47 protein-coding genes and 1 tRNA gene (1 of these 48 cut by a window edge) are annotated in these 57,334 nt (G+C 67.4%); 16 read left to right on the plus strand and 32 right to left on the minus strand.

The window, feature by feature from the left end; genetic code table 11:
* Positions 1–144: 144 nt before the first annotated feature.
* The 7 genes from V9K93_RS15035 to nudE form a co-directional block, all read right to left on the minus strand.
* Entirely contained in the window at positions 145–579 is a 435-nt protein-coding gene (locus tag V9K93_RS15035) for an NfeD family protein (protein ID WP_295382125.1), read from the minus strand.
* Between the two features lies 1 nt (position 580).
* Positions 581–1,540 (minus strand): SPFH domain-containing protein, encoded by a 960-nt coding sequence (locus tag V9K93_RS15040; RefSeq protein ID WP_012511869.1) that lies wholly within the window; start codon positions 1,538–1,540, stop codon positions 581–583.
* A 67-nt stretch (positions 1,541–1,607) separates the two neighbouring features.
* The gene (locus V9K93_RS15045; protein WP_046983712.1) at positions 1,608–1,910 is read right to left on the minus strand and encodes an Mpo1-like protein; all 303 of its coding nucleotides are present in this window, start codon (positions 1,908–1,910) and stop codon (positions 1,608–1,610) included.
* 147 nt (positions 1,911–2,057) lie between these two features.
* On the minus strand, positions 2,058–2,387 hold the full coding sequence (locus V9K93_RS15050) for a YnfA family protein (protein ID WP_006385121.1): 330 nt from the start codon (positions 2,385–2,387) through the stop codon (positions 2,058–2,060).
* Positions 2,384–3,223, minus strand: coding sequence for a nucleoside triphosphate pyrophosphohydrolase (gene mazG, locus V9K93_RS15055; RefSeq protein WP_136639833.1), 840 nt, complete (start codon positions 3,221–3,223; stop codon positions 2,384–2,386). Before mazG ends, V9K93_RS15050 begins: the two co-directional genes overlap by 4 nt.
* Positions 3,224–3,236: 13 nt before the next feature.
* Positions 3,237–4,040 carry a 3'(2'),5'-bisphosphate nucleotidase CysQ gene (cysQ, locus tag V9K93_RS15060; RefSeq protein WP_046983703.1) on the minus strand — a complete coding sequence of 268 codons (804 nt, stop codon included), beginning with the start codon at positions 4,038–4,040 and terminating at the stop codon, positions 3,237–3,239.
* Entirely contained in the window at positions 4,037–4,600 is a 564-nt protein-coding gene (gene nudE / locus V9K93_RS15065; protein WP_012511871.1) for an ADP compounds hydrolase NudE, read from the minus strand. Before nudE ends, cysQ begins: the two co-directional genes overlap by 4 nt.
* 77 nt (positions 4,601–4,677) lie before the next feature.
* On the opposite strand from nudE, the gene bioA reads away from it, so the two are divergent.
* Together bioA and V9K93_RS15075 are read left to right on the plus strand one after the other, a co-directional pair.
* Positions 4,678–6,069: an adenosylmethionine--8-amino-7-oxononanoate transaminase gene (gene bioA, locus V9K93_RS15070; RefSeq protein WP_337302806.1), complete on the plus strand. Its 1,392-nt coding sequence runs from the start codon at positions 4,678–4,680 to the stop codon at positions 6,067–6,069.
* The gene (locus tag V9K93_RS15075; RefSeq protein WP_253079654.1) at positions 6,060–6,797 is read left to right on the plus strand and encodes a 16S rRNA (uracil(1498)-N(3))-methyltransferase; all 738 of its coding nucleotides are present in this window, start codon (positions 6,060–6,062) and stop codon (positions 6,795–6,797) included. Before bioA ends, V9K93_RS15075 begins: the two co-directional genes overlap by 10 nt.
* A 107-nt stretch (positions 6,798–6,904) precedes the next feature.
* Here V9K93_RS15075 and V9K93_RS15080 read toward each other — a convergent pair whose 3' ends face one another.
* The 7 genes from V9K93_RS15080 to pilG form a co-directional block, all read right to left on the minus strand.
* A complete protein-coding gene (locus V9K93_RS15080) occupies positions 6,905–7,369 on the minus strand; it encodes a chemotaxis protein CheW (protein ID WP_046983706.1) in 465 nt (154 codons plus the stop codon).
* Positions 7,366–8,697 carry a chemotaxis protein CheB gene (locus tag V9K93_RS15085; protein ID WP_337302807.1) on the minus strand — a complete coding sequence of 444 codons (1,332 nt, stop codon included), beginning with the start codon at positions 8,695–8,697 and terminating at the stop codon, positions 7,366–7,368. Before V9K93_RS15085 ends, V9K93_RS15080 begins: the two co-directional genes overlap by 4 nt.
* Positions 8,684–15,391, minus strand: coding sequence for an Hpt domain-containing protein (locus V9K93_RS15090; protein ID WP_337302808.1), 6,708 nt, complete (start codon positions 15,389–15,391; stop codon positions 8,684–8,686). Before V9K93_RS15090 ends, V9K93_RS15085 begins: the two co-directional genes overlap by 14 nt.
* A gap of 100 nt (positions 15,392–15,491) precedes the next feature.
* Positions 15,492–17,528, minus strand: a complete 2,037-nt coding sequence (locus V9K93_RS15095; protein WP_337302809.1) for a methyl-accepting chemotaxis protein — start codon at positions 17,526–17,528, stop codon at positions 15,492–15,494.
* Between the two features lie 41 nt (positions 17,529–17,569).
* Complete coding sequence (locus tag V9K93_RS15100; RefSeq protein WP_006385330.1) at positions 17,570–18,100, minus strand: chemotaxis protein CheW; 531 nt, start codon at positions 18,098–18,100, stop codon at positions 17,570–17,572.
* Positions 18,100–18,462 carry a response regulator transcription factor gene (locus V9K93_RS15105; RefSeq protein WP_006385332.1) on the minus strand — a complete coding sequence of 121 codons (363 nt, stop codon included), beginning with the start codon at positions 18,460–18,462 and terminating at the stop codon, positions 18,100–18,102. The genes V9K93_RS15100 and V9K93_RS15105 overlap by 1 nt, the downstream gene beginning before the upstream one ends.
* An 18-nt stretch (positions 18,463–18,480) precedes the next feature.
* Complete coding sequence (pilG, locus tag V9K93_RS15110) at positions 18,481–18,882, minus strand: twitching motility response regulator PilG (protein WP_005418455.1); 402 nt, start codon at positions 18,880–18,882, stop codon at positions 18,481–18,483.
* A 237-nt stretch (positions 18,883–19,119) separates the two neighbouring features.
* Here pilG and gshB point away from each other — a divergent pair, with 237 nt between their 5' ends.
* Entirely contained in the window at positions 19,120–20,067 is a 948-nt protein-coding gene (gene gshB, locus V9K93_RS15115; RefSeq protein ID WP_337302810.1) for a glutathione synthase, read from the plus strand.
* Complete coding sequence (locus tag V9K93_RS15120) at positions 20,067–20,951, plus strand: energy transducer TonB family protein (protein ID WP_337302811.1); 885 nt, start codon at positions 20,067–20,069, stop codon at positions 20,949–20,951. Before gshB ends, V9K93_RS15120 begins: the two co-directional genes overlap by 1 nt.
* Before the next feature lie 575 nt (positions 20,952–21,526).
* Here V9K93_RS15120 and tsaB read toward each other — a convergent pair.
* The 4 genes from tsaB to mrcB form a co-directional block, all read right to left on the minus strand.
* The gene (tsaB, locus tag V9K93_RS15125) at positions 21,527–22,240 is read right to left on the minus strand and encodes a tRNA (adenosine(37)-N6)-threonylcarbamoyltransferase complex dimerization subunit type 1 TsaB (RefSeq protein ID WP_337302812.1); all 714 of its coding nucleotides are present in this window, start codon (positions 22,238–22,240) and stop codon (positions 21,527–21,529) included.
* Positions 22,241–22,249: 9 nt separating this feature from the next.
* Positions 22,250–24,298, minus strand: a complete 2,049-nt coding sequence (gene yoaA / locus V9K93_RS15130; protein WP_337302813.1) for a DNA repair helicase YoaA — start codon at positions 24,296–24,298, stop codon at positions 22,250–22,252.
* 564 nt (positions 24,299–24,862) lie between these two features.
* Positions 24,863–25,399: a hypothetical protein gene (locus tag V9K93_RS15135; RefSeq protein WP_046987840.1), complete on the minus strand. Its 537-nt coding sequence runs from the start codon at positions 25,397–25,399 to the stop codon at positions 24,863–24,865.
* The gene (gene mrcB / locus V9K93_RS15140; protein ID WP_337302814.1) at positions 25,396–27,837 is read right to left on the minus strand and encodes a penicillin-binding protein 1B; all 2,442 of its coding nucleotides are present in this window, start codon (positions 27,835–27,837) and stop codon (positions 25,396–25,398) included. The genes V9K93_RS15135 and mrcB overlap by 4 nt, the downstream gene beginning before the upstream one ends.
* A gap of 96 nt (positions 27,838–27,933) precedes the next feature.
* On the opposite strand from mrcB, the gene V9K93_RS15145 reads away from it, so the two are divergent.
* Positions 27,934–30,033, plus strand: a complete 2,100-nt coding sequence (locus tag V9K93_RS15145) for a glycosyltransferase (RefSeq protein WP_337302815.1) — start codon at positions 27,934–27,936, stop codon at positions 30,031–30,033.
* On the opposite strand, the gene V9K93_RS15150 is transcribed toward V9K93_RS15145, so the two are convergent.
* Both V9K93_RS15150 and V9K93_RS15155 read right to left on the minus strand, forming a co-directional pair.
* A complete protein-coding gene (locus V9K93_RS15150) occupies positions 30,030–31,595 on the minus strand; it encodes a hypothetical protein (protein ID WP_337302816.1) in 1,566 nt (521 codons plus the stop codon). The genes V9K93_RS15145 and V9K93_RS15150 overlap by 4 nt on opposite strands.
* A gap of 30 nt (positions 31,596–31,625) precedes the next feature.
* The gene (locus V9K93_RS15155) at positions 31,626–33,782 is read right to left on the minus strand and encodes a RelA/SpoT family protein (RefSeq protein WP_046987844.1); all 2,157 of its coding nucleotides are present in this window, start codon (positions 33,780–33,782) and stop codon (positions 31,626–31,628) included.
* A 129-nt stretch (positions 33,783–33,911) separates the two neighbouring features.
* Between V9K93_RS15155 and V9K93_RS15160 the strand changes: the two genes are divergently transcribed.
* Positions 33,912–34,448 (plus strand): hypothetical protein, encoded by a 537-nt coding sequence (locus tag V9K93_RS15160; RefSeq protein WP_046987845.1) that lies wholly within the window; start codon positions 33,912–33,914, stop codon positions 34,446–34,448.
* Positions 34,449–34,558: 110 nt separating this feature from the next.
* Here the strand turns inward: V9K93_RS15160 and hrpA are convergent, their stop codons facing one another.
* Positions 34,559–38,641 carry an ATP-dependent RNA helicase HrpA gene (hrpA, locus tag V9K93_RS15165; RefSeq protein ID WP_337302817.1) on the minus strand — a complete coding sequence of 1,361 codons (4,083 nt, stop codon included), beginning with the start codon at positions 38,639–38,641 and terminating at the stop codon, positions 34,559–34,561.
* An 86-nt stretch (positions 38,642–38,727) separates the two neighbouring features.
* Between hrpA and V9K93_RS15170 the strand changes: the two genes are divergently transcribed.
* The 6 genes from V9K93_RS15170 to V9K93_RS15195 all read left to right on the plus strand — a co-directional run bounded on the left by V9K93_RS15170 (position 38,728) and on the right by V9K93_RS15195 (position 45,750).
* Positions 38,728–39,276, plus strand: coding sequence for a Dps family protein (locus V9K93_RS15170; protein ID WP_025879374.1), 549 nt, complete (start codon positions 38,728–38,730; stop codon positions 39,274–39,276).
* A 557-nt stretch (positions 39,277–39,833) separates the two neighbouring features.
* Positions 39,834–41,639 (plus strand): DNA helicase RecQ, encoded by a 1,806-nt coding sequence (gene recQ / locus V9K93_RS15175; RefSeq protein ID WP_046983230.1) that lies wholly within the window; start codon positions 39,834–39,836, stop codon positions 41,637–41,639.
* A gap of 224 nt (positions 41,640–41,863) precedes the next feature.
* Positions 41,864–42,247, plus strand: a complete 384-nt coding sequence (locus tag V9K93_RS15180; RefSeq protein ID WP_046983229.1) for a CopL family metal-binding regulatory protein — start codon at positions 41,864–41,866, stop codon at positions 42,245–42,247.
* Between the two features lie 75 nt (positions 42,248–42,322).
* On the plus strand, positions 42,323–44,134 hold the full coding sequence (locus V9K93_RS15185) for a copper resistance system multicopper oxidase (RefSeq protein ID WP_337302818.1): 1,812 nt from the start codon (positions 42,323–42,325) through the stop codon (positions 44,132–44,134).
* The gene (locus tag V9K93_RS15190; protein WP_337302819.1) at positions 44,131–45,156 is read left to right on the plus strand and encodes a copper resistance protein B; all 1,026 of its coding nucleotides are present in this window, start codon (positions 44,131–44,133) and stop codon (positions 45,154–45,156) included. The genes V9K93_RS15185 and V9K93_RS15190 overlap by 4 nt, the downstream gene beginning before the upstream one ends.
* 81 nt (positions 45,157–45,237) lie before the next feature.
* Positions 45,238–45,750, plus strand: a complete 513-nt coding sequence (locus V9K93_RS15195) for a GNAT family N-acetyltransferase (RefSeq protein ID WP_337302820.1) — start codon at positions 45,238–45,240, stop codon at positions 45,748–45,750.
* A 6-nt stretch (positions 45,751–45,756) separates the two neighbouring features.
* On the opposite strand, the gene V9K93_RS15200 is transcribed toward V9K93_RS15195, so the two are convergent.
* The gene (locus V9K93_RS15200; RefSeq protein ID WP_136639868.1) at positions 45,757–46,074 is read right to left on the minus strand and encodes a TFIIB-type zinc ribbon-containing protein; all 318 of its coding nucleotides are present in this window, start codon (positions 46,072–46,074) and stop codon (positions 45,757–45,759) included.
* 149 nt (positions 46,075–46,223) lie between these two features.
* Here V9K93_RS15200 and V9K93_RS15205 point away from each other — a divergent pair, with 149 nt between their 5' ends.
* Positions 46,224–46,991, plus strand: coding sequence for a CPBP family glutamic-type intramembrane protease (locus V9K93_RS15205; protein WP_337302821.1), 768 nt, complete (start codon positions 46,224–46,226; stop codon positions 46,989–46,991).
* 94 nt (positions 46,992–47,085) lie between these two features.
* A complete protein-coding gene (locus tag V9K93_RS15210) occupies positions 47,086–47,511 on the plus strand; it encodes a response regulator (protein ID WP_046983224.1) in 426 nt (141 codons plus the stop codon).
* A gap of 37 nt (positions 47,512–47,548) precedes the next feature.
* Here the strand turns inward: V9K93_RS15210 and V9K93_RS15215 are convergent, their stop codons facing one another.
* Together V9K93_RS15215 and V9K93_RS15220 are read right to left on the minus strand one after the other, a co-directional pair.
* Positions 47,549–48,487 carry an alpha/beta hydrolase gene (locus V9K93_RS15215; RefSeq protein WP_136639866.1) on the minus strand — a complete coding sequence of 313 codons (939 nt, stop codon included), beginning with the start codon at positions 48,485–48,487 and terminating at the stop codon, positions 47,549–47,551.
* 84 nt (positions 48,488–48,571) lie between these two features.
* Positions 48,572–49,423: an alpha/beta hydrolase gene (locus tag V9K93_RS15220; protein ID WP_337302822.1), complete on the minus strand. Its 852-nt coding sequence runs from the start codon at positions 49,421–49,423 to the stop codon at positions 48,572–48,574.
* Positions 49,424–49,621: 198 nt separating this feature from the next.
* Between V9K93_RS15220 and V9K93_RS15225 the strand changes: the two genes are divergently transcribed.
* Positions 49,622–49,939: a hypothetical protein gene (locus tag V9K93_RS15225; protein ID WP_046983221.1), complete on the plus strand. Its 318-nt coding sequence runs from the start codon at positions 49,622–49,624 to the stop codon at positions 49,937–49,939.
* Positions 49,940–50,014: 75 nt separating this feature from the next.
* Here V9K93_RS15225 and V9K93_RS15230 read toward each other — a convergent pair.
* Positions 50,015–50,090: transfer RNA gene (locus V9K93_RS15230), tRNA-Lys, on the minus strand.
* A gap of 178 nt (positions 50,091–50,268) precedes the next feature.
* On the opposite strand from V9K93_RS15230, the gene V9K93_RS15235 reads away from it, so the two are divergent.
* The gene (locus V9K93_RS15235) at positions 50,269–51,225 is read left to right on the plus strand and encodes a DUF2268 domain-containing putative Zn-dependent protease (RefSeq protein ID WP_136639863.1); all 957 of its coding nucleotides are present in this window, start codon (positions 50,269–50,271) and stop codon (positions 51,223–51,225) included.
* Positions 51,226–51,300: 75 nt separating this feature from the next.
* On the opposite strand, the gene queC is transcribed toward V9K93_RS15235, so the two are convergent.
* From queC to tolR, 7 genes are all read right to left on the minus strand, one after another.
* Complete coding sequence (gene queC / locus V9K93_RS15240; RefSeq protein ID WP_049422913.1) at positions 51,301–51,966, minus strand: 7-cyano-7-deazaguanine synthase QueC; 666 nt, start codon at positions 51,964–51,966, stop codon at positions 51,301–51,303.
* A gap of 77 nt (positions 51,967–52,043) precedes the next feature.
* The gene (queE, locus tag V9K93_RS15245; RefSeq protein ID WP_046983218.1) at positions 52,044–52,745 is read right to left on the minus strand and encodes a 7-carboxy-7-deazaguanine synthase QueE; all 702 of its coding nucleotides are present in this window, start codon (positions 52,743–52,745) and stop codon (positions 52,044–52,046) included.
* A gap of 205 nt (positions 52,746–52,950) precedes the next feature.
* Entirely contained in the window at positions 52,951–53,769 is an 819-nt protein-coding gene (ybgF, locus tag V9K93_RS15250) for a tol-pal system protein YbgF (protein WP_046983217.1), read from the minus strand.
* Positions 53,770–53,772: 3 nt separating this feature from the next.
* Entirely contained in the window at positions 53,773–54,291 is a 519-nt protein-coding gene (gene pal, locus V9K93_RS15255; protein WP_006386160.1) for a peptidoglycan-associated lipoprotein Pal, read from the minus strand.
* A gap of 64 nt (positions 54,292–54,355) precedes the next feature.
* Entirely contained in the window at positions 54,356–55,675 is a 1,320-nt protein-coding gene (tolB, locus tag V9K93_RS15260; protein WP_006386162.1) for a Tol-Pal system beta propeller repeat protein TolB, read from the minus strand.
* 295 nt (positions 55,676–55,970) lie between these two features.
* The gene (tolA, locus tag V9K93_RS15265; RefSeq protein ID WP_136639862.1) at positions 55,971–57,026 is read right to left on the minus strand and encodes a cell envelope integrity protein TolA; all 1,056 of its coding nucleotides are present in this window, start codon (positions 57,024–57,026) and stop codon (positions 55,971–55,973) included.
* Positions 57,016–57,334: the 3' portion of a protein TolR gene (tolR, locus tag V9K93_RS15270; RefSeq protein ID WP_006386166.1), read on the minus strand. Its footprint extends 110 nt past the window's final position; only the last 319 of its 429 coding nucleotides appear in the window; its start codon lies off the right edge, out of view; the stop codon is at positions 57,016–57,018. Before tolR ends, tolA begins: the two co-directional genes overlap by 11 nt.

Consider the following 57,334-nt stretch of genomic DNA (forward strand, 5'->3'; position numbering starts at 1 on the left):
GGGGGGGGGTGGGGGGGGCCCCCCCCCCCCCCGCGGGGGGGGGGGGGGCCCCCCCCCCCCCCCCCCCCCCCCCCCCCCCGACCCAAACACATGAACCGCCTTCCGCGACCACCCACGAGGGGCTCCGCCGTTGGCTGGGAACCCCTAGGCCACCGCTTCGACCAGCAGCGTGCTGCCCTGCACCGCCACCACCCGCACCCACGTACCCGCAGGCAGTTCCGGACCACTCACCTGCCAGGACGCATCGTCAATGCTGACCCGTCCCTGGCCACCGACGATGCCCTGCTGCAGTACCACCTTCCGACCGACCAGCTGCTCGGCGCGGCGGTTGAGCAGCGGCGCATCGCTGGGCCGGGCGCGGGGCCGCCCCCAGCGCCGGTAGCATTGGATCGAGACAACACTCAACAGCACGAAGGCAACCACCTGCCACAGCAGCGGGATATCGCCGAACACCGCCACCAGCACGAACACCGCCGCCGCGCCGATGCCGATCCACAGCATGAACGCCCCCGGTGCCAGCGCTTCGGCCGCGAACAGCAGCAGTGCCAACGCGCCCCAGCCTACGACTTCCCAGCGCATGTCAGCCTCCGATCGGTGGTGGCCGCTTGCTGGCGGCCTTGCTGTCCTGGTCGGCCAGCGCCTGCTTGGCCAGCTCAGCCACGCCGGCAATCGAACCAATCACCCCGCTGGCCTCCATCGGCATCAGCACCAGCTTCTGGTTCGGCGAACTGGCCAGTTCCTTGAAGGCTTCCACGTACTTCTGGGCGACGAAGTAGTTGATCGCCTGCACGTCACCCTCGGCAATCGCAACCGACACCACCCTGGTCGCCATGGCCTCGGCCTCGGCCAGGCGCTCGCGGGCCTCGGCATCGCGGAACGCCGCCTCACGGCGGCCTTCGGCCTCCAGCACCGTGGCTTGCTTCTCGCCTTCGGCGCGCAGGATCTCCGACTGCCTTGAACCCTCTGCCTCAAGGATCTGCGCGCGCTTCTCGCGCTCGGCCTTCATCTGCCGCGCCATCGCATCCAGCAGGTCGCGCGGCGGCTGGATGTCGCGGATCTCGATGCGGTTGACCTTCACGCCCCACGGGTTGGTGGCATGGTCGACCACGCTCAGCAGCTGCGCATTGATCACTTCGCGCTGGCTCAGTGATTCATCCAGGTCCATCGAACCGATCACGGTACGAATATTGGTCTGCACCAGGGCGATCATCGCCACTTCCAGATTGGCCACTTCATAGGCGGCCTTGGCCGCATCGAGTACCTGGAAGAACACCACGCCGTCCACGCGCACGGCGGCGTTGTCCTTGGTGATCACTTCCTGGCTGGGCACATCCAGCACCTGCTCCATCATGTTCACCTTGCGCCCCACCCCGTACACGATCGGAATCAGGAAATGCAGGCCTGGGGTCATGGTGTGCGTGTAGCGCCCGAAGCGCTCGACGGTCCACTCGTAGCCCTGGGGCACCATCCGTACCGCCTTGAACAGGATCACCACGGCCACGAAGGCCAGTACCACGGTAAAGAACATGGTCGGGAACATCTTGCTTTCCTTATCTATGACGTCCAGGCCCCAGCATAGCGCGTGAAGGCGACATTCACAGCCGGGGCTACCAGCGCACGCGCCCGCGCAGGATGTCGGCGAACATCACCCAGTCGCCCATGAACGAGTACAGCGGATGCTGGAAGGTGGCAGGGCGGTTCTTCTCGAAGAAGAAATGGCCGACCCAGGCGAATCCATAACCGCAGAACAGGGCGCCGAGAAGGAGCAGCGGCTGGCCGCGCAGGATCGCGGCTGCGACCAGCAGCAGGACTCCGCAACTGCCGATGAAATGCAGCCGGCGCGACACCGGGTGGCGGTGCTCGCTGAGGTAGAACGGATAGAACTCACGGAAGCTGGCGAAGCGGGACATGCGCATGCTCCGGGCTGTTACTGGCTGCATCATGCACCTTCCGGGGAGGCAGCGCTGCGCGAGCATCCTTGCCCTTGTAGAGCCGAGCCATGCTCGGCTGCCTCGGCTCGACGGATCCTGGCAGAAGCAGTCGAGCATGCCTCGACTCTACACCGAAGGCGCGCGCGGTCCGAACATGATCACCGCCATGCCGGCCAGGCACAGGGCTGCACCGAGCAGGTCCCAGCGGCTGGGACGGATGCCATCGACCAGCCACAGCCAGAACAGCGCAGTGCCGATATAGACGCCACCGTAAGCGGCATAGACGCGGCCACTGGCGGTTGGATGCAGGGTCAACAGCCACGCGAACAGGGCCAGACTGGCTGCCGCCGGCAGCAGCAACCAGATGCTGCCGCCCTTGCGCAGCCACAACCACGGCAGGTAGCAGCCAACGATTTCGGCCAGCGCGGTCAGCAGGAACAGCGCGAGCGTCTTCACGCCTTCTCCGCCGCCTTGGCGTGCTGCCACAGTGCTTCCTGCGCATCCAGGTCCAGCGCGGACAGCGCTTCCCCCTGCACTTCGGCCTGTGCCTCCATCGCACGGAAGCGACGTTCGAACTTGTGGTTGGCCCCGCGCAGTGCCGCGCCCAGATCGATATCGGCATGGCGTGCCAGGTTGGCGCAGACGAACAGCAGGTCGCCCAGCTCTTCCTGCAGGCGCGCCTTGTTGCCGGCGATATCGCCGCGCTCGAACTCCTCGCGCAGTTCCTGCAGTTCCTCGGCTGCCTTGTCCAGCACCGGCAGCGGGCCCGGCCAGTCGAAACCGACCTTGGCCGCACGCGACTGCAGCTTCACCGCCCGCTGCCATTCGGGCAGGCCACGTGAGATGCCGGCCAATGCGGAGGTGTCCTGCTCGCCCTTGGCGACTCGCTCGGCACGCTTGATCGCATCCCAGTTGCGCGTCACCCCGTCGGCGTCATCGACGCTGACATCGGCGAACACGTGCGGGTGGCGGCGCTGCATCTTGTCGCTGATCGCGCGTGCGACCTCAGCGAAGGCGAAGGCACCCTGCTCCTCGGCCATGCGCGCATGGAACACCACCTGCAGCAGAAGGTCGCCCAGCTCATCGCAGAGATCATCGAGGTCGCCCCGATCGATGGCATCGGCCACCTCGTAGGCTTCCTCGATGGTGTACGGGGCGATGGTCGCGAAGTTCTGCTCCAGGTCCCAGGGGCAGCCATCCTGCGGATCGCGCAGGCGCGCCATGATCGACAGCAGGCGTTCCAATTCGTTGCTGGCGGCACTGTCGGTGGTGGGGGTGTCGTGCGCGCTCATGCGGTCTCCAGGGTCAATCGGACAACCAGTCGCGCCAGGGCAGGCTGGTGTCACCAAGGGCAATGAAATCGCCGTTCAACAGGGTCTCGCGGCGGTTGTAGCGGAACGGCTTGCCGGTCGCCGCCGACAGCACCGCGCCACCGGCAGCGTGCAGCACGCACTGGCCGGCGGCGGTGTCCCATTCGGAGGTCGGGCCCAGCCGAGGGTAGACATCCAGGCCGCCTTCGGCGATCCGGCAGAACTTCAGCGATGAGCCCTGAGCGATGGTTTCGATGCGACCCATCCGCGCCAGCAGCGCTTCGGTTTCCGGCGAGCGGTGGGAGCGGCTGGCGGCCACCCGCAGCGGTGCGGTGGCCGGCGTGCGGGTACGCAGCACAGTGTCATGCAGGCCCTGGCGACGGTACGCCAGCTCACCACGCATGGCATGCCAGACGATGCCGGTGACCGGCGCCAGCACCACGCCGAAGGCCGGCGCGCCCTGGTAGATCAATGCGATGTTGACGCTGAACTCGCCATTGCGCTTGACGAACTCGCGGGTGCCGTCGAGCGGGTCGACCAGCCAGTAGGCACCCCAGTGGCGGCGCTGCTCCCAGCCCACCTGCGCCGACTCCTCGGACAGGATCGGCAGATCCGGGGTCAGCTGCTGCAGGCCCTGCTCGATGACCTGGTTGGCCGCCAGGTCGGCACTGGTGACCGGGCTGTCGTCGTCCTTGAGCTGCACGTCGAAGCCATCGGCATACACCTGCATGATGGCCTGTCCGGCTTCCTGGGCGATGGCGATGGCGGTCTCGCGCAGGTCCGTGGTCAGTTTGATCATCGCGTTCCCTGCAGCCACTGCCGGGCGATGAACAGCGCCGCCAGCGAGCGCCCCTCGGAGAAGTCCTCGCGCAGCATCAGCTGGTCCAGCTCGGCCAGCTTCCACGGCACCACTTCCAGCTCTTCCGGCTCATCGCCGGCCAGCTTTTCCGGGTACAGGTCGCGCGCCACCACCAGCCACGACTGATGGCTCATGTAGGTCGGGGCCAGGGTCATCGCGCGCAGCACGTCTACCCGGCGCGCACCATAACCGGCCTCTTCCTTCAGTTCACGGTCCGCGGCCTGCTCGGGGGTCTCGCCGGCATCGATCCGGCCCTTGACCAGCCCCAGTTCGTAGCGGTGCATGCCGGCAGCGTATTCACGTACCAGCAGCACGGTCTCGTCATCAAGCATCGGCACCACCACCACCGCGCCGTGGCCCCGGCTGACCAGGCGCTCGAAGCGGCGGCGTTCACCGTTGGAGAACTCCAGGTCCAGGTGCTGGCGCTGGAAGGGACCGTTCTCTTCATCGGTGATCCGATGGATGATCGGCAAGCGACGGCCGCCACGGTCATCGTTCATGCGGAATCTCCGCGGCGGCCGGCGTCTGCGCCGGGGCCGATAGAATGTGCAGGCAGCAACATGTTCATGAGCCCGAAATGCTAGCAGACCCAACCCCCTCCCCGCTGGTCGAGCACTGGCGGCAACGCGACCTGAAGGTGCTGTGGCACCCGTGCACGCAGATGCGCGAGCATCCGCACACCCTGCCACTGGTCCCGATCGCACGCGGCCAGGGCGCCTGGTTGTTCGACCACGACGGCAACCGCTACCTGGACGCGGTCAGCAGCTGGTGGACCAACCTGTTCGGCCATGCCGAGCCGCGCATCGGCGGCGCCATCGCCGCCCAAGCCGGGCAGCTGGAACAGGTGATGCTGGCCGGCTTCGGCCACGAGCCGGCGATCACCTTGGCTGAACGCCTGCTGGCGCTGGCACCACGGCAGCCCGGCCGCGAACCGCTGGCCAAGGTGTTCTATGCCGACAACGGTTCAGCTGGCGTGGAAGTGGCGCTGAAGATGGCGTTCCACTATTTCCAGAACCGCGGAGAGCCGCGCCGCACGCGCTTCATCGCGCTGGAGAACGGCTACCACGGCGAGACCCTGGGCGCGCTGGCGCTGGGCGACATCCCGCTGTACCGCCGTGTCTATGCGCCGCTGCTGGCCGAAGGCCTGTTCGCGCCCTCGCCCGACGCCTACCTGGCCGAGCCTGGCCAGAGTGCGGCAGATCGCGCGCGGCAGGCGGCGGATGGACTGGCCACGCTGTTCGACCAGCACCCGGGCGAGATCTGCGCGGTGATCCTGGAACCGCGCCTGCAGTGCGCAGGAGGCATGCGGATGCACGACCCGGTGTACCTGCAGCGCGTGCGCGAACTGTGCGATGCGCACGGTGCGTTCATGATCGCCGACGAAATCGCCGCAGGCTTTGGCCGCACCGGCACGATGTTCGCCTGCGACCAGGCCGGGGTGATGCCGGACCTGATGTGCCTGTCCAAGGGACTGACCGGCGGCTTCCTGCCACTGGCCGCCGTGCTCGCCACGCAGGCACTGTACGACGCGTTCCTCGATGACTCCCGCGAGCGCGCGTTCCTGCATTCGCACAGCTACACCGGCAATCCGCTGGCCTGCGCGGCGGCGTTGGCGACGCTGGACATCTTCCGCGACGACGATGTGGTCGCACGCAACCGCGGCATCGCTTCGGTGATGGGGACCCTCGCCGCGCCGTTCGCCGACCATCCGCACGTGGCCGATGTACGCCAGGCCGGCATGGTGGTGGCCTTCGAGTTGTCGCGCGACGGCAACAGGCGCACACCGTTCGACCCGTCACTGCGGCTGGGCCTGCACGCCTACAAGGCCGCGCTCAAACGCGGCGTGGTACTGCGCCCGCTGGGCGATGTGCTGTATTGGATGCCACCGTACTGCGTGGACGATGAACAACTGGAACTGCTGGCACATACCACGCTGGCAGCCATCGACGAGGCAATTGCATGCGCGTGACCCGCTGCCCCATCGATCTGGCGCTGCACAGCGGCCAGACCGTGACCCTGCCGGAAGAGACGGCCAACCACCTGGTACGGGTGATGCGCCTGCGCGAAGGTGATACCTGCGTGCTGTTCAACGGCGATGGCCACGACTACAGCGCGACGCTGACCGTGGCCGGCAAGCGCGAGGTGCAGGTCCGCATCGACGCCGTGCAGGCCATCAACAATGAGTCGCCGCTGGCGATCACCCTGCTGCAGGGCATTGCCCGTGGCGAGAAGATGGACCTGATCCTGCAGAAGGCCACTGAGCTGGGCGTGGCGGCGATCATTCCGGTCAATGCCGAACGTACCGAGGTGAAGCTCGACGCCGCACGCGCCGAGAAGCGCGTGGCGCACTGGAACAACGTGGTGACCTCGGCCTGCGGCCAGTCCGGGCGCGCGCGCATTCCACAGGTGGGTTCACCGTTGTCGCTTGCGCGGGCGGCAGCGGCACTGCCGGTGGATACGCTTCGGTTGACCCTGGATCCGCAGGGTGCGCACCGGCTGTCGACGATGGACGCCGCACCTGCCGGGGGCATCGTGATTGCAATCGGTCCGGAAGGAGGGTGGTCGCCACGCGACCGGGACCAACTGGCGGCCGCTGGCTTCCAGGGCCTGCAGCTGGGTCCGCGCATCCTGCGCACCGAGACCGCCGGGCTGGCCGCGATCGCGGCGCTGCAGGCGCGGTTGGGCGATCTGGGGTAAGGCTGATTCGTGGTAGTGCCGGCCGCTGGCCGGCATCCACCGGATCATGAGGTTGCCGGCCAGCGGCCGGCACTACCAGGAATTCGAAATGCCCGGCGGATTCCCGATCAAACGGCCAGCGAATCCAGCGCGGCTTCCAGCGCGTCCAGGTTCGGCAGCAGCGCGCTCTGCTCGCCCAGCAGCACGCGCATGTGCACGATGTCCGGCAGGGTTTCCTCCGAGGCATCGGCCAGCAGGCCGTCGCGCGGCACCGAGATCAGCTGCGGGAAGTTCTGCGTCAGCAGCGCGTAGTACGGACGCTGCGCGTTGCCGCTGAGGGCCTTCAGCACCACCACTTTGTTGTGGCCGCCCACGGCTTCTTCGCCCAGTCCCGAAAGACGTGCGAACGACACCAGCGGCACCTGCCAGCCATGCCAGCCGATCTCGCCGACCAGCCAGCGGGGCGCATCGGAGACCGGCTGCACCGGCACGCGCGACATCATTTCAGCCACGGTGGCATTGGGCAGCAATACGCGCGCGTTGCCTGCCTGGATCAGGACGCCGCGGATCTCGTCATTGCTGGCGTAGCTCATGGTGCCTCTCCGTTGTCGTCATCCACGCCCCAGCGTGCGGCAATCGCCTGTGCCAGTTCCTGCGGCTCCCCCGCCACCATGCCGGCGGCAACCACAGCGGTGGCTGCGGCCGGGTCATAGCAGCCCTCGCCCACCTGCCCGGCCACCCAGGCGCCGGCGGCAGCCAGGTCCAGCGCCGGTCCGACGTGGCCCAGGTCGGCCCCGCTGAGCAGCGCCAGTGCCGTGTGTTCCGCCGGTAGCGCGGCAATCGAAATGCCCTGTGCGTCGCTGATGAAATGCAGGCCATCAGCGGCCACCTGCACGCCGATGTCATCGGCCAGCACATGCACTTCGCCCGCTGCCGCACGTTGGCCGGCTTCGGCCAGCTGCACCGGCAACGGCGACACCCGTGCCATCTGCTTGACCAGGTTGCCGTAACGGCCACCATCCAGGCGCATGTGCACCAGCACCGGCACGGCCAGCGACGCCGGCAGCGCACCGAGCAGGCGTCGCAGCGCATCCGGGCCGCCAATGCCGGCCAGCACCAGCAGGGATCCGGCCTGCGCGCCAACCGGCGCTGCAGCGTCCAGATCGACCAGGCTCAGGTGATCGGTATCGAACGAGGGCGGTGCCGCCTCGACCGCAGCGATGCCGACTGCAGCCGGTGCATCCACCACGTCATCGACCAGCGACCACGCGGTGTGGTCGAAGGACACCGGCGGTGCGGCTGCGGCAGGCTCTGCCATCGCTGGCAGCAACGGCGGTGCCTCCAGTGGCTCCGGCACGACCGGCTGCAGCGCGGCCAGTGCCTGCTCCAGCGCGATCGGTTCATGCAGGTGAGCCGGGGGCGAATACAGGCCGTCGGCCGGGACGTCGTCGGCCCAGCTCAACGCCTGGTCCAGGTGCGGCTGCAGTGCTTCTTCACGTGGCGCGGGCGGCGGTGCCGGATGGCCCGGCTCCAGCTGCAGGCTGGGTTCATCCTCGGCACCCGGCGGCAACACCTGCTGGTGGCCGTGCAGCTTCGCAGCCAGATGTCGGCCCCAGCGCTGGGCTTCCCAGCCATCGCGGCGCGCGGCCAGTTCGGCCTCGTCGAACACCAGGGTCAGGCCCGGTGCGGACAGCACGGCGTCCAGCCGTTCCAGCGCGTCCTCGATGGCCGCCTCCAGAGCAATCACCACGAACTGCGGCCGCGCCTGCTGCAGGACCTGCGGCTCCAGGCTGTTCGGGTCGTCTTCCAGCACCAGCTGCACATCGGCGTGCGACAACGCCTCACGCAGGCGCTCACGCGCCGCGCCGGGGCGGGCCAGCAGGGCCACGGCTGGAGCCGCTTGGGTTTCACTCACGGACACGGGCGATCCCCAGCAGGTCGTACACGTTACGCATCAGGTCCAGTTCCTGGTACGGCTTGCCCAGGTAACGCTGGACACCGATCTCGAAGGCGCGCTGGCGGTGCTTGTCACCACTGCGCGAAGTGATCATCACGATCGGCACGTCCTTGTAGCGCGGGTCGGCACGCATCGCGGTGGCCAGCTCGTAGCCATCCATGCGCGGCATCTCGATATCCAACAGCATCAGGTCCGGCACGCGCTCTTCCAGGCGCTCCAGCGCTTCCACGCCATCGCGGGCGACGCTGACCTCGAAGTTGTGGCGCTCGAGGATGCGGCCGGTGACCTTGCGCATGGTCAGCGAGTCGTCGACCACCATCACCAGCGGCACCTGGCGCTCCTGCCGTGGCGCATTGGCCAGTACCGGCAGCGTCGGATTGGCGAGGAAGCGGCGCACCAGCGGCGCCACGTCCAGGATCACCACCACGCGGCCATCGCCGGTAATGGTGGCACCGTAGATACCGGGCACCGAGGCGATCTGCAGGCCGACCGGCTTGACCACGATTTCGCGGTTGCCCAGTACCTGGTCGATCGCCACGGCGGCGCGCAGGTCGCCGGCGCGGACCAGCAGCAACGGCACCTGGTGCTGGCCATCGGCACGCGCCGGGGCCTGTCCGACCAGGCTGCCGAGATCGTACAGCGGGTAGTCTTCGCCGCTGTAGCGGTAGCTGCTGTCGGCGGCTTCGAAACGCTCACGCGACAGGCGGCCGATACCACTGACCGAGGCCACCGGTACCGCGAAAGTGGTTTCGCCGATCTGCACGAACACTGCCTGGGTGACCGCCAGTGTCTGCGGCAGGCGAAGGGTGAAGCGCACGCCCTGGCCACGCACCGACTGGATGTCGACCGAGCCGCCCAGCTGGCGCACTTCGTTGCGCACCACGTCCATGCCCACGCCGCGGCCAGCCAACTGGCTGACCTGGTCGGCAGTGGTGAAACCGGAAGCGAAGATCAGGTTGTCCAGCTCCTGCTCGCTCGGCTGCGCATCGGCAGCCAGCAGGCCACGGTCGAGGGCACGGCGGCGGATCGCTTCGCGGTCCAGGCCAGCGCCGTCATCGGCCACGTCCAGCACGATTTCCGAGCCTTCGCGGTGCAGGCGGATGGCGATCTCGCCCTCCTCCGGCTTGCCGGCGGCGCGGCGCTGCTCCGGCGCCTCCAGGCCATGGGCCACGGAATTGCGCAGCATGTGTTCCAGCGGCGCGACCATGCGGTCGAGCACGTTGCGATCGAGTTCGCCGTGGGTACCTTCCAGGGTCAGATGGACCTGCTTGCCGGTATCCATGCCGGCCTGCCGGACCACACGGCGCAGACGCGGCACCAGGCCATCGAACGGCACCATGCGCGCGCGCATCAGACCGTCCTGAAGTTCCGAACTAACGCGCGACTGCTGCTGCAGCAGCGAATCGTACTGGCGTGACAGATCGTCGAGCACGCCCTGCAGGCCGCCAAGGTCGGCCGCCGATTCGTTCAGCGCGCGGCTGAGCTGCTGCAGAGTGGAGAAGCGGTCCAGCTCCAGCGGGTCGAACTTCTGGTCGGCCTGGTCCTGCTCGCGCTGGTAGCGGGCGACGATCTGCGCCTCGGTTTCCAGATCGAGGCGGCGCAGCTGATCGCGAAGACGCGCATTGGTGCGCTCCAGTTCGCCCATCGCGCCTCGGAAAGCACCCAGCTGCTGCTCCAGCCGCGAGCGGTAGATCGCCACTTCACCGGCGTGGTTGACCAGGCGGTCGAGCAGGTCGGCGCGCACGCGCACCTGTTCCTGCTGCGGACGCGCCAGCGGATCTTCGTCGACCACGCCTTCGGCCGGCAACGGCGCCGACAACGGCGCATCGAGCAGTGCCGGAGCCGGACTGGCGACCGGTGCCGAAGCGGTTTCTGCGACGCTCGCCACGTTGGTTGCCGCTGCCGCTGCAATATCGGTGGTGGTACGCACTTCGAACGCATCTACCAGGTCCTGCGCCGGTTCCACCACGCGATGATCACCGGTGCGGGTCAGCAGCTGGTGCAGGCGGTCGAAGCCACGCTCCAGCAGCTGCACATCGCGGCGCTCGATCTCGGTGCGGCCGGCGGCGACAGCTTCCAGCAGCGATTCGATGCTGTGACCAAGGTCGCCGATGGCATTGATGCCGGCCATGCGTGCGCCACCCTTGAGGGTGTGCAGGTCGCGCTGCAGGCCGGACAGCGCCTCGCGGTCCTGTGGTGCATCGCGCAGTTCGCTGATCAGGCCATCGCAGTGATCGAGCAGGTCCTTGCCTTCCTCGACGAAGATGTCGACCAGCTCGCGGTCGTACACGCTGAAGTCGAGTGTGTCTGCACTGTCTTCGGCTTCTTCTTCGGCTGCAGCGGCCGGCAATGCGTCGATGGCCGGGGAGCTGGCTTCGGCGACTTCGGCGACTTCGGCGACTTCGGCGACTTCGGCGACTTCGGCGGCTTCGGCATGCAACGTCCCTTGACCCGGTGCATCTTCGAGTTCGAAGAAGCGCACCGGCTCATCGGTGGCCTGCGGTGCTTCTGCAGTGGTCTCCTCATTCACCGTCGCCGGGGACGGCTGATCGGCGCTCTCTCCTTCACCGACCGCCGCCTCCCCGCCGACGTCCGCATCCTCGGCAAAGGCTTCCGCCTCGCCCGGCGCGAGTTCGCTGGCCTGGAGGCCGAGCACGGGCCATTGCCCGTCGTCGTCCAAGGTCTGCTCTTCGTCGATCACGTGCAGGCCGGCCTCGAGCGCGGCTGCCAGCGTGACCGGTTCTGCAAAACCCGGCGCAGCCATTTCATCCTGCAGGCTCGACAGCTCGCTGTCGAGTGGCAGTGCAGCAGCATCATCGAAGCCGTTGCCGTCGGCGGCGTCCAGATCGGAGGACTGCAGCGTATTCAGGTCGATTACGTCATCTTCTGCAGCCGCAGGCAGTTCATCCGCGTCGCGGTCATCGACCGGCAGCGCGCTGGCATCGAGGTACGGCGACAGATCATCTGCCACGGTCAGATCAGCGCCGTCGGCCAGGGACGATGCCGGTTCCGCGTCCGCTTCCTCCGCGGCAGGGAGTGGCGCGGTCGCGTCCACCTGGACCGATTCAAGTCCTTCCTGTGCGACCACGGCGGGCTCACCTTCGCCCGGCACCGACGGCCATCCCGCATCGAAGTAGCGCGAAAGATCGTCGCTGGCGGTCAGCTCCGCAACGTCCAGCCCGCTGTCGGCGGTGTCGAGGGCCGCCGCCGTTTCTACATCGTCCGGAACCGGTTCCAGCACCTGCGCGGGTGGCGCTTCGAGAGCTGCCGGCACTTCGGCGTCATCTTCTGCGGCCAGCGCCAGCTGCGGTGCCTCGGCCCGGGGCTCCAATTCGGTGTCCAGCGCGAGGTCATCGTCGTCGTCCTCCAGCCCGGCCATCGGCCAGCGTGCTTCCGGCAGCTCGCCGGCGAGCGCCTGCAAACGCTGCACCAGCGCGTCCTGCGATGCGATGCGCGGCTGTTCGGCCTGCAGCGCGTCCATGGTCGCAGTGATCGCCTGCGCGGTCGCATCCAGTGCGGCCAGGCCTTCTTCACCTGGCACCACGTCCGCGGCCAGTGCACGCTTGATGTAGGACTCAGCGCCGCCGGTGACGGCGGTGATCTCCGGCACCTCGGTCATCGCGAAGGCACCGTTCATGGTGTGCACCGCGCGCAGCAGTGCATCGCTGACCGGCTGCGGTGCCTGCTGCGCCGAGCGCAGCCAGTCCTGCAGGGTCGCCTGGTGGACTTCCACCTCGGCCTCGAGGATCTCGCGCAGCACGCTGTCGATGTTGGCCGGCGTGCCGTCCGCTTCAACCACCGTGCCAGCGTCGGCCTGCGTCGATGCGACCGCTTCAGCCTCAAGGATGCGGCTGATCTCGTCTTCGCCTTCGGCCGCAGGCTGCGGCACTGCCGGTGCAGCGGCGACCGGCAGAGGTACGTAGAAGGTTTCCTCGCCGGCGCCAACGCGGTCGGCGATGGCCTGCATCGCCTGCAGGTCGACACTGATCCGCTGGCCGTTGCGCAGCGCCGCGTTCAGCTGTGGCAGCGCGGCGTGGGCGTTGTCGACCATCGCCAGCACCGCCGGCGAGGCCGCGCGGCTACCGTCCAGCACGCGATTGAGCATGCCCTCGATCTTCCACGCGAATTCACCCAGCGTGCGCGCACCGACCAGGCGACCACTGCCCTTCAGGGTGTGGAAGATGCGCCGAATCGGCCGCAACCGGTCCATGTTGTCCAGTTGCATACGCCATGCCGGCAGCAACGTACCGAGGTTGGCCAGTTCGTCGTCGAACTCTTCCAGGAACACCTCGCGGATGTCCTCGTCGATGTTCTCCGCGTCGTCATCGAAGCCGGCCTCGAAGCCGGCGTCGGCAGCGACCACGACCGGCGTTTCCGCAGCGGCGGGAGTGGCTGCCGCCTGCGGATTGAAATCGGCGGCGGCTGCGCTCAGTTCAGCGAAGAACTGCGCATCGGCCTCGCTGAAATCGATTGGCGCGATGGTATCGATGTCGATCACCGACACCGCAGGAGCCGGTGACTCCGCCGCAGCGACCGTGTCATCGGCACGCAAGGCCGGCACGTCATCGGCAACGGCATCACCATCGGCGGCATCCAGGCTGTCGGCAGCCGGGATCGGCAGGCCGGCATCGACAATCTCCAGCGACGGCAGCGGGTCGGCATCGTCGTCCAGCGACAATGTCTCCATCGCGTGCAGCGAAAGCACGTCGTCGGCATTGTCCAGCGCATCGGCATCGAAGCGGAACACCACATCATCGGCCGGCAAGGCCCCGGGCTCGTGCTCGGCTGCGACCGGGTCGAACACCGGCGCAGCATCGAAACCGGTGTCGATCGATACCGCGACATCGCCACCGTCATCAGCGGTCAGCGTCGTGGCATCAGCCAGGTCATGCGACGGCGCCCCGGACCACGCCCACTGCGGCGCAGCGAACTGCCCGGCATCGGCCTGTTCGAAGCCGACCGGATCGAAGCTGGCGAAGGTCGGGCTGCGTTCGTCATCGGCGGCCGCCAGCGGATCGGCATCCGGATGGAACGGCGCCAGGTCCCACTGCGGAACCTCGGGTGCCGGTGCACTGGAGGCCGCGAACACCAGCGGTGCATCCTCCCCGTCATGAAGCGACAAGGGCGTCGCGCCGGCGCTGCCGACGTTGACCGCAGCCGTGACTGCTGCAGAGCCCAGCTCGCCAAACATCAGGCTGTTGTCGGCAACTTCTTGCGGCGCCATCGGCGTCGGATCGAAGGTGAAGTCCGGCAGCGGCACCGGCACGTTGCCAGCGGCGGGCGCGGCCGGCTGCACCGGGATCTCGATCGGTTCCGGCTGCAGCGAGCCGGGCTCCACCGCGACTTGCTCGCGCTCGACCAGCAGCGATGCGAACACCACCGGCTCGCCTGCGGCAGGCGCCGCTGCATTGCGGTCCGGCAGCGGCCAGTAGCGCAGCGCTTCCAGGCTGCTGCGGGTGATCTCGAGAATGTCCTCGCGGCCGGGGCGACGGTCGCGCAGCGCCTCCAGGTAATACTCGAGGCTGGCCATGGCATCGGCCAGGGTATCCAGCTGGCGACCACTGGGCACGCGCTGGCGACCGATCAGCTCGGCTTCGATGTACTGCTGTACGCCGCGCAGGTAGTCGGCGGCGGTGCCCAGGTCGAGCATGCGCAGCGCACCGGAGACATCACCCAGCAGGCGCGGAACGTCCTGCAGCTCGGCGTGGTTCCAGCTGGTTTCGATGAAGGCGACGAAATGCTCACGGGCCGCCGCGAAGTTGGCGATGGCCTCATGCGCCAGCACCTCCACCGTGCGCCGGTTCTCGACCGCGCTCGGGTCATCTTCGCCACTGCCGCCGGCGCCCAGATGGGCGACCTGGTCGTCCAGCGACGCGTCCACGTACAGCAGTGCGCCAGCGATATCCAACAGCAGGTTCTCGTCGATCTGCTGGCGACCCTCGACTACCCCACGCAGCGCATCGCGCTGCTGCACGACCACGCCACGGGCCACGCCCAGGCCCATCATGCCCAGCGTATCGGCCACCGCGCCGAGCTCGTTGGCCTGGGTCTGCAGCTGTTCCGGCGCACCACCGGTACGCAGGTGCAGGTCGAGCGCATCCTTGATGCGCAGCAGTTCTTCCTTCACCGCACTGCCCACCGTATCCAGCAGCTCGCGATTGCGCCCGCTCACGCTGCCACGGGCATGGTCCAGCTCGGCCTCTGTGGCGCTGACGCTGTCCGGCGCGAATGCCAGCAGCACGCTGTCATGCACGCCTTCTTCGCCACGCGCGGAACGGATTTCGTTGAGCAGCGGCATCAGCACGATCGGAATATCGCGATGACCGTTCTGCAGGCGCTCCAGGTAATCGGGCAGCAGCACGCTGCCGCGCATCAGGGTTGCACAGGACTCATCACGATCGGCCACACGGCCCATACCGATGGCATTGGCCAGCTGTTCCAGCTCCTCGGCCACCATCGCCGGGGCATACAGCTCGACCATGCGCAGGGTGCCCTGCACCTGGTGCAGGTAGCCCGCGCAGATCCGCATGCGGCTGGCATCGCTGGGATCTTCCGCGTAGTACTCAACCTCGTTGCGCACCTGGCGCAGGGTCTCGTCCAGCTCCGGCTTGACCCAGCCCAGCGCTGCGTGGCTCATCGCATCGCGCAGACTGCTCATGGACGCGCTCCGTTCGCCGCCGCGCGTTGGCCGCGCGAGTTCTGGCGTGGGGAATGGAAATGCTTCATCGACTGGTTCCTTGCTCGCCGCCCTGCCCGCGTCACGCCGGCAGCTTGAAGTCGGCGACCGAACGGCGCAGGTCGGCCGCCAGCTGCGCGAGGTGGCCGATCGACTCCGCGGTCTGCCCGGCACCCTGCGAGGTCTGGCCGGTGATCTGGCGGATCACGCCCATCGTGCGGGTGATGTCCGACGCCGCCGACGACTGCTGCTGGGCGGCGATGGAGATGTTCTTGATGAGGGTGTTGAGCGCGTTGGACACGCGCTCGATCTCGGTCAATGCGGTGCCGGCGTCTTCGGCCAGGCGCGCACCGGACACCACTTCGGCGGTGGTCTGTTCCATCGAGGTGACCGCTTCGTTGGTATCGGCCTGAATCGCCTGCACCAGGTTTTCGATGCGTCGGGTCGCACCCGAAGTGCGTTCTGCCAGGCGCTGCACTTCGTCGGCCACCACGGCAAAACCGCGGCCGGCTTCACCTGCAGAGGCCGCCTGCACGGCCGCATTCAGCGCCAGGATGTTGGTCTGCTCGGAGATGTCGTTGATCAGTTCCACGATCGAACCGATCTCCTGCGAGGATTCACCCAGGCGCTTGATGCGCTTGGAGGTTTCCTGGATCTGGTCACGGATCTGGTCCATGCCCTGGATGGTCTCGCGGACCACGCCGGCACCCTCGGCAGCGATCACCACCGAGCGCTGTGCCACGTCGGCCGATTCGGCCGAGTTGCGCGACACCTGCTCGATGCTCGCCGCCATTTCGCCGATGCGGTCCGATGCCGAGGTGATCTGGTTGGCCTGGTGGCCGGCCGCTTCGGCCAGCTGCATCGCGGTGGCCTGCGTTTCCTGGGTCGACAGCGCAACCTTGGCCGAGGTGTCGTTGATGGTGGTCACCAGGTGGCGCAGCTCGTCGACCGCGTAATTGATTGCGTCGGCGATGGCGCCGGTCATGTCCTCGGTCACCGAGGCCTTCACCGTCAGGTCGCCCTCACCGAGCGAGGAGATTTCGTCCAGCAGCCGCATGATCGCCTGCTGGTTGCGGCTGTTGAACTCCACCTGGGTCTGGTAGCGCAGTTCCTGCTCGCGCGAGCGGCTGCGCACGTTGGTGGAGACGAAGCCGATGATCGCGATCAGCGACAGCGCACCGGACACCACGCCGATCCAGAAATTGGGGAACAGGCGGGTATCGGACACCGAGCCGAATGAGGAGAACGCTTCGAACAGCTTGCGGCTGTCGTCCAGCATGTGTGCCGAGCCCTGGCCCAGCGCAGTGGCGGCGGACTGTGCGGCGAACAGCTGGCGCGAGCTGGCCAGGATCGCATCGGCGTCCTGCTTCATCGCTTCCCACTTCTGCTGGGACTGCTCCAGCGCAGCGACGGCGGCAGCGCCACGCACGGCGGTGATGCCCAGTTCCTCGTTGCCATTGCGCAGGCCATCGAGCACCTGCGAGAACACAGTGATGTCACGTGCCAGCGCATCGCCCGCAGTAGCCGCACCACTGCCACCGGCCCGCATTTCGGTCACGCGGCGGGCCATCGAACCGGCCACCACCACCTGCTGCAGCGCGCTGTACACCTGCGCCGACGGCGCGCCGGAGGCGGACATCGCACGCACCAGTTCATTCAGCTGGGCCTGCAGGCCCGGTACCGCGCCGCTGAAGTTGTTGGCGTTGCCGGCCAGGGCCAGCACCGCCGGTTCACTGGCGACCAGCTGCCCGGCCTGCTTGCCCAGCGGCGCCCAGGTTTCACCCAGCGTGGAGATCGCGCCGGACACGCCCGGCTCCTTGCCGTAGCGCCCCTGCAGGGTCGATACGTTCTGTTCGATCGCGTTGCGGGTAGCCTTGAAGGCGGTGAACGCCTGCGCGTTGCCGCCCACCGCATCACGGCCCTGGTTGGCCAGCTGCTGCGACAGTACCTGCAGGTCCGCGGCCTTGGAGCCTGCATCTGCCAGGCGGCTGCCCTGCCAGGTGGCGACGCCGGTGTTGACACCGAACAGGATCATCGATGCCAGCAACAGGAACAGCCAGAGGTTGCTGCCGCCCAGCCGCAGCTTGCCGGTCTTGGTGGCGTCCGAAGCAGTACTCATCGTTCAACCTCGTTCTTCAATGCAGGGGGCAACGCCCGGCCTCAGGCCGCGGCTTGCCGGAATTCAGGGGTGCGCGACAGCAGCGAGAGCGAGAACACGCCCCAGTCCTGGCCGTCGGCATGGAAGGCGCGGTCAACAAAATGGCCATAACGCCCATCAGCCAGTGCACCGGCCTCGATCTGCTGGGCCAGTTCAAAGCTGCGCTGGCCGAACAATTCATCGATGGTCAGCGCGACGTCGCCGCCGGCCTGGCGCATGATCAGCACGCGTTGGCCTTCCTGCTGCACGGTGCGCGTGCCTTCCAGGAAATACTTCAGGTCGACCACCGGGAACAGGTTGCCGCGCAGATTGCCTACGCCCAGCAACCACGGTTGCGCGCACGGCACCGGGGTCACCGGCGGCATCGGCACGATTTCCACCACTTCGCGGAAATCGGACACCAGCCGGCGCTGGCCGACGCGATAGCCCACGCCGCGCCACAGGTCCTGGGCGAACTGCCGTTCGGGCAGCTGCACCGCGTGGGCCAGGCTGCGCCGTTCGTAGGCTTCAAGAATGTCGAAGGGCGAGCGCATCAGGCCACCAGTTCATTGATCCGCGCGATCAGTTCATCCTCGCGCGGCGGCTTGACGATGTAATCGGCCGCGCCCTGGCGCAGGCCCCAGGCCTTGTCGGTTTCCATCGCCTTGGTGCTGACGATGATCACCGGGATGTGCTTGATCGCGGCGTCGCGGGCCATCGCCCGGGTCGCCTGGAAACCGCTCATGCCGGGCAGCACCACGTCCATCAGCACCAGCTGCGGCGATTGGTCGCGGACCAGCTGCAGTCCATCCTCGGCGTTGTCCGCTTCCAGCACTTCGTGGCCGGCACGGCGCAGCCACTGGGTGAACACCGCGCGGTCGGTCGGTGAATCCTCGATCAGGACGATACGAGCCATTGTGCCTTTCCCCCCTGGTCAGGCGTTGACGTATGTGCGGATGGCACCCAGCAGTTCTTCACGTGTAAAGGGCTTGGTCAGGTATTGCTCCGAGCCGACAATGCGCCCCCGCGCCTTGTCGAACAGCCCATCCTTGGACGACAGCATGATGACCGGGGTCGCCTTGAACAGCTGGTTTCCCTTGATCAGCGCACAGGTCTGGTAGCCATCCAGGCGCGGCATCATGATGTCGACGAAGATGATCTGCGGTTGCTGGTCTGCGATCTTGGCAAGCGCTTCGAAACCGTCGGTGGCCGTGACCACCTCGCAGCCTTCGCGCTTGAGCAGCGTTTCCGCAGTCCTGCGGATGGTCTTCGAATCATCGATGACCATCACCCGGAGTCCTGCGAGTTCCCCGCCCGCAGTCGTGTTTTCAGTCATTGCCTATCCCCAAGCGCACGGCCCGATCTCTGGCGGGGGCCGCTACGAAAGCGTATCTATATCGCACTTCCCGCGCCCGCTTCAAGGCCAGCCCACCACGCGGGGCGCGACGCCCTGCTGAACGTGACCGGTTTCGCAATGACTGCGCCGCCGGACGGACGCTGCGTTGCAGTACGGCGGGGAGGCGCGCGGCCGGCGTTGCCGCTACCATCAACGTCTTGCCTGACAGGTGCGACCATGCCGTTGAACGTCATCGTGGTGATGGACCCCATCGCCCACATCAAGATCGCCAAGGACACCACCTTCGCCATGCTGCTGGAAGCCCAGCGACGCGGCCATGCCCTGCACTACGTGCGCCCGGGCGGCCTGGCGCTGGAAGGCGGCGTGGCGGTTGCCCAGACCGCGCCGCTGCAGGTGCGCGACGACCCGGCCGGCTGGTACGAGCTGGGCGCGTTCAGCCGTACCGAATTCGGCCCGGGCCAGATCGTACTGATGCGCAAGGACCCGCCGGTCGACGCCGAGTACATCTACGACACCCAGGTGCTGGACGTGGCTGCGGCTGCTGGCGCCTGCGTCGTCAACAACCCGCAGGGCCTGCGCGACTACAACGAGAAGCTGGCCGCCCTGCTGTTCCCGCAGTGCTGCCCGCCGACCCTGGTCAGCCGCGATGCCAAGGCGCTGAAGGCGTTTGCCCTGGAACACGGCCAGGCCGTGCTGAAGCCGCTGGACGGCATGGGCGGCCGCTCGATCTTCCGCAGCGGCCAGGGCGATCCGAACCTGAACGTGATCCTGGAAACGCTGACCGACGGTGGCCACAGGATGGCGCTGGCGCAGAAGTTCATCCCTGACATCACCGCCGGCGACAAGCGCATCCTGCTGGTCGATGGCGAGGCGGTGGACTACTGCCTGGCGCGCATCCCGCAGGGGGATGAGTTCCGCGGCAACCTGGCCGCTGGCGGCCGCGGCGAAGGCCGCCCGCTGAGCGAGCGCGACCGTTGGATCGCCGCGCAGGTCGGCCCGGAGATGAAGCGTCGTGGCATGCGTTTCGTCGGCCTGGACGTGATCGGCGATTACCTGACCGAGGTCAATGTGACCAGCCCGACCTGCGTACGCGAACTCGACGCGCAGTACGGCCTGAACATCGCCGGCACCCTGTTCGACGCGCTCGAGGCCGGCCTGCGCTGATGCCCCCCGCACCTGCCGTTCTGCCCCCGCCCCCGCGCGAAGCGCAACGGCTGGGGGCGACCATCGCGCTGTCGGTGCTGGTCCACGCCCTGCTGATCCTGGGCGTGAGCTTTGCCGTGAAGGGCGATGCGCCGCTGGTGCCGACGCTGGAAGTGATCTTCAGCCAGACCCGCACCGCACTCACGCCCAAGCAGGCCGATTTCCTTGCCGCGGCCAGCCAGGAGGGCGGCGGCGAACACGACCGCGCACAGCGCCCGCGCGACAACCAGGCCGGCATCGTGCCGCAGGCCCAATCCGGGTTGAGCCCTGTGCCGCAACAGCAGCAATCGGCCGCGCCCGTGCCACCGCCGCAGGCGCGGGTGGTCAGCAGCCGCAATGGCGAGGACACGGTGGTACAGGCGCAATCCCGCCCCACCCCGCTGGAGCCGACGCCGGATGCACCGATGACCGCGCGCGAACAGCGTGATGCGGAAATGGCGCGCCTGGCAGCGGAAGTGCACCTGCGTTCTGCGCAGTACGCCAAGCGCCCGAACCGCAAATTCGTCTCCGCCAGTACGCACGAATATGCCTATGCCAATTACCTTCGCGCGTGGGTCGACCGCGCCGAGCAGGTGGGCAACCTGAACTATCCGGACGAGGCGCGGCAGCGCCGGCTGGGCGGCCAGGTGGTGATCAGCGTTGGCGTTCGCCGCGATGGCAGCGTGGAAAGCAGCCGCATCCTGCGTTCGAGCGGGACGCCATTGCTGGATGAGGCAGCGCTGCGGGTGGTGCAGCTGGCACAGCCGTTCCCGCCGCTGCCGAAGACCGAGGACGAGATCGACATCCTGCAGGTCACGCGTACGTGGGTGTTCCTGCCGGGCGGCGCCCTGCGCGACGATCGGTAGGGGTTTGTTGCCCAGGCCTGCGGCCCGGGACCCGCTGGAAGCAACGTCAACATCAACGGCAACAGCAGCGGTCAGGATGCTGGGCTTGGCGGGGCGGTGTGGGCTTGCAGGACGCGCCGTAAACCCGTCCCTGGGGGCTCGATGGCGCCTTGCTCGTGCGCGCTGTCCTGCGCACACGGCAAGACCGGGGTTGGGCATCCTTCCCAACCCGCCCGAGGCATGCCTCGGGCCCATGGCGCCAACGGTCCTGCAAGCCCACACCGCCCCACCTCCGACAGATCGCGGCGCATCATCGCTGTTGGTAGGTGTCGACCTTGGTCGACACGGTAGATCCACGCCATGTGTGGATGCGAGCGAAGCGATCCGCTTTTGATTTTGATTTTCTTTTTTGATTTTCCGTGGCGGCCGCACACGGGAACTATCCGTGGCCGGGCGGGTGGGCTGCGCAGGGGCGTGAGCCGCATGGATGCGGCGACCGAGCTTACATGGACGTACTTGCAGCGCCCCCTGCGCAGCCCACCCGCCCGGCCAAACCACGGCTTTTGATTTACGCGGCCAACCCCGCCACGAGGGGCTCAGCCGTTGGCCTTCGCCTTCGCCTCGCGCGCGGCCTGCTGCTCGACCAGGGTCAATGCCACGTTGTCGCGAAGGTATGCCGGCTCCACCTTCTCCGGCGCAATGGCTTCGCCACGTGCGAAGGCCGGCACCGCCAGCGTCAGCAGATCCGACGCGCGCGGCAGTGCAGTGGCATCGAATCCGCGCAGGCCAGCACCGAGCTGCGCCACCAGTGCGCCCTCGGCCGCACCGAAACCGGTGCCGACACCGTAGGCAGCCAGCCCTTCCGGCAATGCCACCGCATCGGGTGCGCACACGCGTTCGGCATCGCGTGCCACCGGCAGGCCGTCCACGCGCTCGAAGCGCCCGACATACAGCTCGCCCATGCGCGCATCAATTGCCGACAGGATCTGGATCTCTTCGGCCGGCGCACGCAGCGCCAGCACCTGCAGCGTCGAGACCGGCAGCAGCGGCCGGTCCAGCGCCAGCGCGATGCCCTGCGCAATGGCAATCGCCAGACGCACGCCGGTGAACGCACCGGGGCCACGGCTGAGCGCGATGCCATCAAGCTGGCGGCGGCTGATGCCGGCTTCGGCCAGCAGCGTCTCGGCCCATGGAAGGCTCAGTTCGGCATGCCGGCGCGGGGCGATCTCGAAACGTTCCAGCACCTGCCCATCCACATGCAGGGCTACGGAACAGGCTTCGGTGGCGGTTTCAAAGGCGAGCAGTTTCATCGGATCAGGTCAGAACAGGGGGAACGTGGCGCCGGGTGCCGGGTGCGGGCCTGCCGCAACAGCGGACGGAGCAGCAGCATCATCGGCCACGGGTGCCCATTGTGGCGTAAAGAAGGCCTGCACATCGGCCAGGCTGCGGGTACGCCGGAACGGCGGCAGCGAATCGAGGAAAACCCGGCCATAGCCCCGGTTGAGCAGGCGCGGGTCGCACAGCACCAGCACGCCACGGTCGCTCTCGCTGCGGATCAGGCGGCCGACGCCCTGCTTCAGTGCGATCACGGCCTGTGGCAACTGCTCGTCGCGGAACGGGTTGCCACCCTGGCTGCGGATCGCCTCCAGCCGCGCCTCGTACACTGGGTCGTCGGGCGCCGCGAACGGCAACTTGTCGATCACCACCACGCTCAGCGCTTCGCCGACCACGTCCACGCCCTCGCGGAAGCTGGCCGAGCCGAGCAGCACGCCGTTGCCGGATTCGCGGAAGCGCTGCAGCAGCGTCGCGCGTGGTGCCTCGCCCTGCACGAACAACGGCCATGGCCCGTCGCGCAACGCCTCGGCCGCCTCACGCAGGGCGCGATGCGAAGCGAATAGCAGGAAGGCCCGGCCCTGCGACGCCTGCAACACCGGCCGCAGGGTCTGGATCAGCGCGGTACCAAAACCGCGCGCGGCCGGATCGGGCAGGCCCTCGGGCAGATAACACAGGGCCTGCTCGGGCCAGTTGAACGGACTCGGCTGCACCAGCGTGTGCGGATCGTCCAGACCCAGGCGGGAGGCGATGTGATCGAAACCACCGCCAACGGTCAGCGTCGCCGAAGTGAAGATCCACGCAGCTCGGCTGCGCTCGCGATGCTCACGTAACGGGCCGGACACATCCATCGGCGTGCGCTGGCAGCGGAAACCACGCGGCGTAAGCTCGTACCAGAGCACGTCGGCCGCACTGCTCGCTTCAGACGGATCGGTGTCGAAATCGAGAGTGGGTTCGTCATCGCCCAACCAGCGGCTGAGCCGCGAGACCGCCTCGCGCGCCCGTGCATGGCAGGCATCCAGGCCGGCCGCCGCTTCGCGCAATGGCTGCAGCGACTGCTCCAGCATCATCAGGCCGGACATCACCGTATCGAAGCCGTCACGCACCTGCGGCATTGCCAATGCGCGCCACTGCGTGCCACGTGATGGCAGCCCTTCCATCGCCGAACGCAACGCCAGCAACGCCTGCTGCAGCTGATCGACCGGCTCCTGCAGGGCCGACTGCGCGCCACCCACACCGCGTGCTTCGGCCAGGCAGTCGCGACCCAGTTCCTGCCACGGGCGCATGCCGAAACCTTCACCGAAGAACTGCGCGGCCAGTTCGGGCAACTGGTGTGCCTCGTCGATGACAAAGGCCTGCGCCCCCGGCAGCAGTTCACCGAATCCCTCCTGCTTCAGTGCCAGGTCGGCCAGCAGCAGGTGATGGTTGACCACCACCACGTCGGCGGCCTGCGCGCGTTGCCGCGCGCGCACCACGAAGCAGTCATCCCAGAACGGGCAATCGGTGCCCAGGCAGTTGTCGACGGTAGATGTGACCATCGGCAGCAATGGGGAGTCGTCGGCCAACCCGTCGAGCTCGGCGATGTCGCCGAACTCCGAGCGACCGGACCAGGCCAGGATGCGCTGGAACTGCGCCGCCTGTTCGGGGCTGGAAAAACGCGGCTCGCCGCGCGCCTGCTGCAGGCGATAGCGGCACAGGTAATTCGCACGCCCCTTCAGCAGCGCACTGCGCAGGCCGACGCCCAGCGCCTGGCGCACGCGCGGCAGATCGCGGTGGTAGAGCTGGTCCTGCAGCGCACGGGTGCCGGTGGAGATGATGGTACGCAGCCCGGACAGCAGCACCGGCACCAGATAGGCGAAGGTCTTGCCGGTGCCGGTACCGGCCTCGGCCAGCAACAGATCACGCTGCTGCAACGCGTCGGCGATGGCTTCGGTCAGGCGCAGCTGTGCGGGACGCGGGACAAAGGCATCCAGATGCGAGGCGAGCGCGCCGCCGTCGCTGAGGGCTTCGCGGCTGGCATGGACAAGGTCGGACATCAGAGGGAAAGGATACCCGGCCGGGCGCTGCCCGGCACCCGTTTCAAGCCGGGGCACAAGCAACGGCAACAGCGCTGTTCATGGCTCTGGGTTGTACTGGGGACTGGCGGGGGACTGTGGGTTTGCGGGGACGCCGTAAACCCGTCCTTGGGGGCTTGGCCGCGGCATCCATGCCGCGGACACCCCGCAAACCCACAGTTCCCCGCCTTCGACAGTTTCCCGGTGACGGAATGCAAAGGCAGAGCAGATGCGGTTGGTGTAACGGAGAAAGTGGAAGGGGTCGGATCCGTTTTCCTGCGGAAAACGGATCCGACCCCGCAGCGAGTGCGCGCAGCGCGCGACCCGCTTTTGATGTTTGATTTTGTTCTTGCCTGCGGCCCGCGCGATGTATGGCGGGCCGGGAGGGTGGGGCGTGCAGGACCGTTGGCGCCATGGATGGCGCCATCGAGCCCCCATGGATGGGTTTACGGCGTGTCCTGCACGCCCCACCCACCCGGCCCATCACCCGCATCCATCAGTGCGCGCGCGCCGCAGAGGGGGCAGCGCCCGATGGAATGGAATACCTCAGTACCGCTTGATCCCCGGCACGGTGCAGCCTTCAATCTGCGCATGCGCGGACACCGCGTTTTCCTTCTCACCGCGCGCCAGACGCGACTGCTCGATCGTCGCCCAGTGGCGGCGGCACAGCGGCCCCGTCTTCGAGCCCAGATCAACAGCCTTGCGCGCGAACGTCTCCGCCTGTGCCCACTGGCCCTGCAGCAGCGCCAGTTCGGCTCGTTCCTGCAGCACCGCCGGATCGGCGGCCACGATTTCCAGCGCATGATCCAAGCTGCTGGCGGCACCGGCCAGGTCGTTGGCCTGGCGTTGCGCCTGCGCGGTCACCCGCAGGTCTTCCACCTGCGAATCACGCAGCGGCTGCACCGACAGTTCCTTGTCGTCCGGGCCTGCGGCGGCGTCGACTGCGGCCAGGCGCTGCGCCGGCGTCGTGGTATCCACCGGCTTGGCCGCCGGTGGCGGGCTGCTCACGCAGGCGGCCAGGGCCAGGCTGAGGCCGGTCAGGGCCAGGGGCTGCAGCAGGGATCGGATGTTCATCGGCATCATCGGCTCGGAGGAGGTGTGGCTGCGGCGGGTGCCGCGGCAGGTTCAGCAGGCGGCTCGGGCTTTCGGTCCAGGCCGAACCAGCTGCGCCAGCCGCCGCCCTCACCTTCGGCCCCACCCTGCCCATCCGGCGACACCGCCGGCGCACACGGCGCATAGGCCGGTGCATAACCCACCACGAACGGGAAGCGACGCGCGCCCGGGCATCCATCGTCGGTGGTGTTCATGCCGGTGGCGGCCACCGACTGCCAATCCAGGCCCTTGTTGCTGACCTTCAGCGGTGCGCTTGGCAGGCGCTGGAAGATGCCCGACCAAACCCGCATCGCGCCGGTGGCACCGTACAGGCCGGCCTGTTCGTTCTGGTCGTTGCCCATCCAGATCACCGCCAGGTGGTCGCCGGTGTAACCGGCATACCAGCTGTCGCGGCCATCATTGGTGGTACCGGTCTTGCCCGCCGGCTGCAGGCGGCCCAGGCCATCGGCATTCAGTCGCTGCGCGGTACCGCTGGCAACCACCTGCTGCAGACCAATGCTGATCAGGTTGGCGGCAATGGAATCACCTTCCTGCGCTGGCGCTGGAGTCTTGTCATAGCGCTTGAGCAGCTTGCCCTGCGGATCGAGCACACCACGCACCGCATGCAACGGCTGGATCTCGCCACCCGAAGCCAGGAACTGGTACAGCTGCGCCATCGCGTAGGGGCTCTGGTCGGTCGAACCGAGGATCACCGCCGGGTTCGCCTCGGCCTTGATGCCGGCCAGCACGTGAATCAGCTGGGTCACGCGCTCGGGGCCGACCTGCATGCCAACGCGCACCGTGGCCTGGTTGTACGAATGGGCCAGCGCATCGATCAGGCGCACAGTGCCATGGCTGCGGTTGTCCGCGTTGCCGGGGTTCCAGTTGCGGCCGCGGCCGAGCTGCACGGTCACCGGCGAATCGTCGACCCAGCTGGCCAGCGAGTAGCGGTCCGGCTGTGCCAGCGCCAGCAGGTACACGAACGGCTTGAGCAGCGAGCCGACCGGGCGCTGTGCCTCGATGGCGCGGTTGAAGCCGACTTCGGAGACCTCGCGGCTGCCGATCACCGCCAGCACGTCGCCGTTGTGCACATCGGTCAGCACCATGCCGGCCTGCAGCTCGGGCCGGCGCTTGCTCTCCAGCGACTTGATGGTGCGGGTCACCGCGCCTTCGGCATAGGCCTGGGCGGACGGCGACATGCCGCTCATCACGCTCAGGCCGGCGCCCTGCAGCGCCGATTCCGGATAGTCATGGCCAAGCTGGCGACGGACCAGATCGACGTAGGCCGGGAAGCGGTTGGCAGCGACCAGGCCCGGAGTCTTGGGTACGCCGAGCGGCGCCTTGAGGGCGCGCTGGTACTCGGCATCGTCGATCAGAGTTGCCTCGTGCAGCTTGCCCAGCACGAAGTTGCGGCGATCCAGCGCGCGTTCCGGGTTGCGACGCGGATCGTAGAAGGAGGGGCCCTTGACCAGGCCGATCAGCAACGCGATCTGCTCGGTTTCCAGCGACGACAGGTCGCGGCCGAACCAGAATTCGGCGCCGGAGGACATGCCGTGGATGGCCTGGCTGCCGCGTTGGCCCAGGTACACCTGGTTGAGATAGGCCTCGAAGATGGTGCGCTTGTCGTAGCGCGCTTCCATGATCAGCGCGTACAGCACTTCGTTGAACTTGCGGGTGACCGTCTGTTCCTTGCCGATGCCGAGCAGGCCGCTGCGGGCCAGCTGCTGGGTCAGCGTGGACGCGCCCTGTCGGCTCTGGCCACCGGAGCGGATGGTTACCCACACCGCGCGCGCGATGCCGGACAGGTCGATGCCGTGGTGGCGGTTGAAGTCCTTGTCCTCAACCGCCTGCAGTCCGGTCACCAGCAGGTCCGGCGCTTCGTTCATGCGGATCAGGCGGCGCTCTTCCTGCTTCTGCCCGTACAGCGTGGCGATGCGCGCCGGATCCAGGCGGGCGGCCTTCAGTGCCTTGCGCGAATCGGGATCACGCAGCGACGCGATGCTGCCACCGGACAGCGACAGTTCCACCCGCTTGGCAGCGACGTGGCCATCGACATCGTTGTAACCGCGGCTGGAGATGGTGAAACGCCCGCCCTGCACCGCATAGGTCGCCGGCTCCTTGCCCTGCCCGTCATCGCGGTAGGCGGAGGCGGCCAGCTCGGTCTTCAGGGTGGACGCGTCCATCGCCTTGCCCGGCGTGAGCACCAGCGGGCGGGCGTAGACCCGTGTCGGGATCTGCCAGCGCAGTTCGCCGAAGCGCTGGGTCACCTGCTGGTTCAGGTACAGCGTATAGGGAATCAGGAAACCCAATCCCAACGCGACCGCTGCCATGCTCCAGGTGATCAGGCGGCGCCGCCACAGGGGACCGTTGTCCTGCTGGTCGTCGTCGTCGAAATCGTCGATGTCGTCGGAATCGTAGCGTCGGGGCACGGGAATGCGAGAATGTAAGGTCTGGCGAGTCTACCCCAGCCACCGTGGCTGGCGGATTCTCCCGGGTTCCCCTGCTTAAGCTGGAGTTGCAACCGGATGGCGATGTCCCTGGCCGAGATCCGATACCTGATCAACCGCCTGTCGGGCTTGGCCCGGCGCAGCCTGGCCAGCCTGCGCACCCGCGGCTGGAGGGCCACCTGGCAGCGGATCCGGGTCCATGCCCAGCGTGCCGTCCCCGCCCCGCGTACTCCCTTGTACCTGCCACCCGCGGAGGCATTTGCCCCGTTCGCGGTGCCGTACAGCCCGGCGCCGGAGGTGAGCATCATCATCCCGGTCTACAACCACGTCGAGCACACCCTGGCCTGCCTTCGCGCCCTCGCCGCGCATCCACCGGCCGCCGCGTGCGAGATCCTGGTGGTGGACGACGGCAGCAGCGATGCGACCGCGCAATGGATGCCACAGGTGGCCGGCCTGCGCTACGAGGTCCGGGAGCGCAATGGCGGCTTCATCGAGGCCTGCAACGACGGCGTTTCGCGCGCGCGCGGCCGTTACGTCGTACTGCTCAACAACGATACCGTGCCGCAGCCGGGCTGGCTGGATGCACTGCGGGACACCTTCAGCAGTGTGCCCGACGCCGGCCTGGTCGGCAGCCAGCTGCTGTACCCGGACGGTCGCCTGCAGGAGTCCGGCGGGGTGATCTTCGCCGACGGCAGTGGCTGGAGCTATGGCCGCTTCGAGGCAGCCGACGACCCGCGTTTCGCCAGCCTGCGCGACGTGGACTACTGTTCGGGCGCCGCGCTGATGCTGGCGCGCACCGTGTGGCAGCAGCTCGGCGGCTTCGACACGCGCTACAAGCCGGCGTACTACGAAGATACCGACCTGGCCTTCCGCGTACGTGGGCAGGGCCTGCGCGTGCTGGTGCAGCCTGCCAGCCGGGTGATCCACGACGAGGGCACCAGCAATGGCACCGACACCGGCAGCGGGGTCAAGGCCTACCAGGTGCGCAACCAGGCGGTCTTCGCGGCGAAATGGGCGGCCGAGCTGGCAGGCCACCCCGCCGTGGGCACGGTGCCATCGCCGGCGCTGCTGCTGCGCGGTCGCCGCCAGGTACTGATCCTGGACGAGGAAGTACCGCAGCCGGATCGCGATTCCGCGTCACTGCGCCAGGTCAATCTGATCCGCCTGCTGCAGCAGGGCGGCGCCCACGTGGTGTTCGTGCCGACCCGGCGCGAGCACGGCGGCTCGGCCACCGAAGCGCTGCAGCGGATGGGCGTGGAGGTCTGGTACGCCCCCTTCCTGGAAGGCGTGGCCGGCTGGTTGCGCATGCATGGTGCACGTTTCGACGTGGCACTGCTGGTCCGCCACCATGTCGCCCATGAATGCCTGCCACTGCTGAAGCGCTATGCACCCCAGGCGCGCACAATATTCGATACGGTGGACCTGCATTACCTGCGCGAGCGCCGCGGCGCCGAAGTGGCCGGAGATGCCGGGCTGCTGCGTGCCGCTGAGCGCACCCGTGCGAGCGAGGTGGCTGTGATGCAGCAGTGCGATATCACCGTGCTGGTCAGTGCCGCCGAACGCGAGCAGCTGCAGGCCGATGCGCCAGCGGTACGGGTGGAGTTGATTTCCAACCTGCACGATGTCGCCGGTGCCGGCAAACCGTTCGAACAGCGCCATGACCTGGTGTTTGTCGGCGGCTTCCGCCATCCGCCGAACCTGGATGCAATGGAGTGGTTCATCGGCGAAGTATTCGCCAGCATCCGCGCCCGCCTGCCCGAGGTACGGCTGCACTGCATCGGTGCCGCAACACCAGAGTCACTGCTGGCACTGGCCGCCCGCCAGCCTGGCGTGCAGATGCATGGCTTCGTCGAGGACATCACGCCCTACATGGACGGTGCACGCATCTCCGTCGCGCCACTGCGCTTCGGTGCCGGCGTGAAGGGCAAGATCAACCTGAGCATGGCCCATGGCCAGCCGGTGGTTGGCACCACGTGCGCGGTGGAGGGCATGCACCTGCGCGCCGGCCAGGATGTGCTGGTCGCTGACGATGCGGCCAGCTTTGCCGATGCAGTGGTCCGCCTCTACCAGGACCCGCAGTTGTGGCAACAGCTGTCCAATGCCGGCCTGGCCAACATTGCCGAGCACTTCTCGCTCGACGCCGCCCGCGCAACCGTGCAGCGGGTGTTCTTCGCCTAGTCCACGTGCCCACCGGCACGGCGCAGGCGGTCTTCGAAGGCTGGCAGTTCGGCCAGATCCGGTTGCAGCAGCCGGGCCTGCTCTGCCGCATGCGCGGCAAACGACACATCACCACTGCCCAGCCGCTCGCTGCCGATCGCCAGCCAGCGCTGGGCCAGTCGCAGTCGTGCTGCAGGCAGGCTCGCCGCGGTTGGCGACAGTGTCTGCCAGGCCTGCAGGCAGGCGCCCGCGGCCTGCACGCGGTTCTGTCGCAGGTTGTCATCGAAGCAACGTCGGCTGGCCGGCAGCAGCCGCGCGGCAGCCGCTTTCACCCGGGCATCGCGCGGTGCCAGTGATTGCGCCTCACGCAGCGCATCGAACGCGCTGTGGCCCGGCGGGCTGATCCACTGACCAGCACGCTCGGCGCGTTCAACCCTGCGCAGGTGCTCGCGCAGTTGCCGCTCACGCTGCGCATTGCTGACGCTTGGCTGCTGCATTGCCTGCTGCGCCTGTTGCGCACGCTGCAGGCGCTGCGCCAGTTGCTGCCGCGCCGCCGGCGACGCCCCCAGTTCCTGCGCCAGCATGGCATCACGCTGTGCAGCTTCGAACTGGAAGTCGTCAGCCTGTTTCTGGCTGCGTGCCAGCACAGCCTGCAGCGACTGCTCACGGCCACGTTGAGCGTTGGGATCGTCGGGTGCGACGGCCAGCACGGCCAGGAACCCTTTCCCTGCAGCGTCCAGCTGCTGCCGCTGCAAGGCACGCTGGGCCTGCCGCAAGCGCTGGTCAACCGCCTGTGCCAACGCTTCCTGGCTGGCGGGCAGATCGGCATGGCCGGCATCGAACTGGCGTGCGCGCTGCACGATGCCAGCGGCCGCGGCCAGTTCACCGCGCCCGGCCAGTGTGCGCGCATGCTGCAATAGATCGCTCAGGGCATCCTCGCGCCCTTCCAGCGCCGGCAGGTTATCCGGCTGCACTGCCAGGATGCGTTGGAACAGAGGCAGCGCACTGCTGTCCCCGTCATCCAGGCGGCCGGCGGCAAAGGCATTGCGGGCCTGCGCCAGCAGCGCGCCGATACCTGCTCCGGCGCTGCGACGTGCCTGCAGCTGGCGCGCCACGGCATCGCCATCAGCCTGCGGCACCTGCAGCTCACGGGCCAGCGCCAGCGCCTGCACGCTGCCGTCCAGGTCATTGGCCTGCAGTTTGTCGCGGGCCTGCTGCAGCGCGGCGGCACCCGTACGGGCCAGGCCCTGGCGCGCCTGCGGACGGTCGCCATCCAGTGCCAGCACGGCCTGGTAGCGTTCGCGCGCACCACTGCCGTCGGCCGCGCTCAGTCGACCGGCCGCCAATGCGCGATCACCTTCGGCCAGCAGCTGCTCGATCTGCGGCTCGTCCCAGAACCAGTCGGCCAATGGCTTGCGCAGCAACACCAGCAGCACGAACACCGCCAGCGCGGCGACCAGTGCCCACCGCCAGACCCGGCGTGCATGGCGCGCCTGCAGCCACCACCAACGGCCTTCGCGGCGGACGCGGTCCAGCGCAGGATGTTCAGCGCCATGCGGGCGATGCGGAGGCTCGCGTTCCATGCGTGCAGGGTAGCCGGGGCAGCGTGAAGCCTAGCCGAGGCGACGCGCCTCGCTCACGCCCGGCAGCGCGTCCAGCTTGCCCAACAGGTTGGACAGCTGGCCGTAGTCGCTGACCTTCAGCCGCAACCGCAGATGGGCACGGCCGCTGTTGCGCACGTTGTCACTGTGGATGTCGAGCACGTAGGCGTCTTCCTGGGCGATCAGGTTGGTGATGTCCTTCAGCAGCCAGCGGCGATCGACCGCATCGACCACCACGTCCACTTCGTAGCCGCCCCCGGCCTGCCCCCACTCCACCGGCAGGATGCGCTGCGGACTGGTGGCGGCCAGCCGAGCCAGCGCGACACAGTCTGCACGATGCACGGTGACACCGCGGCTACGGGTCAGGTAGCCGACAATCGGTTCGCCGGCCACCGGCTGGCAGCAGCGTGCCAGCTGCACCAGCAGGTTGCCCACGCCCTGCACGGTGAACTTGGATTTACCCAGGTTCTCGCGGCGCGCGGTCGGCCGCGGCAGGGTCGGCGCGGGCGCCGGTTGGCTGGCCGCACGCTCTGCTTCCAGCAGCGCACGGCTGACCTGGTTCGGGCCGGTATCACCCAGCGCCACCTGGATGTACAGGTCATCGACGCTGTCAGCATGAAATTTCTTCGCCGCTGCCGCCAGGTCCGAGTGCTGCAGGCCCAGCCGCTTCAATTCGCGCTCCAGCAGCTCACGACCGGCCTGCACGTTGCGCGCACGGTCGAGCTTGTGGAACCAGCTGCGCACCTTCTCGCGCGAACGGTTGCTGGCCAGGAAACCCAGGGCCGGCATCAGCCAGTCGCGGCGCGGATCGGCCTCCTTGCCGGTCAGGATTTCGACACGGTCGCCGCTGCGCAGGCGGTAGGTCAGCGGCACGATGCGGCCGTTGACCTTGGCGCCACGGCAACGGTGCCCCACCATCGTGTGCACCTGATAGGCGAAATCGAGCGGCGTGGCGCCCTGCGGCAGGTCCAGTACCTCGTCCTTCGGGCTCAGAGCATAGACACGGTCTTCGGTCAGCTCGGCATCAAGCGCACCGGCCAGCTCATTGCCCTGCCCCTCCTGCGCCTGTTCCAGCAGCTGGCGCATCCAGGTGATCTTGCGGTCGAAGGACTTTTCCGCGCCTTTGCCGCCTTCCTTGTACTTCCAGTGCGCGGCTACGCCCAGCTCGGCCTGCGAGTGCATTTCATGGGTACGGATCTGCACTTCGATGGTGCGGCCCTCCGGCCCGACCACGGCGGTATGCAGCGAACGGTAGTCGTTGGCCTTGGGCCGGGCGATGTAATCGTCGAACTCACTGGGCACCGGCGCCCACAGCGCATGCACCACGCCCAGCGCGGCATAGCAGGCAGCAACATCGTCGACCATCACCCGCACCGCGCGGATGTCATATAGCTGGTCGAATGCCAGACGCTTCTTCTGCATCTTCCGCCAGATGCTGTAGATGTGCTTCGGGCGACCGCTGACCTCGGCCCTGATGCCCTGCGCGACCAGCTCGCGCGACAGCACCTTCTTGACGTTCTCGACGTAGCGCTCGCGCGCGATGCGGGTTTCGTCCACCTCACGGGCGATGCGCCGGTAAGTCTCCGGCTCCAGGTGGCGGAACGCCAGATCCTCCAGCTCCCACTTCAGCTGCCAGATGCCCAACCGGTTGGCCAATGGCGCGTGGATGTCGCGTGTCAGCTGCGCCAGCGCGCGGCGCTGCTCGTCGTCCAGCTTGTCGGCGGCACGCATCCGCGCCAGCTGCCGGGCCAGCAGGATCGGTACAACGCGCAGGTCGCGGATGATCGCCAGCAGCAGCCGGCGCAGGCCTTCACTGTTGCGCCCTGCCTCGCGGCCGGCGTGCAGCGCCCATACCGGGTCGGCGGCGTCCTGGCCGTCAAGCAGGCCGATCACCGCGGCCTTGTGGCTGCCCAGCGGCAACTGTTCCAGGCTCGCCCGCAGGCCAGGCAGGTCGAACAGCAGGGCCGCGACCACCGCGCCTTCATCGGCAGACAGCATTGCCAATGCGTCGAGGGTGTCACCCAGCACCGACCAGCTGGCGCGCATCTGGTGGTCGCACTCCGGCGCTTCCCAGCGCTCGCGCAGGGCCTGGCGCAGCGGAGCGGGCAGCACCGCTGCCGAGGGACGGTTCAACAAGGCATCCAGGCCGGGGACGGAAGCGCGGTTCACAGCATCGAGCAGGCAAGACAGAGGCCTCTACACTAGCGCCGGTGCCGTTCAGGGACAATCGCTGCGGCTGCATCGCCCGGCATGAGCACATGCCGCTACACTCGCGGGCAAACCCAGGAGAGTCCCGCCATGCCCTCGATCCTCCCGCATTTCCGCCCACGGCTGCTGGTCTGCGCCGCACTGCTGCTGTCCCTGTCGGCGCCTGCACTGGCCCAGCGCGTGGTCGAGGGCGACCTGCAGCAGCAGATGTCGCCGGCCGAGTTCAAGGCTGCCGGTCTGGACAAGCTCAACGCCACCGAGCTGGCTGCGCTCAACCGCTGGTTGCAGGGCAAGGTCGAAGCGGCCACCACCCAGGCGGTCGCCGCAGTGCGCGAGGAAGCGCGCGAAGAGGGCCGCCAGGAGGTAATCAAGAAGAATCGTGGCTTCTTCGATTTCGGCAGCGCCGAGCCGATCGAAAGCAACCTGCAGGGTGAGTTCCGTGGATTCGGCCAGGGCCGCCACTATGTGCTGCAGAACGGACAGGAATGGGAGCAGGTCGATTCCACCCACTACTCCGGCGGACGCAGGGATGCACCCAAAGTCAGCATGCGTCCTGGCGTGATGGGCGTGTGGTACATGAAAGTTGACGGCGTGAACGTACAGCCGAAGGTTCGTCGTACCAAATAAGGCCGTGGCCTTCCTGTAGCGCCAGGCCCACGCTTGGCTGCCTGTCCATGGACCGCCATCGTCCATCGCCAGAAGCAGCCGAGCATCGGCTCGGCTCTACAGGACCGGGTTCACGCCTGGCGCAGTGCAGTCACCCGCTGCGCCAGCTTCTTCGCCGAGATGCCGGTACGTGCACCCAGCTCCTGCGCGAACAGTGACACCCGCAGCTCTTCCAGGTCCCAGCGCAGCGCCTGCCATTGCGGGCGCTCGCGCAGGCCCTGCTGCTCACCCACCTGCAGCGCCTCCAGGAACGGATGCAGTTCCAGCATGCGTGCCTGGTCACGTGGGGGATCGCGCTTGGCACGCTCGGTGCGCAGGATCATCGCCTTCAGGTAGCGCGGGTACTGCGCCAGCGCGTCGGCTGGCGTATCGCGCAGGAAGCCGGGGTGGATCAGCCCGACCAGCTGCGCCTCCATGTCATCCAGATTGCCACGCGCCCAGCCCATCAGCGGTGCTTCCAGCATCGGCTTCAGTTCCGCTACCAGCGCCAGGATGGCCTCGGCCAGTTTCAGCCGCTGCATGGCTTCGCCGAACAACGCCTTGGCCGCATGCTCGCGACGCTGCTCGAATGCCTGCGTATCGCGGATCTCGCCCAGGCCATCGGCCAACACCGCGTTCAATGCGGCGTCGACCAGATCCCCCCGCAGGCGCTCCTGCGTTTCGATCGAGGCGTACAGCAGGCCGGTCTTGGCCGCTACCGGCAACTGCTTGCGCGCCTGCTTGATCTTCTCGCCGAGACCGATCTCCAGCAGTCGGCGCACGCCAAGCGGATGTGCTTCTTCGGCCTGCTGGCGGTCTGCGAAGATGCGCAGGGCCACGCTGTCGCCCTCGTCCAGCAGCGCCGGGTAGGCAGGAACACCCGCCTCGCCCGGTACCTGCAGCGGAATCGGCGTGGCCGGGAACGTGCGCAGGCCATCGGCGGCCATCTCGCGCCCCGCGCGTGCGGCGAAGGCATCACCGGCGCGGCCACCGAACGTCGCACGCAACGCCTCCAGATCGCGCGACGTTGCCAGTACCTTGCCGTTCTCGTCGCGCAGGCGAAGGTTCATGTGCAGGTGCGCTTCGATTGAATCCGGTTCGAAGTCAGTGGCTGCCACCTTGGCGCCGGTCGCGCGTGACAGGAAGCGCGCCAGCTCGCCGGTGATGGCGTCGGCACTGGGCTGCGGGAATGCCTCGAAGAATGCACGCGCGAAGTCCGGTGCGGGCACATAGTTGCGGCGCATCGCCTTGGGCAGGCTGCGGATCAACGCGGCCGCCTTGTCGGCAACGAAGCCCGGTGCCAGCCAGCCCAGCTGCACGGCATCCAGCGCGTTGAGCAGGTGCAGCGGCACGTCCAGAGTCACGCCGTCATCGTCGGCGCCCGGCTCGAAGCGGTAATGCAGCGGCAAGCGCGCCTGGCCCAGCGCCAGGTACTTCGGATAACGCTCCTGTTCGCTGCCCTCACCCGGCAACAGATCGACCAGCGACCAGTGCAGGGTCTTCCGCTGTTCCGGTGCCAGCCCCTTCCACCAGGTATCCAGCCCCGCGGCCGAATGGATCTGCGGCGGCACCCGGTCCAGGTACCAGCGGGCCTGCCAATCCTCGTCGGCAACAATGCCGGCGCGGCGCAGCTTGGCTTCTTCCTCGCGCGCGACCTCCAGCACCTTCTGGTTGTCGGCCACGAAGCTGGCGCGGGTGTTGATCTCGCCGGTCACCAGCGCCTGGCGCACGAAGATGTCGTGCGCTTCGCCCGGGTTGATGCGGCCGTAGTGCACTGGCTTTTTCGGCGCCAATACCAGCCCGAACAGAGTGATCTGCTCGGAGGCCAGCACCTGGCCCTGCGCGCGTGACCAGTGTGGATCGAAATGCTTGCGCAGCAGCAGGTGCGGCAGTTCGGCAATCACCCAGTCCGGCTCGATCGCCGCCAGGGTCATGCCCCATACCTTCTGCGTGTCCAGCAGGTTGGCCGCCAGCAGCCACGGCGGTGGCCGCTTGGACAGCGTCGAGCCCGGGAACGGCAGGAAGCGACGCTGGCGCGGCGCCTGGAAGTCGCCCTTGTCGGTGCGGTGACCGATCTGCGTCGGCAGGCCGGCGACCAGGGCGCGGTGCAGGGTCTGGTAGGCAGCGGCGCGCGCACGCTCACTGTAGCCACCACCGTCGGGGGCCTGATCCTTCTGCGCGCGTGCGGCAACCGGCGCAGGTGCAGTTTCAGCCTTGCCTTCACGGGCCAGGCGCGCGGCACGGTGCAGCTGGCCACGGGTGGCCTTTACTGCCGCCGCATCGTCGCGCGCAGCGGCCGGCGCACTGCTGCCAGCCAGCAACGGCGCCATCGACGCCTCGTTGGCTTCTTCCTTCCAGCCCAGTTCCTCGCACAGCAGGCGCAGCTGCCGATGCAGCTCGCGCCACTCGCGCATGCGCAGGAAGCCGAGGAAATGGCGGCCGCACCAGTCGCGCAGCTTCGATTGGGTCAGGTCTTCGTGGGCCTGCCGGTAGGCATCCCACAGGCGCAGCACGCCGACGAATTCGGAGCGTCCATCGGCGAACTGCGCATGCGCGCTGTCGGCCGCGCCACGCGCTTCCGGCGGCCGTTCGCGCGGGTCCTGGATGCCCAGGAACGAGGCGATCACCAGCATCGGCCGCAGGCAGCCAGCGGCCTGCGCGGCCACCAGCATGCGCGCCAGCTTCACGTCCACCGGCAGGCGCGCCATCTGCTTGCCGATCGCGGTCAGGTGACGCTCGCTGTCGATGGCGCCCAGTTCGGTCAGATGCTGCCAGCCGTCGGCCACCGCACGTTCGTCGGGGGCCTCCAGGAACGGGAAGTCCTCGATGCGTCCCAGGCCAAGCTGCAGCATGCGCAGAATCACCCCGGCCAGGCTGGAGCGCCGGATTTCCGGATCGGTGAATTCCGACCGAGCCTGGAAATCGGCTTCGGCGTACAGGCGGTAGCAGATACCCTCGGCTACACGGCCGCAGCGGCCCTTGCGCTGGTTGGCACTGGCCTGCGAGATCGGCTCGATGTGCAGGCGGTCGAGCTTGTTGCGCGGGCTGTAGCGCTTTACACGGGCGAAACCGGGATCGACCACGTAGCGGATGCGCGGCACTGTCAGCGAGGTTTCCGCCACATTCGTGGCCAGCACGATGCGGCGGTTCGAGCCGGGGTTGAACACGCGGTCTTGGTCTTGGTTGGACAACCGCGCGTACAGCGGCAGCACCTCGGTATTGCGGTACTTGCGGCGCTCCAGCGACTGGTGCGCATCGCGGATCTCACGCTCGCCCGGCAGGAAGATCAGCACGTCACCACGTGAATCCAGGCGGGTGATCTCGTCGATGGCCGACACGATGGCATCGTTGACCGTGCGCTCGCCCTGGTCTTCGCCTTCGCCTTCCAGCGCGCGGTAGCGCACTTCCACCGGGTAGGTACGGCCTTCGACGCTGATCACCGGCGCATTGTCGAAATGCTGGGCGAAGCGCTCGGTGTCGATGGTGGCCGAGGTCACGATCAGTTTCAGGTCCGGGCGCTTGCGCAGCAGCTGCTTCAGGTAGCCCAGCAGGAAGTCGATGTTGAGGCTGCGTTCGTGCGCCTCGTCGACGATGATCGTGTCGTAGTTCGACAGCCAGCGGTCGCTGGCGATCTCCGCCAGCAGGATGCCGTCGGTCATGAACTTGATGCGGGTGTCTTCGCCGACCTTGTCGTTGAAACGCACCTGGTAGCCCACCAGCTGCCCCAGCTCGCTCTGCAGCTCCTGCGCCACGCGGCTGGCCACCGCGCGTGCGGCGATCCGGCGCGGCTGGGTGCAGCCGATCATGCCGGCCTGGCCACGGCCGGCGGCCAGGCACAGCTTGGGCAGCTGGGTGGTCTTGCCCGAACCGGTTTCGCCAGCGATCACCACCACCTGATGGTCGCGGATCAGCTGGGTGATCGTCTCGGCTTCACGCGCAATCGGCAGCTGCGGGTCCAGAGTAATGGACGGCTGCTGTTGCGCCCGCGCCTGCCGGCGCTGCACCGATACCTGCAAGGCCTGCTCGAAGGTGGCGGCCAACGCCGCATCCTGCGGCTTGGCCTGGCAACGCGAGAGCATTCCCAGCAATCGTCCACGGTCGCGGCTCATGGCACCGTCAATGGCGGCACGCTGTTGGCGCTGGCGGGACTGCGGCATTTTGTCGATAGCGTTCATCAATCGGTTCGTTTAAAACTTTGAATGCGACCAGTCATCACGACTGATTTATTGTGAAGGCCAACGATTCCACAAGGAGGAACCCCATGGCGAAGACCAAGAGCACGACCAAGCCCAAGACCGGCAAGCAGAAGCTTGCGGCATCGGCACCGTCGGCCCCCAACATCGATATCGGGATCACCCAGGGCGATCGCAAGAAGATTGCCGACGGTCTGGCACGGTTCCAGGCCGATGCGTTCACGCTCTACCTGAAGACCCACAACTTCCACTGGAATGTGACCGGGTCGATGTTCAACTCGCTGCACACCATGTTCGAAACGCAGTACACCGAGCAGTGGGCGGCACTGGACGATGTGGCCGAGCGCATCCGCGCACTGGGCTTCAATGCCCCGGGCTCCTACCGGGAATTTGCTGCGCTGACCTCGATCGTCGAGGAGCCGGGCCTGACCGACAGTGCGGACTGGCGTGAAATGGTACGCCAGTTGGTGGTCGCCAACGAAGCGGTATGCCGTACGGCACGTGAAGTGCTGGATGTGGCCGACGACGCTGACGACGCCCCGACCGAGGATCTGATGACCCAGCGCCTGCAGACCCACGAGAAGTACGCCTGGATGCTGCGCTCGCTGCTGCAGTAAGGGTTGAGGGGGCTTCGGCAGGGCTTGCAGCCCTGCACCTGCCGAGGCAACGTCAAGTTCAACGTCAACGTCAAAAGCGGGTTTCCTGAGGGTTGGCGGGGTGGGTCCGGTTGAGGGGGACGCCGTAAACCCGTCCATGGGGGCTTGGTCGCGGCATCCATGCCGCTCACCCCCCTCAACCGGACCCACCCCGCCTTCGACAGTTTCCCGCGATCTGCCAGCAAAGCCTGGGGTCAGATCCGTTTTCCTGCGGAAAACGGATCTGACCCCATTTTGTTTGTCGATATCTGACAGATTCCATCCACGCATCGCGTGGATGGCCCCACCGTCAACGGGAATCTGTCGGGGGTGGGGCGGTGTGGGCTTGCAGGACCGTTGGCGCCATGGATGGCGCCATCGAGCCCCCATGGACGGGTTTACGGCGTGTCCTGCAAGCCCACACCGCCCCACCCAGCCAGCAGACAAGCCAGAGCCGGCTGTTGCCTTTGACGTTGCACCGGCTTGTAGCGGGTGCAGGGCGCAGCCCTGCCGAACCCCCGCCGGGGTAAACTAGCGGGATGGCTTCCCGTCCCGCGCACGACCTGCTCCGCCGCGTCTTTGGTTACGACGATTTCCGTGGTCCGCAGCAGGACATCGTGGAGCATGTGGCTGCCGGTCACGATGCCCTGGTCCTCATGCCCACCGGCGGCGGCAAGTCGCTGTGCTACCAGGTGCCGGCCCTGCTGCGTGACGGATGTGGCATCGTCATCTCGCCGTTGATCGCCTTGATGCAGGACCAGGTCGAAGCCCTGCGCCAGCTCGGCGTGCGCGCCGAGTACCTGAACTCGACTCTGGACGCAGAGACCGCCGGGCGCGTCGAACGCGAGCTGCTCGCCGGCGAGCTGGACATGCTCTATGTCGCTCCCGAGCGCCTGCTGACCGGCCGCTTCCTGTCACTGCTGTCGCGCAGCCACATCGCCCTGTTCGCCATCGACGAAGCGCACTGCGTGTCGCAGTGGGGCCACGACTTCCGCCCGGAATACCGCCAGCTGACCGTACTGCATGAGCGCTGGCCGGAGATTCCGCGGATCGCGCTGACTGCCACCGCAGACCCGCCAACCCAGCGTGAGATCGCCGAGCGGCTGGACCTGCAGGAAGCACGCCACTTCGTCAGCTCGTTCGACCGCCCCAACATCCGCTACACCGTGGTGCAGAAGGACAACGCCCGCAAGCAGCTGAGTGACTTCCTGCGCAGCCATCGCAGCGAAGCCGGCATCGTCTACTGCATGTCACGGCGCAAGGTAGAGGAAACCGCCGAGTTCCTGTGCACGCAGGGGTTCAACGCCCTGCCCTACCACGCCGGCCTGCCCGCGGAAGTGCGTGCAAACAACCAGCGCCGTTTCCTGCGCGAAGACGGCATCGTCATGTGCGCGACCATCGCCTTCGGCATGGGCATCGACAAGCCGGACGTTCGCTTTGTCGCCCATACCGACCTGCCCAAGTCGATGGAAGGCTACTACCAGGAAACCGGCCGCGCCGGTCGCGATGGCGAAGCCGCCGAGGCCTGGCTCTGCTACGGCCTGGGCGATGTGGTGCTGCTCAAGCAGATGATCGAGCAGTCCGAGGCCGGCGAAGAACGCAAGCAGCTGGAACGGGGCAAGCTCGACCACCTGCTGGGCTACTGCGAATCCATGCAATGCCGCCGCCAGGTGCTGCTGGCCGGATTCGGCGAAACCTACCCCGAGCCCTGCGGCAACTGTGACAACTGCCTGACCCCGCCAGCGTCGTGGGACGCGACCATTCCTGCCCAGAAGGCGCTCAGCTGCGTGTACCGCAGTGGCCAGCGTTTCGGCGTCGGCCACCTGATCGACGTTCTGCGCGGCAGCGAGAACGAGAAAGTGAGGCAGCAGGGCCACGACAAACTGAGCACCTACGCGATCGGCCGCGACCTCGACGCGCGCACCTGGCGCAGCGTATTCCGCCAACTGGTGGCCGCCAGCCTGCTGGAAGTGGACAGCGAGGGCCACGGCGGACTGCGCCTGACCGATGCCAGCCGCGATGTACTGACCGGACGTCGGCAGATCAGCATGCGTCGCGACGCCGTCAGCACCAGCACCGGCCGCGAGCGCAGTGCCCAGCGCACCGGCCTGTCGGTGCTGCCGCAGGACCTGGCGTTGTTCAATGCCCTGCGCGGCCTGCGTGCCGAACTGGCACGCGAACAGAACGTGCCCGCCTTCGTGATCTTCCACGACAGCACCCTGCGTAACATCGCCGAGCAGCGCCCGACCAGCCTGGACGAACTGGCCCGGGTCGGCGGCATCGGCGGCACCAAGCTGAGCCGCTACGGCCCGCGCCTGGTGGAGATCGTGCGCGAGGAAGGTTGACCGCCACGCGTTGCCGCGTTGGGCGCTCGCCGGGCATGGCCCGGCGCTACCCCTTCGCTGACAGCGCGCTGGTGTCCTCGTAGAGCCGAACCCACGCTCGGCTGCTGTTGCCGCACAAGCAGCCGAGCATGGGCTCGGCTCTACATACATTGGTGCTGCTCCAACCTTGAACCGGCCATTCAGCCGGAAGTGCATCCGCGCCCACTTGCAGCTAGATTAGTGTCATGTCCTTGGCCTCGACCCTGCTCCGTGTCGTGCTCATGCTCAGCCTGTTGCTCAACGGGCTGAACGCGGCCATGGCCAGTGGTCACGAGGAAATGGGCCGGATGGCCCACGCCGTAGCCGCTGCTGTTGAAGGTGGCACTCCTGATTGCCACCACCACGCCGGCATGCAGGCCGACGAGGCCCCGCAGGCCAAGGCCCCCGCCCACGACGCTCATTGCCAGATCAAGGACTGCGTGCGCAGCTGCGCCCAGCACCCGCTGCTGGTGGTGCTGCCGTTGCCGGTCATGGCTGGCCCGGCGTTGTCGCTGGCACCGCAGCCGATGCCGGCCAATGGCCGCCCGGCGCCGCCGCTGCCGCCGATCTCGCGCCCTCCCATCGGCTGATTCCACACGCACCGTGCGCCCTGCGCACTGGAGCCGGTTACCCGCCGGCGTCTTTCCGTGTCTGGAGTCACCCTCATGAATACCCGCATTCCCCCCGGCCCGGGCGCTGTGCCCATGCCGTCGCGCCGCCTGTTCGTACAGGGCCTCGCCGCCGGTGGCTTGGTTGCCGGCATCGCCGCTGTCGGCGTGCCGCAGCGCGCGCTTGCCGCCGCCAGCGCCGCCCCGCGCCTGGCCGGTGCCCCGGCCGTGCTCAGCGATACCCGCCTTGAACTGGCCATCGGCGAATCGCTGGCCAACTTCACCGGCCGCACCCGCCCGGCGATCACCGTCAACGGCTCGCTGCCGGCACCGATCCTGCGCTGGCGCGAAGGCCAGTCCGTGGACCTGTTCGTGCGCAATACGCTGGAACGCCACCCGACCTCGATCCACTGGCACGGCATCCTGCTGCCGGCCAACATGGATGGCGTACCCGGCCTGAGCTTCAACGGCATCGGCCCCGGTGAGACCTACCACTACCACTTCGACCTCAAGCAGTCCGGCACCTACTGGTACCACAGCCATTCGCTGTTCCAGGAACAGGCGGGGCTGTACGGCGCGCTGATCATCGACCCGGCCGAACCGGCGCCGTACCGGCATGACCGCGAGCACGTGATCATGCTGTCCGACTGGACCGACATGGATCCCGGCGCGCTGTTCCGGCGAATGAAGAAGCTCGCCGAGCACGACAACTACTACAAGCGCACCCTGCCCGACTTCCTGCGCGACGCGCGTCGCGATGGCTGGTCCGCCGCCCTGTCCGACCGCGGCATGTGGGGCCGGATGCGGATGACGCCCAGCGACATCTCCGACATCAACGCGCACACCTACACCTACCTGATGAACGGGACCGCGCCGGCCGGCAACTGGACCGGGCTGTTCCGCAGTGGCGAAAAGGTGCTGCTGCGCTTCATCAACGGCGCCTCGATGACCTACTTCGACGTGCGCATCCCCGGCCTGAAGATGACCGTGGTCGCCGCCGACGGCCAGTACATCCATCCGGTCAGCATCGACGAGTTCCGCATCGCCCCGGCCGAAACCTACGACGTACTGGTGGAACCCAGCGGCCAGGATGCCTTCACCATCTTCTGCCAGGACATGGGCCGCACTGGTTATGCCGCCGGCACCCTCGCCGTGCGCCATGGACTGCAGGCACCGATTCCCGCGCGCGATCCGCGCCCGTTGCTGACGATGAGCGACATGGGTCACGGCATGGGCGGCGGTGGCCACGGCCGCCACGACATGGCAGCAATGAAGGGCATGGAAGGCGGCTGCGGTGCCAGCATGGGCCACGGCGCACATGGCGGCGGCGAGACCGCCAGCAAAGCGCCAAAGCATCCGGCCAGCGAGCGCAACAATCCGCTGGTGGACATGCAGAGTTCGGCCACCGAGCCCAAGCTGGACGACCCCGGCATCGGCCTGCGCGACAACGGCCGCCAGGTGCTGACCTATGGTGCGATGCGCAGCCTGTTCGAAGACCCCGATGGCCGCGAGCCCGGCCGCGAGATCGAGCTGCACCTGACCGGCCACATGGAAAAATTCTCCTGGTCGTTCGACGGCATTCCCTTCGCCGGGGCCGAACCGCTGCGGCTGAACTACGGCGAGCGCATGCGCATCGTGCTGGTCAACGACACCATGATGCAGCACCCGATCCACCTGCATGGCGTGTGGAGCGACCTGGAAAACGCACAGGGTGAATTCCAGCTGCGCAAGCACACCATCGACATGCCGCCCGGTACACGCCGCACCTATCGCGTACGCGCCGACGCACTCGGCCGCTGGGCCTACCACTGCCATCTGCTGTACCACATGGAAGCGGGCATGATGCGCGAAGTGAGGATCGAAGAATGAGCCGCTCCCTCCTTTCCCCCAGCCTGCTGGCCTTGGGCCTGGCTGCTACGCTGCCGGTGTTCGCGCAGTCCCATGCCGGCCATGACATGGACACGATGGACGCGCCCGCGAAGGCCGTGAAGACGCCGGCCGAACAGGTCGATCATTCGAAGATGGATCATTCGAAGATGGACATGGGTGCGGCAGATCACGCCGGCATGGACCACTCGGCCATGGACCACTCGAAGATGGACCATGGCGCGATGCAGCCAGCGGCGATGGACCATTCCAAGATGGATCACGCGGCGATGGGGCACGGCACACCCGCACCGACCGAACCGCGCGAACCGATCCCGGTGCCCACCGATGCCGACCGCGCCGCCGCGTTCCCACCCATCGCGCACGGTGCGATGGAACACGCGCCGGAGATCAACAGCCTGCTGCTGATCGACCGTCTCGAACACTGGGATGGCAAGAGCAGCAACGGCCAAGCCTGGGAGGCCACCGGCTGGATCGGCGGCAACATCAACCGCCTGTGGCTGCGCACCGATGGCGAGCGTAGTCGTGGCCGCACCGAGTCGTCATCGCTGGAAGCGCTGTATGGCCGCAGCGTATCGCCGTGGTGGGACGTACTGGTCGGTGTGCGCCAGGATTTCCGCCCCGCCGATTCACGCACCTGGGCGGCGATCGGCATCCAGGGCCTGGCGCCGTACAAGTTCGAGAGCTCGGCGACGCTGTACATGGGCTCCGGTGGCCAGGTGCTGGCCAAGGCCGAGGTCGAGTACGACGTGCTGCTGACCAACCGCCTGGTCCTGCAACCCCTGCTGGAAGCTACAGTCGCGGCCAAGGACGAGAAGGAGTATGGCATCGGCCGTGGCCTGAACAAGGTCGAAGCCGGGCTGCGACTGCGCTATGAGTTCAGCCGCCGCTTCGCGCCCTACATCGGCATCAGCCACGAGCGCACGTTTGGCGACACCGCCGACTACGCCGGTGACCACGCGCGCGACACGCGCTGGGTGGCGGGCGTGCGCATGTGGTTCTGAGCAGCGTTACGTGAGCAGTGGCCAGCCCCGGCAGCCGCCGGGGCCGGCTACACTGCGCCACGTTCCAATGCAGGCACCGCCATGTCGTTGCAGATCCGCCGCGCCACCCTCGCCGACGCCGACGCGCTGTCGGTGATCGCCATCGCCACCTACACCGAGACCTGGGGCGACTCGTACCCACCGCAGGATCTGCACGATTTCCTGCAGGCGCACTACGGCATCGCACCGCAGCGGACCGAACTGTCCGACCCGCGCAGTGCGGTCTGGTTGCTGATGGACGGTGACTCGGTGGTCGGCTATCTCGCCGCCGGCGCCAACACCCTGCCGCATGCGGATGCGCGCGAGGGCGACATTGAGCTGAAGCGTTTCTACATCCTGGCCGCACACCAGAACGGCGGCCATGGCGCGCGCATGATGGATGCGTTCATGGCCTGGCTGGACCAGCCACACCGCCGCACCCTGTGGGTGGGCGTGTGGGAAGAGAACTTCGGCGCGCAGCGCTTCTATGCGCGCTATGGCTGCAGCAAGGCCGGCGAGTACGATTTCATCGTCGGCGACAGCCGCGACCGCGAATTCATCCTGCGCCGGCCCTGAGCAGCGTCAGAAATCGAACAGTTCGGAGAGGAAGCTCTCCTTCTTCTTTTTCTTGTAGCCCTGGCTGTACTGGCCACGGTTGTCATCATGGCGCTGGCCGAGATGACGGGTATCGCGATGCATCACCGGCGGCGGAGCGGCCTGCGGTTGCACAGGCGCTGGCGGCGGCATGGCGGCACCTGCACCGTCAGTGGCGCGCTCGATGATCTTGTCGAGTTCGCCACGATCCAGCCATACACCACGGCAGCTCGGGCAGTAGTCGATCTCGATGCCATGGCGTTCGGCCATCTGCAGGGTCTGGGTCTTGCACACGGGGCACAGCATCGGCATTGCTCCTGTCGGTCTGGCATCGACTGTACCTGCGCGGTGATGACTGTGCGGCAACGCATGACCGAAGGCACAGGGACTTCCGGCGCGTGCCGGTAATGCCGAAGGGCCCGACACTGCGGACTTGTCCCGCAGGGAGTGCGTACATGACAGTGTTGTCCCGCTTGCCCACCGCCACACGTCTGTTGCTGGTCCTGCTGGGCGTTGGTCTGGGCCTGAACCTGCGCGATATCGCCGCAGCCGCAGGAACTCCCATTCCCGCCCTGCCCCTGCCCTATGGCGGCAGCCTGCTGGACAACGCACTGGCAGTGCTGGTTGCGCTGCTGCTGGCTACGCTGCTGCGCCCCCGCGGCATTGGCCTGCTGGCCAGCCTCGGCCTACGTGGAAACGGCTGGCGCGGTCCGACGTGGGTGCTGCTGGCCAGCCTCCCCTGCTGGCTGGGACTGGCGCTGCTCGGCACCCCGAACACGGCGCTGACCGCGCTGGACGCCACGATGCTGGCCGTGCTGTTCCCGCTGGCCGAGGAAGTGCTGTTCCGCGGCCTCGGCTTCGTGTTGCTGGTGAAGATCGTGCGCGGCCCGTGGCCGCTGCTCGCGCTGCCGCAGGCGGTGCTGTTCGGCATGGTGCACTGGCTCGGCTTCGGTGGGTTCGACGGTGGCGGCATCGCGTTGTTCATTGGCGCGGTCATCGCGTTCGGCGGCTTCATCTTCGCTTGGCTTGATCACCTGGACGGCGACACCCTGTGGTGCGGCCTGGTCCTGCACGTTTCGATGAACCTGGCCTGGAATGTGTTCAGCCTCGATGATGCCGTTGCACTGGGCTGGCAGGCTACCGGCCTGCGCATCGGCACGGCCCTGCTCGCGGTCACGATCCTGGCCTGGCACGTGCGTCGCCGGCGCCAGTCGCGGTTGTAACGCCCACTTAGCTTGCCGTGCACGCCGGGATCACTACCGGCTTGCGCATACTTGCGCGCCTTTCGCTCCCCCTGTTGTCCGGAGTTGCCGCGTCATGTTGCTGTCCAAGCGCTTTGTGGAACCGCGCGTCCTGCTGATCGAGGACGCCGAGGAAACCCAGGAACTCAGTCGTCTCGCCCTGGAAAGCCAGGCCTGCCAGGTCACCGCTGTCAGCAGCGCCGAGGCCGCACTGGGCCTGCTCAACGCCGGCGAACCGTTCGACCTGCTGTTCACCGACGTCTGCCTGGGCGGCATCAGCGGCATCGAAACCGCCAACCGCGTGCGCGAGCACCTGCCGCAGCTGCCGATCCTGGTAACCTCCGGCATGGACCAGCACCGCGTGCTGCCGCAGTTGCGGGAGGGCATCCACTTCCTGCCCAAGCCGTACAGCATGAGCGAGCTGCTCGATGCCATCCGCCTGTGTTTCCGCCATGCGGCGGATGCCACGTTGATGCCGCCGCCGCAGGCCAGCGCGGCCTGAGGCAATCATCCACGCATGGCGTGGATGCGACCGGTCATCAACCGCCGGTGTACGGCCCTTCGCCCGGCATCACCTCCAGCAGTGCACGAGTGATCACCCGTGGGTAGACCGTGAGATGGTCCTCGCCGTCGATCACCACGTTGTCCACCTGCAGCTTGCGGCCACTGCGCTGCAGCTGGGTGGTGAAGTCCGCGGTCTGCCGCAGCATGTCGTTGCCTGTTGAATAGCGCGGCCCTGGCTTGTCCGTCTCGTAGCTGCCCACCGACAGCAGCACGCGCGTGGGCTGCACCGGAATCACGGCAGCATCCTGCATGCGCGGCAGCAGAAGCTGGTCGAACCACAACGAAGGACTCGACAGGATGTAGGTGCTGAACATGTCGGGTTGCGTGGTCAGCACGTAGGCGCCGAACAGCGCACCATAGGAATGGCCGGCGAACAGGCGCCGGGCGGGGTCGGTGCGATAACGCGCATCGACCATCGGCAGCACCTGTGCCGCCAGGAAATCACGATAGTGCGCGGCACCGCCGTAGGTGACGTCATCGCTGTAATAGCCCTCAGCAGTACGCGCCGGATTACTGGGCGTGTAGTCGCGCGAGCGACTCTGCTTCGAGGTCAGGCCTTCCTGCGGTGGCAGCCCAACCAGGATGAAATTCTCGATGTTGATACCCTGCTGCCCCACCAGATTGCGCACGCTGCGCACCAGCGGGAAGCTGTAAAGCGCATCGGTCACGTACAGCACCGGATAGTGCTTCTCAGGGTGTGCGGCATAGTCGGCCGGCAGCGCCACCCAGATCGGGTAATCGCGGCCCACAGGATCGTGCACGCGCAATGCTTCGGTATCTGGCAGCACCACGCCCGGCACGGCGGCTGCCGCGCTTTCCTTCGCGTCACTTTGCGTTGCCGGTGGCGCCACCGACATCGCGCAGCCACTCACGGCCAGGCAGGCCGCCACACTCCATCCACGCACACGCTGCATCCACGCTCTCCCGTTGCGGGCGGCGCACCCGGGTGGCGCCGCTACCGCATCCTCACACGTCGTGCGATGCAGTGCCACGCCGGGTCAGGGCGAGGCCGGCGGCGGCGCCGGGAACAGCGTGCGCAGCGCCTGCAGGGCGGCCGGGTGATAGATCGTGGCGTGGGTTTCCTCAGGCAGCGGCAGGTACTTCATCAGCGGCGACGGCGAAGCCTGCTGCAGCAACTCGGCCAGTCGCGCAGTGGATGCGGCCAGTTCCGGCTGTCCGCTGCTGGCCAGGAACACACGGGGCTGCGCGCGCGTCACAGCCGGCAGCTGCTTGGCCGCAGCGGCCAGCATCGTGCCCCGGTTCCACCACAGGCTGGGGTCCAGCGCGATGTAGCTGTTGAACAGTGTCGGTTCCTGCAGCAGCGTCTCGATCACGAACAGGCCGGCCAGCGATTCACCAATCAGCGCACGCTCGTCGGTGGTCGGGTAGCGCAGACGCACCTGCGGCATCAGCTCATCGCGCAGGAAGCGGCGGTAGGCCGCCGATCCACCGATGCGCGGCGCGATCTTCTGGTCCTGCGGGTCGTTGCTGGGGCCGGTCATGTCGCGGCGACGCTCGGTGTTTTCGATGCCGACCAGCAGGAACGGGCGCATGCTGCCGTTGCCGGTCAACACCTGCACCAGCCCGGCCACATGCAGGAAGTCCTCGCCGATGCCGCCATCGGCCATGTACAGCACCGGCAACGGCGCTTTCGGATCCAGGCCCCACGGCTGCGGGCGATAGACGTTGATGCGGCGGGTTTCGCCCAGCGCCTTCGATTCAATGCTGAAGGTCTCGCCGATCACCAGTGGGGCGGCGGCATCGGCCAGCGCGGGCGGTGCAGTTTCGGCGGCCATCAGGGGCGCGACGGAGACAGCGGACAGCAGAAGCGACAGCACGATCAAGCGCATGGGGTAAGCCATCCTGGGAAAGATGCCGAGCATAGCGTCAGGGCCGGCGCGTTGGCGGTTTCGGCATGCTCGCTACCGCTGCCAGATGCTCAGTAGATCCAAGCCCTGCGTGGATGAGAGGAACACCTGCACCACGAACGGGCCCATACTCGGGCCAGACCGCACCGTAGTCCAATCGAAACCTACAAGGAGGTACGCATGTTGAATGCCCTGGTCATCGCAGCGCTGGCTTCAGGCCCCGCTGCATCTGCACCGTATGCTGACTGCCTGCTCGGCAACATCCAACCCGGCCTGTCCGACCGTGCGGTACAACTGGTGCAACAGGCCTGTGCCTCGAAGTATCCGGAAAGCTTCGTCGCATCTGCAGAACTGGAACGCCGGATCAGCGCGCAGCGCCGGGCAGACTTCGAGGCGGCTCAAGCGGAAGCGGCGCGTTCCGCGAATGCGGCAGCAACGGCCGCACAGGAGGCTGCCGACGCAGCAGCCGCAAAAGCCAAGGGAATGCGGACGAAGTAGAGGCACCGGACCAGGGCAACAAAAAAGGCACCGCTTGGCGGTGCCTTCCTGAATGACCTGGGTCACTGGATGCAATGGTGGGCCGTGAAGGATTCGAACCTTCGACCAAAAGATTAAAAGTCTTCTGCTCTACCGACTGAGCTAACGGCCCATTGCACTTCCCCGGCCTTTCGGCGGGGTGGGCATTCTACCCTACTTTGCCGGGCCGGGTGAAACCCCGATGTGTTGCGGGTGCCGGCCAGCGGCCGGCACTACCCGGCCAGGCGAGCCCGCTTAAACCTTCCGGGCCTCCTGCGCATCCCAGGTATGATCCCCGCTCGGAGCCACGGATGCGCCTGCCCTTCAGCCTGATTGCTGCCTTGCTGCTGCCGTGTTCGGTACTGGCCGCCCCGTCCCAGGTCGTCACCGATGATATCGGCCGCTTCTGGGCCACCTATGACGCGGTGCGCGCCGAGCCTGATGCTGAGCGTCAGGTGGCGCTGGTCCAGCAGCGCTACATCGATCCGGGCAGCCCTGGACTGCATGCGCTGATGCAGGTGCGCAACTACACCGCCCGCGAATACGCCGAGGCCATGAACGCGTGGCCGCGCTTCTGGACCTCGGTACGCCCGCTCACCGCCAACGCGCAGCAAGCCAGTGCCTCGCTGGAGCGCGATCTGGCCGCGTTCCGTGCGCTCTACCCTGCTCTGCGCCCGGCCACCATCACCTACGCGGTGGGCGTGCTGCGTACCGGTGGTACCACGCTGGGTGACAAGGTGCTGATCGGCGCGGAGATGGCGCTGGGCGATGAGCACGTGGACGTTAGCGAACTCCCGGCGAAGATGCGCGACCGCCTGCGGATCTTCTACGACAGCCGGCCGGGCGCGAACAACGCGCAGAACAACCTGCACGAGTACGTGCACACGCAGCAGCGTGAGACCACGGGTAGGCTGGCCCAGTACGCGGTGCGCGAGGGCGTGGCCGAGTATTTGGCGGAGCGCATCAGCGGGCGCCGGCCGGCACTACCCTTCTACGACTACGGCGCAACACACGAAGCGGACATCCGCACGCGCTTCATTGCTGAGATGGATGGGGAAAATCTCGACAACTGGCTGTACAACAGCGCCCGCAATCCGTTCGGGGTGAGTGATGTGGGCTACTACGCCGGCTACCGCATCGCGCAGGAGTACATGCGGCAGCAGGCCGATGAAAAGGCGGGCATCGCGCGGATGATCGAGCTGGACTACAACGATCCCGAGGCGGTGCGTGCCTTCATCGCGGCATCGGGGTGGTTGCGGCAGCGGTAGCGCCGGGCCGTGCCCGGTGGAAGTGCCAACCAAGGTTGGCAACTACCAGAATCAAACCTGCCGGCGTATCCGCGGTCAGGCGTACAGCGTCGGGTCGGCTACACCGGCCTCGGTGAAGCCCTGCGCGCGCAGGCGGCAGGCGTCGCAGTGGCCGCAGGCGGCGCCGTTGGCGTCGGCGTTGTAGCAGGACACGGTGAGGCCGAAGTCCACGCCCAGGCGTACGCCTTCGCTGACGATCTGGCCCTTGCTGAGGAACTGCAGCGGTGCGTGCACTTTGATGCCCGCGCCTTCCACGCCGGACTTGGTGGCCAGGTTGGCCAGCGCCTGGAACGCGGCCACGAACTCGGGGCGGCAGTCCGGGTAGCCGGAGTAGTCCACGGCGTTGACGCCACAGAAGATGTCGTTGGCACCGAGCACTTCGGCCCAGCCCAAGGCCAGCGACAGCATGATGGTGTTGCGCGCCGGTACGTAGGTGACCGGGATGCCGGCACCGCCGGCTTCGGGCACGTCGATATCGTCGGTCAGCGCCGAGCCACCGATGCTGCGCAGGTCCACGTCCACGGTCTTGTGCGCGATTACGCCCTGGGCCTTGGCCACGCGGGCGGCGGCGTCCAGTTCAGAGGTGTGGCGCTGGCCGTAACGCACACTCAGGGCATGCACGGCAAAGCCCTGTTCCTGGGCCATGGCAATGACGGCGGCTGAATCCATGCCGCCGGAGAGAAGCACGACTGCCTTCTTCATGGGTCAATCTTCCGGTTTGGGGGAAAAGCCAGCACGCTGTCCCGCGCCGGAGCTACATCAGGGAACGCTGCGTGGGCTCATCGGCCCGGTTCGTCGTTCCACAGGATTTTATGCAACTGCATCTGGAACCGCACCGGCAGCCGGTCTTCCACGATCCAGTCGGCCAGCTGGCGCGCGGTGATCTCGCCTTTGCTGGGCGAGAAGAACACGGTGCAACGCTTCACCAGGTCGTGCTCGGCCAGCATGGTCTTGGCCCAGTCGTAGTCCTCGCGGCTGCAGATGACGAACTTGATCTGGTCGCGCGCGGTCAGCAGCGGCAGGTTTTCCAGGCGGTTGCGGGCAGCTTCGGCCGAACCGGGCGTCTTGATGTCGACCACGCGCGACACGCGCGGGTCCACCGCGCTGACGTCCAGTGCGCCGGAGGTTTCCAGCGAGACGTCCATGCCGGCATCGCACAGCTTCTGCAGCAGCACCAGGCAGCGCTTCTGCGCCAGCGGCTCGCCACCGGTCACGCAGACATGGCGCACGCCCTGGGCGAGCACCTCGGCCACGATGTCGTCGATGTCCCACCAGGTGCCACCATGGAAGGCGTAGGCGGTGTCGCAGTACTGGCAGCGCAGCGGGCAGCCGGTCAGGCGCACGAACACGGTCGGCCAGCCGGCGGTATCGGCTTCGCCCTGCAGCGAGGTGAAGATCTCGGTGATCTTCAGGCGTGGCAGCGGCGACTGCACGATCTCGCTGGGTGTGGCGGCGGCGCTGGACGGGGTAACGGCGGTCATGGCGGGACTTCTTGGTGGGACACGTGGCGGATGGGCTACCGTGGCCGGTAACGAAAGCAGCCGAGCATGGCTCGGCTCTACAACAGCGGCCGGTCGGGCATGGCCCGGCGCTACCGGATCCGGACGGGTTTGCCGGTCCGGAAACGAAAGCAGCCGAGCATGGGCTCGGCTCTACAGGACACGTATTGTACGCCCGGTCAGTGGATCAGCGGATCTGCTTGCCGAGGCGGATCGACTGCAGGCGGTCCTGCGCGGTGCGCGCGGCGTCCGAGCCGGGGTACTGCGCCACGACGGTCTCCAGCGTCTGCTGGGCCTGGTCGACCTTGCCCTCGCCGTACTGCGAGAGGCCGACCTTGAGCAGGCCGCCAGCGGCCTTGTCGTGGGTCGGATAGCGCGAGAGCAGTTCACGGAACTGAGTCTCGGCCATCGGGAAATTGCGGGTGGCGTAATAGCTCTCGCCCAGCCAGTACAGCGCGTTCGGCGCGTAGACACCGTTCGGGTACAGCTGCAGGAAGCTCAGGAACAGCTGCGCCGAATCATCGTACTTGCCGGCCTTCAACGAATCGAAGGCGACGTTGTAGGTGGTGCGCTCGTCGCCGGTGGCGGCAAGGCTGCCGGCATCACCATGGACGGAAGGCGGCCGCTCGGAAGTGGCCGCCGCTGCGGGTTTTGCCGGGGCCGGGGCGGCCTTCGGCGCGCTCGCCGGAACGGGCGGCAGGGCCGGGGCGGCATTGCCCCCTTCCAACCGGTTCAGGCGGCTGTCCAGATCCAGGTACTGGTCCTGGGCGGACTGCTTGAGCTGGGCGTTGTCGTGCTGCAACTGCTCGATCGAGGCCTGCAGGCTGGTCACCTGCTGCCGCAGCTGGTTGATCTGGTTCAACAGGTCCTGGTTGGCACTGTTGTTGTACATCTGCTGCTCGATCGCGCCGACACGGTCGGCCAGACTCTGTCGCTGTGCATGCGCCGGTGCGGCAGCCACGAGGGCTGCCGCAACGACCAGCATCAATTTGATGCCAATGCGCATGGATTACTGCGCGGTGTAGACGATTTCGACGCGACGGTTCTGCGACCAGCAGGACTCGTTCGACTCGGTGCAGACCGGACGCTCTTCACCGTAGGACACGACGGTCAGCTGCGAAGCCGAGCCACCGTTGGCCTGCAGCGCCGAGTTGACGCCGTTGCCACGACGCTCGCCCAGGGCCTGGTTGTACGCGCGCGAACCGCGCTCGTCGGTGTGGCCCTGCAGGGTGATGCGCGAGGACGGACGGTCACGCAGGTACTTGGCGTGGCAAGCCATGATGGCCTGGAATTCCGGCTTCACGTCTTCCTTGTCCAGGTCGAAGTAGACAACGCGCTGACGCAGGCAGGCATCGGTGTCCAGGTCGCCCGGGCCGTACAGGCCGGAGGTGGACGGACCGGTCGGGGTGGTGGTCGAGGTGCCGGTGTCAACCGGAGCCTGCGGCTCTTCCTTGACCTTCTTCGAGCAACCGGCCAGGACGGCCACAGACAGCAGGGAAACAAGCAGAACGCGGGTGGACTTGTTCATGGCGATACCTTTGTGGCTCCTAGGCCGATGAGGGGATCAAGACAGCGAAAATATTAACACTCTTTTAGCGCTGGGTACGGTATGGGGACCATGCCGGTTCGCGCACATCTCCGTCAGCCAGAACCAACCGCTGGCGCACGCGCGCATCGGCCGAAACGGCGTACAGCACACCACGGCCACCCTCGCGGGCGGCGTACAACACCATGCTTGCGTTGGGCGCAAAGCTCGGAGACTCATCCAGCGAACCGGGGGACAGCGTGCTCCAGCGGGGCGAACCCAGCGAGCTGTCCATCATCGCGATCTTGTAGCTGTTGCCCGAGCCCTGGGCGACGGCGATCTTCTTTCCATCGTAGGACACCGAAGGCTTGGCGTTGTAGTTGCCCTGGAAGGTCACGCGCTCGGCGCTGCCGCCGCCCGCACCCACCTTGTAGACCTGCGGACGGCCACCGCGGTCGGAAGTGAAGTACACCGCGCTGCCGTCCGGCGCCCAGGTCGGCTCGGTGTCGATGGCGAAGTGGTTGGTCAGCTGGGCCAGCTGCTTGCTGCCCAGGTCCATCACGTAGATTTCCGGGTTGCCCGAACGCGACAGGGTCAGGGCCAGCTTGCGGCCATCCGGCGAGAACGCCGGGGCGCTGTTGATGCCACGGAAGCTGGTGACCAGCTCACGCGCGCCGGTGCCGATGTTCTGGATGTAGATGGCCGAGTTGCCACGTTCGAAGCTGACATAGGCCAGCTTGCTGCCATCCGGGCTCCACGACGGCGACAGCAGCGGCTCGGCCGAACGCACGATGGTCTGCGGATTGAAGCCGTCGGAGTCGGCCACCATCAACGCATAGCGCATGGCATCGCCCTTGCCGCTGGCGGTCACATAGGCGATGCGGGTCCAGAAGGCGCCGCGCACACCGGTGATCTTCTCGTAGATGGCATCGGCCATCTGGTGGGCGACGTCACGCATGGCATTGCCACGGGCGGTCATCGCCAGGCCCAGCAGGCGCTCGCCCTTGGGCACGTCGAACAGCTCGTACTCGACGCGGTAGGCGCCGGCACCGGCGTCGAGCACGCGGCCGACCACGATGTAGTTCTGCTTCAGCGCGCGCCAGGTGGCGAACTGGATGTCGCCGCCGCGCACCGGCTTCTCGACGATCTGCGCTTCCGGCAGCGTGCGGAACTGGCCCGAACGCTCAAGGTCGGCACGGACCACGCCGGCGACGTCGGTCTGCGGTGCGGCCGAAGACCCCTGGTAGGGCATCGGCACAACGGTGATCGGCAGCGCGGAGGCATTGCCGCCGATGATGTCGATATCCAGCCCCTTCTGCTGCGCAACGGCAGCAAAGGGCAGCAACAGGGCCGCAAACACGGCAAGCCAGCGAGGCATCTTTTTCATGGAGCGCTCAATAGGGGGAAACCGGAACGAGGGATAGCAAAGCGGAAGTGAACCGCTTCGCAATCATGAACCAAGGGTACGTGAATTCCGGGTCAGTTCCAGCCCGTTCTCTCACGCACCGTTAACGTCGTGGCTAACATCGCACCCACCGGCCTCGTCGGCCCCGATCACGGCCCCCTCGAAAGGCGGCGTTCCCGGGCGACACCCAGCCTGCCCGGCTGAAACCGGGCCCGCCAGAGGCAAGCGCGACATCCGTGGGCGCAGGTGGCCCGACGGCCACCCTGCCCTGCCCGCCTCAGCGATCCTGGGCGGTAAAGGTGAAGTTGAGCGTGCGCGCGAACACAGACTCGAACCCGCGGTACGGCAGCGGCTGGGCGTTGAGCACCGCGGCCTCGATCGAACGCCTGCCGGCCTCGTCGTATGGGCAGTTCGGGCTGACCTTGGCCTGCATCACCGTGCCACCCGGAATCTGGGTGATGGTAATGGTGCAGCGCTGGCCCAGTGGCACCGTATCCGGACGTACCCACTGCGACAGCACCTTGGCCTGGATCGCGGCGGCGTACTTGGCAGAAAGGTCATCGCTGGTGCCACCACCACCGCCAGCCGGCTGTGCCGCACCACTGGCACCGGCGGCGGCGCTGCCGGCGGCGTTGCGCGCGGCGGCGACCTGGCGCAGCTTCTGCTCGGCCAGCTTGGCTTCCTTCTCGGCCTGCTCGCGGCGGGCGCGGATCTCGGCGATCTTCTTCTGCTTTTCGGCCTCGGCCTTGTCAGCCGCCACGCGTTCCTGCTCGGCCTGCTTCTTCTTCTCGTCCGCTTCCTGCTGCTTGGCCAGGCGCAGCTTCTGCTCCGCTTCTTCCTGACGCTTGCGTTCGGTCAGGTCGATCTGCTCCTGGCGGCGCTTGGCTTCCTGTTCCTGCTTGGCCTTCTCCTGCGAGATGGCCAGTGCGCTCACCGCTTCCTGATCCTTGGTGTCCGGCTGCGCGACACGCTCCTGCGCCTGCTGCTGCTGAGGCGTGGGGGCGTCCTGCGGGCGCGGCTCGGGAATCGGCTGCGGCGGCGGGATGGTGTCTTCCGGCACCGGGATCGGCTCGGCCACCGGCGGTGGCAGGTCTTCCAGCTTCTCCGACTGGCGCAGGGCCTGGCGCGCGGCAGCGGCCTCGGACGAGGACAGCGCCAGGCTGGCCTCGACCGACGGATCGCCGGCGGCGGCATCGGTGTTGCGCTGGGGCGACCACAGCCAGGCGCCGATAAAGATCAGCGCGACCAGCAGGTGCACCAGCACGGCCAGGGCCAGGGGCAGGCCCCAGCCGGGTTCGCGCTGATGCGGGGGTGGCAGGGCGTCAGCGTGCATCGGTGGCCAGGCCTACCTTGTCTACCTTGGCGCGCTTGATCACATCCATCGCGGCAATGACTTTTTCATAGGCCACGGCACGGTCGGCGGCGACGATCACGCGCACGCCCTTGTCCTGGGCAGCGATGCCGGCCAGGCGGCCTTCCAGTTCCTCGGCCGACACGGCGGTCGGCTCCTTGGCGTCAGGCAGCTTCAGGCTGAGCTGGCCGTCCTGGCGCACCGAGACGATCACCGGGTCCTGCTTGCTCTCCAGCGCCTTGGCGTTGGAGTTGGGCAGGTCGACATCAAAACTCAGGGTGAGCAGCGGC

Source organism: Stenotrophomonas sp. CCNWLW162, from assembly GCF_037203745.1.
In the GTDB taxonomy this organism is placed as follows: domain Bacteria; phylum Pseudomonadota; class Gammaproteobacteria; order Xanthomonadales; family Xanthomonadaceae; genus Stenotrophomonas; species Stenotrophomonas maltophilia_AQ.

What these genes read in the sequence shown, in the direction of transcription:
- nudE (WP_012511871.1), bottom strand. Translation starts at nt 4,600, where the DNA reads ATGAACGATGACCGTGGCGGCCGTCGCTTGCCGATCATCCATCGGATC.
- tsaB (WP_337302812.1), bottom strand. Translation starts at nt 22,240, where the DNA reads ATGAAACTGCTCGCCTTTGAAACCGCCACCGAAGCCTGTTCCGTAGCC.
- mazG (WP_136639833.1), bottom strand. Translation starts at nt 3,223, where the DNA reads ATGAGCGCGCACGACACCCCCACCACCGACAGTGCCGCCAGCAACGAA.
- V9K93_RS15195 (WP_337302820.1), top strand. Translation starts at nt 45,238, where the DNA reads ATGTCGTTGCAGATCCGCCGCGCCACCCTCGCCGACGCCGACGCGCTG.
- V9K93_RS15160 (WP_046987845.1), top strand. Translation starts at nt 33,912, where the DNA reads ATGCCCTCGATCCTCCCGCATTTCCGCCCACGGCTGCTGGTCTGCGCC.
- V9K93_RS15235 (WP_136639863.1), top strand. Translation starts at nt 50,269, where the DNA reads ATGCGCCTGCCCTTCAGCCTGATTGCTGCCTTGCTGCTGCCGTGTTCG.
- cysQ (WP_046983703.1), bottom strand. Translation starts at nt 4,040, where the DNA reads ATGATCAAACTGACCACGGACCTGCGCGAGACCGCCATCGCCATCGCC.
- V9K93_RS15150 (WP_337302816.1), bottom strand. Translation starts at nt 31,595, where the DNA reads ATGGAACGCGAGCCTCCGCATCGCCCGCATGGCGCTGAACATCCTGCG.
- V9K93_RS15090 (WP_337302808.1), bottom strand. Translation starts at nt 15,391, where the DNA reads ATGAGCAGTCTGCGCGATGCGATGAGCCACGCAGCGCTGGGCTGGGTC.
- V9K93_RS15210 (WP_046983224.1), top strand. Translation starts at nt 47,086, where the DNA reads ATGTTGCTGTCCAAGCGCTTTGTGGAACCGCGCGTCCTGCTGATCGAG.
- bioA (WP_337302806.1), top strand. Translation starts at nt 4,678, where the DNA reads ATGCTAGCAGACCCAACCCCCTCCCCGCTGGTCGAGCACTGGCGGCAA.
- gshB (WP_337302810.1), top strand. Translation starts at nt 19,120, where the DNA reads ATGCCGTTGAACGTCATCGTGGTGATGGACCCCATCGCCCACATCAAG.
- ybgF (WP_046983217.1), bottom strand. Translation starts at nt 53,769, where the DNA reads ATGCGCATTGGCATCAAATTGATGCTGGTCGTTGCGGCAGCCCTCGTG.
- V9K93_RS15075 (WP_253079654.1), top strand. Translation starts at nt 6,060, where the DNA reads ATGCGCGTGACCCGCTGCCCCATCGATCTGGCGCTGCACAGCGGCCAG.
- V9K93_RS15180 (WP_046983229.1), top strand. Translation starts at nt 41,864, where the DNA reads ATGTCCTTGGCCTCGACCCTGCTCCGTGTCGTGCTCATGCTCAGCCTG.
- pilG (WP_005418455.1), bottom strand. Translation starts at nt 18,882, where the DNA reads ATGACTGAAAACACGACTGCGGGCGGGGAACTCGCAGGACTCCGGGTG.
- queC (WP_049422913.1), bottom strand. Translation starts at nt 51,966, where the DNA reads ATGAAGAAGGCAGTCGTGCTTCTCTCCGGCGGCATGGATTCAGCCGCC.
- V9K93_RS15040 (WP_012511869.1), bottom strand. Translation starts at nt 1,540, where the DNA reads ATGTTCCCGACCATGTTCTTTACCGTGGTACTGGCCTTCGTGGCCGTG.
- V9K93_RS15220 (WP_337302822.1), bottom strand. Translation starts at nt 49,423, where the DNA reads ATGCGCTTGATCGTGCTGTCGCTTCTGCTGTCCGCTGTCTCCGTCGCG.
- V9K93_RS15225 (WP_046983221.1), top strand. Translation starts at nt 49,622, where the DNA reads ATGTTGAATGCCCTGGTCATCGCAGCGCTGGCTTCAGGCCCCGCTGCA.
- V9K93_RS15205 (WP_337302821.1), top strand. Translation starts at nt 46,224, where the DNA reads ATGACAGTGTTGTCCCGCTTGCCCACCGCCACACGTCTGTTGCTGGTC.
- V9K93_RS15080 (WP_046983706.1), bottom strand. Translation starts at nt 7,369, where the DNA reads ATGAGCTACGCCAGCAATGACGAGATCCGCGGCGTCCTGATCCAGGCA.
- hrpA (WP_337302817.1), bottom strand. Translation starts at nt 38,641, where the DNA reads ATGAACGCTATCGACAAAATGCCGCAGTCCCGCCAGCGCCAACAGCGT.
- V9K93_RS15100 (WP_006385330.1), bottom strand. Translation starts at nt 18,100, where the DNA reads ATGCGCTCGCCCTTCGACATTCTTGAAGCCTACGAACGGCGCAGCCTG.
- tolB (WP_006386162.1), bottom strand. Translation starts at nt 55,675, where the DNA reads ATGAAAAAGATGCCTCGCTGGCTTGCCGTGTTTGCGGCCCTGTTGCTG.
- V9K93_RS15215 (WP_136639866.1), bottom strand. Translation starts at nt 48,487, where the DNA reads ATGCAGCGTGTGCGTGGATGGAGTGTGGCGGCCTGCCTGGCCGTGAGT.
- queE (WP_046983218.1), bottom strand. Translation starts at nt 52,745, where the DNA reads ATGACCGCCGTTACCCCGTCCAGCGCCGCCGCCACACCCAGCGAGATC.
- V9K93_RS15035 (WP_295382125.1), bottom strand. Translation starts at nt 579, where the DNA reads ATGCGCTGGGAAGTCGTAGGCTGGGGCGCGTTGGCACTGCTGCTGTTC.
- V9K93_RS15105 (WP_006385332.1), bottom strand. Translation starts at nt 18,462, where the DNA reads ATGGCTCGTATCGTCCTGATCGAGGATTCACCGACCGACCGCGCGGTG.
- V9K93_RS15185 (WP_337302818.1), top strand. Translation starts at nt 42,323, where the DNA reads ATGAATACCCGCATTCCCCCCGGCCCGGGCGCTGTGCCCATGCCGTCG.
- V9K93_RS15200 (WP_136639868.1), bottom strand. Translation starts at nt 46,074, where the DNA reads ATGCTGTGCCCCGTGTGCAAGACCCAGACCCTGCAGATGGCCGAACGC.
- tolA (WP_136639862.1), bottom strand. Translation starts at nt 57,026, where the DNA reads ATGCACGCTGACGCCCTGCCACCCCCGCATCAGCGCGAACCCGGCTGG.
- V9K93_RS15170 (WP_025879374.1), top strand. Translation starts at nt 38,728, where the DNA reads ATGGCGAAGACCAAGAGCACGACCAAGCCCAAGACCGGCAAGCAGAAG.
- V9K93_RS15190 (WP_337302819.1), top strand. Translation starts at nt 44,131, where the DNA reads ATGAGCCGCTCCCTCCTTTCCCCCAGCCTGCTGGCCTTGGGCCTGGCT.
- yoaA (WP_337302813.1), bottom strand. Translation starts at nt 24,298, where the DNA reads ATGTCCGACCTTGTCCATGCCAGCCGCGAAGCCCTCAGCGACGGCGGC.
- recQ (WP_046983230.1), top strand. Translation starts at nt 39,834, where the DNA reads ATGGCTTCCCGTCCCGCGCACGACCTGCTCCGCCGCGTCTTTGGTTAC.
- V9K93_RS15135 (WP_046987840.1), bottom strand. Translation starts at nt 25,399, where the DNA reads ATGATGCCGATGAACATCCGATCCCTGCTGCAGCCCCTGGCCCTGACC.
- V9K93_RS15145 (WP_337302815.1), top strand. Translation starts at nt 27,934, where the DNA reads ATGGCGATGTCCCTGGCCGAGATCCGATACCTGATCAACCGCCTGTCG.
- pal (WP_006386160.1), bottom strand. Translation starts at nt 54,291, where the DNA reads ATGAACAAGTCCACCCGCGTTCTGCTTGTTTCCCTGCTGTCTGTGGCC.
- V9K93_RS15120 (WP_337302811.1), top strand. Translation starts at nt 20,067, where the DNA reads ATGCCCCCCGCACCTGCCGTTCTGCCCCCGCCCCCGCGCGAAGCGCAA.
- V9K93_RS15095 (WP_337302809.1), bottom strand. Translation starts at nt 17,528, where the DNA reads ATGAGTACTGCTTCGGACGCCACCAAGACCGGCAAGCTGCGGCTGGGC.
- V9K93_RS15045 (WP_046983712.1), bottom strand. Translation starts at nt 1,910, where the DNA reads ATGTCCCGCTTCGCCAGCTTCCGTGAGTTCTATCCGTTCTACCTCAGC.